47 protein-coding genes and 1 riboswitch are annotated in these 46426 nt (G+C 70.6%); of the genes, 31 read left to right on the forward strand and 16 right to left on the reverse strand.

Translation table 11 applies throughout. The features are described 5' to 3' along the window. Positions 1–306, forward strand: a 306-nt coding sequence (locus tag VME70_10860) for an HNH endonuclease signature motif containing protein (GenBank protein HTW20698.1), incomplete at its 5' end; no start/stop codon positions are given. A gap of 22 nt (positions 307–328) precedes the next feature. On the opposite strand, the gene VME70_10865 is transcribed toward VME70_10860, so the two are convergent. The 3 genes from VME70_10865 to VME70_10875 all read right to left on the reverse strand — a co-directional run bounded on the left by VME70_10865 (position 329) and on the right by VME70_10875 (position 3605). Beyond that, the gene (locus VME70_10865; GenBank protein ID HTW20699.1) at positions 329–751 is read right to left on the reverse strand and encodes a VOC family protein; all 423 of its coding nucleotides are present in this window, start codon (positions 749–751) and stop codon (positions 329–331) included. A 41-nt stretch (positions 752–792) separates the two neighbouring features. Next, positions 793–2673, reverse strand: a complete 1881-nt coding sequence (gene pknB, locus VME70_10870) for a Stk1 family PASTA domain-containing Ser/Thr kinase (protein ID HTW20700.1) — start codon at positions 2671–2673, stop codon at positions 793–795. Between the two features lie 83 nt (positions 2674–2756). Further along, positions 2757–3605 carry a LysM peptidoglycan-binding domain-containing protein gene (locus VME70_10875; protein ID HTW20701.1) on the reverse strand — a complete coding sequence of 283 codons (849 nt, stop codon included), beginning with the start codon at positions 3603–3605 and terminating at the stop codon, positions 2757–2759. 83 nt (positions 3606–3688) lie between these two features. On the opposite strand from VME70_10875, the gene VME70_10880 reads away from it, so the two are divergent. Next, positions 3689–4693, forward strand: a complete 1005-nt coding sequence (locus VME70_10880) for a 2-hydroxyacid dehydrogenase (protein ID HTW20702.1) — start codon at positions 3689–3691, stop codon at positions 4691–4693. On the opposite strand, the gene VME70_10885 is transcribed toward VME70_10880, so the two are convergent. From VME70_10885 to thiO, 4 genes are all read right to left on the reverse strand, one after another. Beyond that, the gene (locus VME70_10885; protein HTW20703.1) at positions 4674–5552 is read right to left on the reverse strand and encodes a Rieske (2Fe-2S) protein; all 879 of its coding nucleotides are present in this window, start codon (positions 5550–5552) and stop codon (positions 4674–4676) included. The genes VME70_10880 and VME70_10885 overlap by 20 nt on opposite strands. A 70-nt stretch (positions 5553–5622) precedes the next feature. Further along, entirely contained in the window at positions 5623–6396 is a 774-nt protein-coding gene (locus tag VME70_10890; protein ID HTW20704.1) for a thiazole synthase, read from the reverse strand. Between the two features lie 5 nt (positions 6397–6401). Further along, a complete protein-coding gene (gene thiS, locus VME70_10895) occupies positions 6402–6605 on the reverse strand; it encodes a sulfur carrier protein ThiS (protein HTW20705.1) in 204 nt (67 codons plus the stop codon). Further along, on the reverse strand, positions 6602–7768 hold the full coding sequence (gene thiO / locus VME70_10900) for a glycine oxidase ThiO (GenBank protein ID HTW20706.1): 1167 nt from the start codon (positions 7766–7768) through the stop codon (positions 6602–6604). Before thiO ends, thiS begins: the two co-directional genes overlap by 4 nt. After that, positions 7767–7870, reverse strand: a riboswitch (TPP riboswitch). It overlaps the preceding gene by 2 nt. A gap of 31 nt (positions 7871–7901) precedes the next feature. Between thiO and VME70_10905 the strand changes: the two genes are divergently transcribed. From VME70_10905 to VME70_10920, 4 genes are read left to right on the forward strand one after another with little or no spacing between them, the layout of a single operon-like run. Next, on the forward strand, positions 7902–8252 hold the full coding sequence (locus tag VME70_10905) for an Rv2175c family DNA-binding protein (protein HTW20707.1): 351 nt from the start codon (positions 7902–7904) through the stop codon (positions 8250–8252). Positions 8253–8259: 7 nt separating this feature from the next. Beyond that, positions 8260–8907, forward strand: a complete 648-nt coding sequence (gene thiE / locus VME70_10910; GenBank protein ID HTW20708.1) for a thiamine phosphate synthase — start codon at positions 8260–8262, stop codon at positions 8905–8907. Beyond that, positions 8907–9221 (forward strand): lycopene cyclase domain-containing protein, encoded by a 315-nt coding sequence (locus VME70_10915; protein ID HTW20709.1) that lies wholly within the window; start codon positions 8907–8909, stop codon positions 9219–9221. Before thiE ends, VME70_10915 begins: the two co-directional genes overlap by 1 nt. Further along, complete coding sequence (locus VME70_10920) at positions 9218–9517, forward strand: lycopene cyclase domain-containing protein (protein ID HTW20710.1); 300 nt, start codon at positions 9218–9220, stop codon at positions 9515–9517. Before VME70_10915 ends, VME70_10920 begins: the two co-directional genes overlap by 4 nt. Here VME70_10920 and VME70_10925 read toward each other — a convergent pair. Genes VME70_10925 through VME70_10935 form a run of 3 tightly spaced genes read right to left on the reverse strand, consistent with a single transcriptional unit; the run spans position 9514 to position 13070 of the window. Next, entirely contained in the window at positions 9514–10440 is a 927-nt protein-coding gene (locus VME70_10925) for a phytoene/squalene synthase family protein (GenBank protein ID HTW20711.1), read from the reverse strand. The two genes, VME70_10920 and VME70_10925, sit on opposite strands and share 4 nt — an antisense overlap. Before the next feature lie 14 nt (positions 10441–10454). Then, positions 10455–11939: a phytoene desaturase family protein gene (gene crtI, locus VME70_10930; GenBank protein HTW20712.1), complete on the reverse strand. Its 1485-nt coding sequence runs from the start codon at positions 11937–11939 to the stop codon at positions 10455–10457. A 9-nt stretch (positions 11940–11948) separates the two neighbouring features. Beyond that, complete coding sequence (locus VME70_10935; GenBank protein HTW20713.1) at positions 11949–13070, reverse strand: polyprenyl synthetase family protein; 1122 nt, start codon at positions 13068–13070, stop codon at positions 11949–11951. Between VME70_10935 and metF the strand changes: the two genes are divergently transcribed. Next, entirely contained in the window at positions 13069–13995 is a 927-nt protein-coding gene (gene metF, locus VME70_10940) for a methylenetetrahydrofolate reductase [NAD(P)H] (GenBank protein HTW20714.1), read from the forward strand. The genes VME70_10935 and metF overlap by 2 nt on opposite strands. A gap of 7 nt (positions 13996–14002) precedes the next feature. Beyond that, entirely contained in the window at positions 14003–14902 is a 900-nt protein-coding gene (locus VME70_10945; protein HTW20715.1) for a hypothetical protein, read from the forward strand. A gap of 4 nt (positions 14903–14906) precedes the next feature. On the opposite strand, the gene VME70_10950 is transcribed toward VME70_10945, so the two are convergent. Genes VME70_10950 through VME70_10960 form a run of 3 tightly spaced genes read right to left on the reverse strand, consistent with a single transcriptional unit; the run spans position 14907 to position 17448 of the window. Next, complete coding sequence (locus VME70_10950; GenBank protein ID HTW20716.1) at positions 14907–16439, reverse strand: NAD(P)/FAD-dependent oxidoreductase; 1533 nt, start codon at positions 16437–16439, stop codon at positions 14907–14909. After that, positions 16436–16978 (reverse strand): GNAT family N-acetyltransferase, encoded by a 543-nt coding sequence (locus VME70_10955; GenBank protein HTW20717.1) that lies wholly within the window; start codon positions 16976–16978, stop codon positions 16436–16438. Before VME70_10955 ends, VME70_10950 begins: the two co-directional genes overlap by 4 nt. Beyond that, complete coding sequence (locus VME70_10960; protein HTW20718.1) at positions 16978–17448, reverse strand: YbaK/EbsC family protein; 471 nt, start codon at positions 17446–17448, stop codon at positions 16978–16980. Before VME70_10960 ends, VME70_10955 begins: the two co-directional genes overlap by 1 nt. A gap of 153 nt (positions 17449–17601) precedes the next feature. Between VME70_10960 and VME70_10965 the strand changes: the two genes are divergently transcribed. The 5 genes from VME70_10965 to VME70_10985 all read left to right on the forward strand — a co-directional run bounded on the left by VME70_10965 (position 17602) and on the right by VME70_10985 (position 22206). Beyond that, positions 17602–19068, forward strand: a complete 1467-nt coding sequence (locus VME70_10965) for a hypothetical protein (protein HTW20719.1) — start codon at positions 17602–17604, stop codon at positions 19066–19068. 75 nt (positions 19069–19143) lie between these two features. Next, the gene (locus VME70_10970) at positions 19144–19635 is read left to right on the forward strand and encodes an SAV_6107 family HEPN domain-containing protein (protein HTW20720.1); all 492 of its coding nucleotides are present in this window, start codon (positions 19144–19146) and stop codon (positions 19633–19635) included. Between the two features lie 47 nt (positions 19636–19682). After that, entirely contained in the window at positions 19683–20435 is a 753-nt protein-coding gene (locus VME70_10975; GenBank protein HTW20721.1) for a methyltransferase domain-containing protein, read from the forward strand. Continuing rightward, positions 20432–21724, forward strand: coding sequence for a DNA polymerase IV (dinB, locus tag VME70_10980; protein ID HTW20722.1), 1293 nt, complete (start codon positions 20432–20434; stop codon positions 21722–21724). The genes VME70_10975 and dinB overlap by 4 nt, the downstream gene beginning before the upstream one ends. 92 nt (positions 21725–21816) lie before the next feature. Beyond that, positions 21817–22206 carry a DUF3040 domain-containing protein gene (locus tag VME70_10985; protein HTW20723.1) on the forward strand — a complete coding sequence of 130 codons (390 nt, stop codon included), beginning with the start codon at positions 21817–21819 and terminating at the stop codon, positions 22204–22206. Positions 22207–22246: 40 nt separating this feature from the next. Here VME70_10985 and VME70_10990 read toward each other — a convergent pair whose 3' ends face one another. Genes VME70_10990 through VME70_11000 form a run of 3 tightly spaced genes read right to left on the reverse strand, consistent with a single transcriptional unit; the run spans position 22247 to position 27046 of the window. Next, positions 22247–24664, reverse strand: coding sequence for a DUF3488 and transglutaminase-like domain-containing protein (locus tag VME70_10990; protein ID HTW20724.1), 2418 nt, complete (start codon positions 24662–24664; stop codon positions 22247–22249). Further along, positions 24661–26025, reverse strand: a complete 1365-nt coding sequence (locus tag VME70_10995; GenBank protein ID HTW20725.1) for a DUF58 domain-containing protein — start codon at positions 26023–26025, stop codon at positions 24661–24663. Before VME70_10995 ends, VME70_10990 begins: the two co-directional genes overlap by 4 nt. 31 nt (positions 26026–26056) lie before the next feature. After that, the gene (locus VME70_11000) at positions 26057–27046 is read right to left on the reverse strand and encodes a MoxR family ATPase (protein ID HTW20726.1); all 990 of its coding nucleotides are present in this window, start codon (positions 27044–27046) and stop codon (positions 26057–26059) included. Positions 27047–27329: 283 nt separating this feature from the next. Here VME70_11000 and mraZ point away from each other — a divergent pair, with 283 nt between their 5' ends. The 18 genes from mraZ to VME70_11090 all read left to right on the forward strand — a co-directional run. Beyond that, entirely contained in the window at positions 27330–27758 is a 429-nt protein-coding gene (gene mraZ / locus VME70_11005; protein HTW20727.1) for a division/cell wall cluster transcriptional repressor MraZ, read from the forward strand. Positions 27759–27903: 145 nt separating this feature from the next. After that, positions 27904–28869: a 16S rRNA (cytosine(1402)-N(4))-methyltransferase RsmH gene (rsmH, locus tag VME70_11010; GenBank protein HTW20728.1), complete on the forward strand. Its 966-nt coding sequence runs from the start codon at positions 27904–27906 to the stop codon at positions 28867–28869. Continuing rightward, positions 28866–29537 carry a hypothetical protein gene (locus VME70_11015; protein HTW20729.1) on the forward strand — a complete coding sequence of 224 codons (672 nt, stop codon included), beginning with the start codon at positions 28866–28868 and terminating at the stop codon, positions 29535–29537. The genes rsmH and VME70_11015 overlap by 4 nt, the downstream gene beginning before the upstream one ends. Positions 29538–29736: 199 nt before the next feature. Next, complete coding sequence (locus tag VME70_11020) at positions 29737–31401, forward strand: penicillin-binding protein 2 (protein ID HTW20730.1); 1665 nt, start codon at positions 29737–29739, stop codon at positions 31399–31401. A 22-nt stretch (positions 31402–31423) separates the two neighbouring features. Beyond that, positions 31424–32944: a UDP-N-acetylmuramoyl-L-alanyl-D-glutamate--2,6-diaminopimelate ligase gene (locus tag VME70_11025; protein ID HTW20731.1), complete on the forward strand. Its 1521-nt coding sequence runs from the start codon at positions 31424–31426 to the stop codon at positions 32942–32944. After that, complete coding sequence (murF, locus tag VME70_11030) at positions 32941–34356, forward strand: UDP-N-acetylmuramoyl-tripeptide--D-alanyl-D-alanine ligase (protein ID HTW20732.1); 1416 nt, start codon at positions 32941–32943, stop codon at positions 34354–34356. Before VME70_11025 ends, murF begins: the two co-directional genes overlap by 4 nt. Then, positions 34353–35411 carry a phospho-N-acetylmuramoyl-pentapeptide-transferase gene (gene mraY / locus VME70_11035; GenBank protein ID HTW20733.1) on the forward strand — a complete coding sequence of 353 codons (1059 nt, stop codon included), beginning with the start codon at positions 34353–34355 and terminating at the stop codon, positions 35409–35411. Before murF ends, mraY begins: the two co-directional genes overlap by 4 nt. Beyond that, the gene (murD, locus tag VME70_11040) at positions 35408–36772 is read left to right on the forward strand and encodes a UDP-N-acetylmuramoyl-L-alanine--D-glutamate ligase (protein ID HTW20734.1); all 1365 of its coding nucleotides are present in this window, start codon (positions 35408–35410) and stop codon (positions 36770–36772) included. The genes mraY and murD overlap by 4 nt, the downstream gene beginning before the upstream one ends. Beyond that, positions 36769–38025, forward strand: coding sequence for a putative lipid II flippase FtsW (ftsW, locus tag VME70_11045; GenBank protein ID HTW20735.1), 1257 nt, complete (start codon positions 36769–36771; stop codon positions 38023–38025). Before murD ends, ftsW begins: the two co-directional genes overlap by 4 nt. A gap of 37 nt (positions 38026–38062) precedes the next feature. Beyond that, positions 38063–39139 (forward strand): undecaprenyldiphospho-muramoylpentapeptide beta-N-acetylglucosaminyltransferase, encoded by a 1077-nt coding sequence (gene murG / locus VME70_11050; GenBank protein HTW20736.1) that lies wholly within the window; start codon positions 38063–38065, stop codon positions 39137–39139. After that, the gene (gene murC, locus VME70_11055; protein HTW20737.1) at positions 39136–40560 is read left to right on the forward strand and encodes a UDP-N-acetylmuramate--L-alanine ligase; all 1425 of its coding nucleotides are present in this window, start codon (positions 39136–39138) and stop codon (positions 40558–40560) included. Before murG ends, murC begins: the two co-directional genes overlap by 4 nt. A gap of 288 nt (positions 40561–40848) precedes the next feature. Next, a complete protein-coding gene (gene ftsZ / locus VME70_11060) occupies positions 40849–42021 on the forward strand; it encodes a cell division protein FtsZ (protein ID HTW20738.1) in 1173 nt (390 codons plus the stop codon). A 39-nt stretch (positions 42022–42060) separates the two neighbouring features. Next, positions 42061–42852 (forward strand): peptidoglycan editing factor PgeF, encoded by a 792-nt coding sequence (pgeF, locus tag VME70_11065; protein HTW20739.1) that lies wholly within the window; start codon positions 42061–42063, stop codon positions 42850–42852. Beyond that, positions 42849–43577 (forward strand): YggS family pyridoxal phosphate-dependent enzyme, encoded by a 729-nt coding sequence (locus VME70_11070; protein HTW20740.1) that lies wholly within the window; start codon positions 42849–42851, stop codon positions 43575–43577. Before pgeF ends, VME70_11070 begins: the two co-directional genes overlap by 4 nt. A gap of 65 nt (positions 43578–43642) precedes the next feature. Then, positions 43643–44140: a cell division protein SepF gene (gene sepF, locus VME70_11075; GenBank protein ID HTW20741.1), complete on the forward strand. Its 498-nt coding sequence runs from the start codon at positions 43643–43645 to the stop codon at positions 44138–44140. A 36-nt stretch (positions 44141–44176) separates the two neighbouring features. After that, the gene (locus tag VME70_11080) at positions 44177–44461 is read left to right on the forward strand and encodes a YggT family protein (protein HTW20742.1); all 285 of its coding nucleotides are present in this window, start codon (positions 44177–44179) and stop codon (positions 44459–44461) included. A 45-nt stretch (positions 44462–44506) separates the two neighbouring features. After that, positions 44507–45445 carry a DivIVA domain-containing protein gene (locus tag VME70_11085; protein ID HTW20743.1) on the forward strand — a complete coding sequence of 313 codons (939 nt, stop codon included), beginning with the start codon at positions 44507–44509 and terminating at the stop codon, positions 45443–45445. A 141-nt stretch (positions 45446–45586) separates the two neighbouring features. Beyond that, positions 45587–46426 (forward strand): hypothetical protein (locus VME70_11090; protein HTW20744.1); only part of this gene is annotated, 840 nt, incomplete at its 3' end.

Genomic DNA, 46426 nt, shown 5'->3' on the forward strand with positions numbered 1-46426 from the left:
AGCACACAGCTACGGCGGATCATCACCGCCCGGGACCGGACCTGCCGGTTCCCCGGCTGCTCCCGCCCCGCCCGGCACTGCGACATCGACCACGACCAGGAATGGACCGACCACGGGATCACCGCGACCTGCAACCTGCGCAGCCTGTGCCGCATGCACCACCAGATGAAAACCAAGAAACACTGGACCTCACACACCCAGCCCGACCAGACCACGATCTGGACCAGCCCCCTCGGCTACACCACGCGACAGCCACCCGCCAGCTACCCCACCCCCACCGACCCACCCACCGAAACCGCCGCGTGAATACCGTTCGGCCCGGTGAGCCTCAGCCCTTGGCTTGTCGGCCCCGTCGCGCATCGCGTTCGGCGCGGCTGCTCCCGATGCAGAACTCGTTGCCCTCGGGGTCGGCGAAGACCACCCAACCCGGGCCGTCGGGTCGACGGTGGTCGGCGACTACCTCGGCACCGAGGTACACCGCGCGTTCGACCTGCGTGTCCCGGACACTGAGCGTTGGCCACAGGTCGAGATGCATGCGGTTCTTCACCGTCTTCGACTCCGGTACCCGCATGAACAGCAAGCCCGGCTGGCCCGAACGTTCGAGCACGAGGACCGAGTCGTCGCCGGCCGAGTCTCCGGGGCGGATCGGCCGATCCAGCAGCTGCGACCAGAACGTCGCAAGGGTGAAGGGATCAAGGGCGTCGAAGGTGATCTCATGGATCTCGACCGGAGCAGGCTCGGTCTCGTGCATCACGGCCTCTCTGCGGCTGCACCCGGTCCTGGTCGGCCCGCTTAGAAGTAGTACAGGACGATCGTCGTTCCCTTGGCCTGCGGGCTCGACGGGCTGTAGCGCAGCACCCGGCCGGGACCGCCGGGCAGCACCTGACGCGGGTCCGGGTTGAAGCCGGCCTGATGGATCGCCTTGACCGCGTCGCTGATCGAGTCGCCGTCCACGTCTGGCACGGGGAACAGCTTCGGCCCGCGCGAGATGACGATCGTGACCGTCGAGCCCTTGACCGCCGACGTGCCGGCAGTCGGGTCCGAGGAGATGATCCAGCCCTTCTGCACGGTCGAGCTGTACGCCTGGGTCGCGTTGATCTGGAAGCCGGCGTCCTTCAATGCGTTGCGGGCGTCCGCCGCGGACATGTTCGTGTCCGGCGGCACCTGAACCATCTGCTGGCCCTTGCTGACGATCAACGTGACGCTCGATCCCGCGTCGACGGTCTTCCCCGACGGCGGGTGGGTCCCGACCACATTGCCCTTCGGCACCGAGCTGAAGTGGTGCTCGATGCCGGAGACCTTGATCTGCAGCGCGTTGAGCGCCGCGGTCGCCTCGGACACCGACTCGCCGCGGACCGAGGGCAACTGGTGCTGGACCGGGCCGGACGAGAGCTGCAGCGACACGGTTCCGCCGTGCTCGATCCGCCCGCTCGGCGACTCGCCGGCGACCAGGCCGGAGGCGATCGTCGCGCTGTGCACCGAAGACAACCACCGGTAGTGCAGACCGGCCGACTTCAGCTTCGCCTCGGCGGCGGACCTGGTCAGCCGCAGGACATTCGGTGCGTGGGTGTACCGGCCGTCCGCGAGCCACCAGCCGAGCACCGCGGCGAGTACGGCGATTACCGCAACGAGCGCGGTCGCGATCAGTCCACGCCGGCGGCGGCGGCGCGGCGCGGTCGCGACCGCGGGACGTTTCGGCGGCCGTCCGGGCGAGGTGGGGCGGCCGGACGGCACCGGCCGGGTGAGGTCGTTGGGCCGCGCACCGTTCGGAGTGAGCACCCGCGTCGTCGAGGTCATCGGCATCGCGGGGACCGCGCCGTGCAGTCCCAGCCGGTCTCGCACATCGAGCAACGAGGCGTGCAGCTCGCCCGCGTCAGCGGGTCGCTGCCGCGGATCCCTCGACGCCGCCCAGGTGACCAGCGCATCGAGCTGCGGCGGGATCCCGGACACCTGGCTGCTCGGTGCGGGGATGTCCTGGTTGGCGTGCTGCTTCAGCAGTGCGTAGGCGCTGTCGGCCTGGAACGGAGGGCGCCCGGTCAGCAGCTCGAAGAACAGAATGCCGGCCGAGTACACGTCCGAACGAGCGTCCGCGTGGCCATGCTCGAACTGCTCGGGCGCGAGGTACGCCGCAGTGCCGAGCAGCACCGAACCGGTGGTCGTGACCGTCGTGCCGGCGACCGCTCGGGCCAGCCCGAAGTCGGCAACCTTCACCCGGCCGTCAACCGTCACGAGGACGTTCTCCGGCTTGACGTCGCGGTGCACGAGCCCCGCCGCGTGCGCGGTGGCGAGCGCCGAGAGCACGTGGTCCATGACCGCGACCGCCTCGGCCGGACTGAGCCGACCCCGGTCCCGCATGACCTGCCGGAGGTTGGACCCCGGGACGAACTCCATGACCAGGTAGGCGCGGCCGTTGTCGGTGCCCTGGTCGTAGACGGCGACGACATCCGGGCTGGACAGGCGGGCCGCGGAGCGTGCCTCGCGTTCGAACCGCGCGAGCGTCTCGGCATCGTCGGACAGGTGGGCGTGCAGGACCTTGACCGCCACGCGCCGATCCAGCCGGGTGTCGGTGGCGAGGTAGACGGACGCCATTCCGCCGTGCGCGATGAACGCCTCGACGGCGTAGCGCCCTTCGAGTAGCCGACCGACCATCGGGTCGCTCAGCGTCGCGTCCATTACCACGAGTCTAGGTGGCGGACCTGAAGCCGGCGGTCAGGCATGACCGGCGCCGAACCGGTGATCTCGGCCCGTTTTCGCGCTCATTGCAGGTAGTGCGCGCGCAGCGACATGACGTCGGCGACGTACTGCTTGGTAGCGGCGAACATTCCGTGCTCGCGGACCGACTGGAGACCTTGGTAGTACCCCGCCACGGCCTGCGAGGTCGAGCTCGCCTCATGGGTGAGCAGCGAGAGCATCGCGACGCCGGCGGTGACGTTGTCCTGCGCGTCCCCCAAGTCGAGCCGGCGGTGCAGGACGTCGTCGGACAGGAAGACGCCGGTGGCGGGCATGACCTGCATGGCGCCGATCGCCCCCACCGGGGAGATCTCCCGCATGTTCCACCCCGACTCCTGCCATGAGATCGCGAGCGCCAGGGCGGGGTCCAGCCGCCACTTCGCCGCCGTGGCGCGGATCATCTCGGCGATCTGGTCCTGGGAAGGCTCCGGGCGGGTGGCAAGCGACCCGAGCCGCGAGCGGTGCGTAGCGACCCGCTGCGGGATCGCCAGCCGGGCGCCGAGCACCACGACGGTCGAGGACCCCAGATGGTTGCGGCGCGCGATCGCTGCCGGGCTGACGTGGTAGCGGGCCGCGAGCCCGTCGAGGGTGTCGCCGGCAACGACGGTGTGGAACACGACGTGCGTCTTCGCGTGAGCCGGCCCCGAGCCCGGCACCTTGAGCTCCTGTCCGGCGTAGATGAGGTCGCCGTCGCCGGGCAGGTGGTTCAGCGCGACCAGCCGCGCGACCGTGGTGTGGTAGCGCAGCGCGATCGCGGACAGGGTGTCGCCGGGGTGCACGCGGATCAGCGCGACCGCGGACGCGGAGCCGGTGATGACCGCGGCGAGCGCGATCGGGACAGCGAGCGCGCGGACGGGCCGGCCGAAGAGCGCCATGACCGGTCACGGTAGTCGTCCTGTGACGGGTGTGACAAGTGTTACGGATGTGACGAAGTGGCGTGTCTGGCAGGATCGGCCGTATGGCCGGCTCCGATCCGTGGACGATGCTCGCGCTCCCGCCGCTGGAGCGTCAGGGGATCGAGGCGCTGTTCGCGGGCCTGCCGCTGGACATCGTTGTGCCCCGCGAGCGCACACCGGCCGGCGTACTCGAGGTCTGCGAGTCCGCCGAGGTCGTCTTCGGCGACTGGAACGGCGCCCTGCGAGTGACGGCGGAGGTGGTCGAGCACGCGCCACGGCTGGCGTTCGTCCAGCAGCCGAGCTCGGGCGTCGACTGCATCGACGTACCCGCATGTACGGCGGCCGGCATCCCGGTCGCGAACTCCGGCAGCGCGAATGCCGTGAGCGTCGCTGAGTGGTGTCTCGGTGCCGCGCTCGCCGCGATGCGCTCGTTGGCGTGGGGGGACAGCGAGGTGCGTGCCGGGCGCTGGCCGCAGTTCGAGATCCCGGCCCGCGGCGGTGGTGAGCTGTTCGGCCGCCGGGTCGGCATCGTCGGCATGGGCCTGATCGGCCGCGAGTGCGCCACCAGGTTCGCAGCCCTCGGTTGCGACGTCGCGCACTGGAGCCGCACGAAACGGGAGCCCGCCGCGGCCGGCGGCGCCCCGTGGATGGAGCTTGACGAGCTGCTGCGCCGCTCGGACGTCTTGGTCATCGTGGTCGCGCTGACCGAGCAGACCAGGGGCATGTTCGGTGCGGCACAGCTCGCGCTGCTGCCGCCGGGCGCGTTCGTCGTCAACGCGGCGCGTGGCGGTCTGCTGAGTGAGGACGCGCTGCTCGCCGCTGTTCGCAGCGGCGCGCTCGCCGGCGCCGCTCTGGACGTCTACGCGACCGAGCCGCTCGCCGACGGCTCGCCGCTGCGCGAGGAGGACCGGATCCTGCTCTCACCGCATGCGGCGGCCGCGACCCGTGAGGCGATGGGGCGGCTGATCAGCTCGGTGGTCGACAACGTGCGGCGTGCGACCGCTGGTGAGGCGCCGCTCGAGGTGGTCAACGGCCTGCCAGGTCCGATCAAGCGCCGGCTCGGCTGACCTCTACGTCGCCGTCGACGATCCGGGTCGCGAACCGCGGCACCGGCGCGGTCGCCGGGCCGTGCACGACTGCGCCATCCGAGAGCCGGAACGTCGAGCCGTGCCAGGGACACACCACGCAGCCCTGCCCGTCCTTGGCGGCGAAGCTGCCCTCCGACAGCATGCCGGCGAGATGCGGGCAGGTATCGGCCAGCACGTCGACATGTCGCCCTCTGCGCACAGCGACCAGCGCGATGCCTTCCACCGCGCGCTGGACCAGGGCGCCGTCGGGAAGGTCCTCGAGGTGCCCGATCGAGTGCCAGCCGTCGGGGAAGACGTGCGGGATCGCCTCGGAGTGGTTCACTCCCGCTGCTTGCCGGAAGGCTAGGTGCCCACCCAGATAGCCCGTGACCGACACCAGCGCGAGGCCGGCGTACGACCAGACCTTGCCACGCGCGTGCCGCCCGCGCGCCCGGGCAGCGAGCGACGCCGCGTAGCAGCTGAATGCGATGGCGCCGGTGGCCGCGTGCACGAGCCCGACCCGTTGCTGCTGCTCGTGCAGCTCGGCCCAGTCCGCCCAGCCGGCGAGGATGGTCGGGACATAGGCGGCGCAGCCGGTCGCGATCATTGCGGATGCCGCGCCACCCGAGCCCGGGATGGCGTCGAGCACACCGGCCGAGGTCCACGCACCGATCGGTACGTCGGTCAGCACCGGGTGCAGGGGATGGCCGAGCCAGACCCCGTGCAGCGCGTCGCGAACCGACTGGCGGCGCAGCGCCGAACGGACCACCGTGCGGACCGCGGCGACCACGGGGTCGAGAGTGCCGGCGTTCTCGAGTCGGTCAACCGCATCGGTGACCCCGCTGGCGTTCACGGGCATCGTTCGCCTCCCTCGGCACAGGGGAAGCCAACCCCTACTGTCGACCAAACGCGGCCGATCCGCCAGAGGTTCAGGGCCGCGACATTGTTCCTTCCACCGGCGAGGAGGCCTGGGCATGCCGGCGCGGGGGGATCCGGCCGGCGCGGGCGGCGAGCCGTCCGGCCTCGACCCCGCGAGCGATGGCGGAGGCCATCAGCACCGGTTCCTGCGCCCGCGTGATTGCCGACGCGACGAGTACGCCGTCGCAGCCGAGCTCCATGGCAAGCGCGGCGTCGCTCGCCGTACCGATGCCGGCGTCGAGGATCACCGGGACGGAGGCGTCCGCAACGATCATCTCGATGTTGTGCGGGTTGCGGATGCCCAGCCCGGACCCGATCGGGGCGCCGAGCGGCATGACCGCAGCGCAGCCCGCGGCTTCGAGCCGCGCCGCCAGGACCGGGTCGTCGTTCGTGTAGGGAAGGACCACGAACCCGTCGTTGACCAGCTGCTCGGCGGCGGTCAGCAGCTCGACCGGGTCGGGCAGCAGCGCATGCTCGTCGGAGATCACCTCGAGCTTGACCCAGTGCGTCTCGAGTGCCTCCCTGGCAAGTCTCGCGGTCAGCAGGGCCTCCGCCGCCGTAGCGCAGCCGGCCGTGTTGGGGAGCACGCGGATGCCGAGCCGGCGGACGACATCGAGGATCGAGCCGCGCGCGGCAGGGTCGATCCGCCGCATCGCGACAGTGGTGAGCTCGGTGCCGCTGGCGACGAGCGCGGCTTCGAGCGCCTCGAGACTGGTGGCGCCGCCGGTGCCCATCAGCAGCCGCGAGGACAGCTCGGTGCCGGCGATGACGAACGGGTCATCCATCGCGATCACCCGCCCTGCACTGCGGTCAGGACCTCGACCCGGTCCCCGGGCTCGACGACGTACGCCGGCCAGTCGCTGCGCGGCACGACGGATTCGTTGACCGCCACCGCGCAACCCTCCGGACTCACCGTGAGCGAACCGACGATGTCGCTCACCGTCGTCCCCGGCGGCAGCTCGCGGCCGGCGCCGTTCACGGTCACCGCGCTCATGCCGGTGTCGCGATCTCGTGGAAGCGGCTGGGCTCGACCACCCGCAGCAGTTCGTTGTCGGTCTCGGTCGCGGTGTCGGTCACGAGCGCGGCGACGAGGTCCGCGGTGAGCGGCGCCATGAGGATGCCGTTGCGGTAGTGCCCGGTTGCGACCACCAGCCCATCGATCTCGGTACGTCCGATCACCGGCGCGTTGTCCGGTGAGCCCGGTCGCAAGCCGACGCTGATCTCCGCCAGCTCGAGCTCGTCGACCGCGGGGATGATTGCTCGGGCGTCGCGAAGGATCTCGCGGATCGCGCCGGCACGAACCGTGGTGTCGAAACCGACCTCTTCGACGGTCGCACCGACCACGAGTTCACCGTCGGCGCGCGGGACGAAGTAGGCCTCCTGGCCGTTCACCAGGCCACGAATGCTGCCCGACGGCAGCACCGCCGGGTCGTCCGCACGCATGCGCAGGATCTGACCCTTGACCGGTCGAACCGGGGGCTGCGCGGAAGGCGGCAGCCCGGCGATCGTCCCTGACCACGGTCCGGCGGCGAGCACTACGGCGGGCGCAGCGATCCGGCGGTCGTCATCGAGCCCGACGCCGCTCACCGCGCCGCCGGTCGTCTCGACCTCTGCCACTCGCTGCCCGACCAGCTCGACGCCGACCCCCTCGAGTACGCCGAGCAAGGCCGCGCAGACCCGGCGGTTGTCGACCGAGTAGTCGCTCTCGACGACCAGGCCGCAACGAACGGCGGGGCTGAGCATGGGTTCGCGCGTCCGGCACTCGGCGGACGTGAGCATGGTCGCGGACAGGCCGAGCCTGGTCTGGAAGGCGTGCAGCTCGCCGAGCATCTCGCGATCGCCGGCATCGGTCGCGACGATCATCGTGCCGTCCTTGCGCAGCCCGACCACCTGTCGGCTGTCCGCCTCCAGCTCGGCGACGAACTGCGGATAGCCCTCGAGTGCGGCCTTGCCGAACTCGAGGACGGCGAGCTCGCCGTACGTCACCTCGCTGATCGGCGCGAGCATCCCGGCGGCGGCGCGGGACGAGGCCGCGGCCGGCGCCGGGTCGATGACACAGACCCGCAGACCGCGCTGTGCGAGCCGCCACGCGCAGGTCAGCCCGATGACACCTCCGCCGACCACCGCGACATCGGTCGACACTTGCCGGTCGATCATCGGTTGGCCTCCAGCTCCCTTCGCCGGCATGACCCGGATCAGGTTCAACGGTCGGTGGCCGCGCCACCCTCTCAGCCCTCGCGGACTCCCGTGCGCTGTCCAGAGTACGCCCGGGGCGAATTACGCTGCAGGCGTGGACCTCGAGGATCTCGCCTCCGGGTGGCTCACCCTTCCTGACCTTGCCGAAGCACTGGACGAGCCGTTGTCCAAGGTGCGCGACTGGATCCGCGAGCGACGGCTCGTGGCGATCGAGCGCGGCGTGCCGCCGGTCAAGTGCGTGCCGGTGGAGTTCGTGCACGAGGGCGTGCTGCTCAAAGGACTGATGGGCGCGCTGACGGTGCTTGCCGATGCCGGGTACTCACCCGAGGAGGCCATGCGATGGATGCTGACCGACGAGCCGTCGCTTCCCGGCCGCCCGGTCGATGTCATGGCCGCGGGCATGCACCACGCAGTGAAGCGTCGCGCGATGACGTTGGCGTTCTGACCGGCCGATGACCGGAGCGCAACGGCGTGCGCGGCTCGCGGACGCGCGCCTGTACCTGTGCACCGATGCGCGCAGCCGGCAAGGCGACCTGCCCGAGTTCCTCGACGCCGTGCTCGGCGGCGGGGTCGACATCGTGCAGCTACGCGAGAAGGGGATGGAGGCGCGCCAGGAGATCGAGGCCGCCGAGGTCTTCGCGGCGGCGGCGCGCCGGCACGGCGCACTGTTCAGCGTCAACGACCGCGCCGACATTGCGTACGCCGTACAACCCGATGTGCTGCATCTCGGTCAGGACGACCTGCCGGTCGGCATCGCCCGTGACCTCCTGGGCGACGACATCGTGATCGGGCGTTCCACCCACGCCGTTGCCGAAGTGGACGAGGCACGGGCGCAGGCCGGCGTCGACTACTTCTGCGTCGGACCGACTTGGCCCACGCCGACGAAGCCCGGCCGGCCGGCGCCCGGTCTGCCACTGACCGAGCACGCGGCATCGTCGGTAACGGATCGTCCGTGGTTCGCCATCGGCGGGATCGACGAGGGCAACCTGGACCAGGTACTGGCGGCGGGTGCGACCCGCATCGTGGTGGTCCGGGCGATCACCGACGCCGACGACCCGGGCGCGGCGGCGGCATCGCTCGCCGCTCGGTTGCGGCGCTGATGCGCTACCTCGCGGTCATGGCCGGGTGCGTGGTCGTGACCTTGCCGCTCGAGGTCGTCATCGGCGCACGGGTCTACCGCCGCTGGCGTCGGCTGGTCGCCACCTTGATGCCGGTGCTTGCCGTCTTCGTCACCTGGGACGTGCTCGCCATTCACGCGCATGACTGGTCCTACCGGCATCTGACCGGCGCGCACATCGGCGATCTCCCGGTGGAGGAGCTGGTGTTCTTCCTCGTGATCCCGACGTGCGCGGTCCTGACGATGGAAGCGGTTCGCCGGCTGCGTCCGTCGTGGCGGACGGGCGACGAGCCGTGACCTACACGGCGGCCGCGGTGCTGGGCGTCGTCTTCGCGATGACCCTCGACCTCGGCGTCCTGCGCACGAACCTGTTGCGGCGCAAGCTGTTCTGGGCGTCGTACGCCGTGATCTTCTGCTTCCAGCTTCTGGTCAACGGCATCCTCACCGGCCAGCGCCTGGTGGTCTACTCGTCGTCCGAGATCATTGGCTGGCGCTTCGTCTACGCGCCGGTGGAGGACCTGCTGTTCGGCTTCTCGCTCGTGCTGCAGACCTTGGCGTGGTGGACATGGTGGGGGCGCCGAGGCGTGTCCTAGCGCCGGCGGTCCCGCCGAGCGCGGACCAGACCGGGCACGACGACGGCAGCCCGTCGTGCGAGCCCGACGCTGACCCGTCGGTCGAGCACGCGGTAGTCAGCGGCCTCGACCGCGTCGAGAATCCCGCCGTACAGGATCCGGGCGCGCAGGACGCACTCTCGGCTCTGTGGGGAGAGCAGCCTGATGCCCGGCTCCGCCGATCGCAACAGCTCCCGGGCACGGGCGATCTGAAAGGCGAGCAGCCGCCGGAATCCCGCCGACACCACGCCGCGCGCGAGGTCGTCGCGCGTCACACCGAACGCCGCCAGCTCGTCCTTCGGCAGGTACACCCGATCCCGGCGGATGTCCTCGCCGACGTCGCGGATGAAGTTGGTCAGCTGGAACGCAACTCCCAGATCTCGCGCGTACGGCGCGGCGGCGGCCGACATTCCGGGAACGGTGCCGAGCACGCGCAGCATCTGCAGGCCGATCACCGCCGCGGAGCCGTAGGTGTAGTCCTGCAGGTCGTCCCAGCTCGGGTACTCGCTCTGCACGAGGTCCATCCGCATCGAGGTCAGGAAGTCCTCGAAGTAACGGACCGGGATCGCGTAGCGGTCGATGGTGTCGAGAACTGCCGGTAAGACCGGCCCGTCGCCGTCGCCGGCGAGGAACCGCGCCGACCATCGCGCCAGCTCGCGTTCCCGCTGCTCGATGCTCGCGGTGGGGTTGAACGCGTCGACGATGTCATCGGCGTGCCGGGCGAAGCCGTAGAGCGCATGCACCGCGGGGCGCTTCGCCGCGGGCAGCAACAAGGTCGAGAGGTAGAACGTGCGGCCGTGCGCGGCGTTGATCCGACGGCAGGCGGCGTACGACGACCGCAGAGCGGGATCGACGATCCCGGCGGCATCGAGCTCGCGGCTTCCGATCGGACTGATCGGACCCACTGGACTCGTCGGACTCATCGGGCTGCGGCGCCGACGATGCGCTCGGCCGCGAGCCGCCCCGAGACGAGAACCATCGGCACCCCTATTCCCGGTTGCGTTCCTGACCCCACGAACACCACATTGTCGAACGCGAGGTTGCCCGGGCGGAACGGGCCGGTCTGGGCGAACGTGTGCGCGGCCCCGAACGGCGTACCCCGCTCATAGCCCAGCCGCGCCCAGTCGGCCGGCGTGATCATCGACTCGACCTCTATCGAGTCCGCGAACCCGGCGTAGCCGAGTCGCTCCAGCCTGGCGACGGTTTCGTCCCGGAAGCGGCCGCCGATGCGGTCCCAGTCGAGCCGCCCGTCCAGGTTCGGCGTCGGGACGAGGACGTAGCGCACCGAACGCTCCGGCGGCGCGAGCGAGGGATCCGTCACCGTCGGTGTGCTCAGCAACAGGGACGGTTCGGTCGGGAGGGAGTGGTCGCGAGTGAGCTCCCTGAACGTGGCTCGCCAGGGCGCCCCGAAGTGGATCGTGTGGTGCACCTGCCGGCCGTGCGGCAGCGTCGAGCCGGCGAGCAGCACCACGCATGAGGGTGAGTAACGCATCGCCGGCCACCGCCGTGGCTCCGCGGTCAGGCCGAGCAGGTCCCTGCGCGCGACCGGGAGGTCCGCGTTCAGCACCACGACATCGGCCGCGATGCGGTCTCCGTCGGCGGTGTGCACGGCAACCGCGCGCGAGCCCGACCGCTCGACGCGTGAGACCTCGACGCCGTAGCGGATGTCGACACCGTGCTTCGTTGCCGCTGCCGCAAGGGCGCTCGGAACGGCGTGGATGCCACCCACCGGAAACCACACTCCATCGACGCAGTCGAGATAGGAGATGACGGCGTACAGCGCCCTGGCGTCGTACGGCGAAAGACCGGCGTACAGCGCCTGGAAGCTGAAGATCCGGCGGAGCCGGTCGTCGTCGAAGAAGGTCGCGACCTTGCCGGCCAGGGAGCGGAAGCCGCCGAGCACTGCGAGCGTGGCCAGATCGACGCCGACAATGTCGCGAACGCCGTCGTAGTTGCGGTCGATGAAGCGGTCCCACTCGAGGTGGTAGAGCCGGCTGGCGAAGCCCACGAACCGGCGGTAGCCGTCGGCGTCGCGCGGACCGGCGACCTGCGCTACCTGCTCTGCCATCGCGTCGACGTCGGCGAGGACATCGAGCTGCGTGCCGTCGGCGAAGACCGCGCGGTACGCCGGGTCGAGCCGGCGAAGTGACAGCCAGTCCTCGAGTGACTCGCCGACGGCCGCGAGTGCATCGCCGATCAGCCGCGGCATGGTGAGCACAGTGGGGCCGGTGTCGAACCGGTAGCCGCCGAGGAAGAGCCGTCCCGCGCGCCCGCCGGGAACCGGCTCGCGTTCCACGATGATGACGTGACGACCGGCGCCGGCCAGCCGCAACGCTGCGGAGAGTCCGCCGAGCCCGGCACCGACCACGACCACACGGTCGGTCCGCCCGACCACGGTTCGCATGCGCTTCGCTCAGCCGTCGCGTCGCGTCGCCGCGCTCGCGAGCTGCACCAGCGCGACTCTGGCCTCGGAGTCGATGTCGGCGGTGGCCAACGCATCGATCGCGGCCGCGAGCCGGGTCGTGATGAGGTGCTCGATCGTCTTGACCGCGCCGGTCGCAGAGACGACGTCGAGCAGGGCGGAGACTCCGTCGTCGTCGAGGTTCGGGTTGCCGAGATCGCGTTCGAGCAGTGCGCGCCCGGTCGGTGATGCCGCCTCGAGGGTCAGTGCGATCAGGACGGTGCGCTTGCCTTCGCGCAGATCGTCACCTGCCGGCTTGCCGGTCACGTCGGGATCCCCGAACGCTCCGAGCAGGTCGTCGCGGAGCTGGAAGGCCTCGCCGAGCGGTACGCCATACGCAGAGAGCGCCTCGATCGTGTCGGGTTGCGCGTCGCCGATCGCGGCGCCGAGATGAAGTGGGCCCTCGACGGTGTAGGTCGCCGCCTTGTAGCGCGCGACGCGAAGCGCGCGCTCCACCGAGCCGCCGCCTCGAGCCTGCTCGACGATGTCGAGATACTGCCCGGCCATCAGCTCGGTTCGCATCCGCTCCGCCACCGGCCTTGCGCGGGCAAGCGCGGTCGGGTCGAGCCCGCTCGCTGCAAACATGGCATCCGACCAGACCAGCAAGAGGTCGCCGAGCAGGATGGCGGTGGCCCGGCCGAACTCCGCAGGATCGCCGCGCCAGTGGTGCTCGGAGTGCAGCTGTGCGAACCGCTCGTGTGCCGAGGAGCTCCCACGGCGAGTGGCACTGCGGTCGATCACGTCGTCGTGCACCAACGCGCACGCGTGGAGAAGCTCCAGGCTCGCGGCCGCGCGCACGAGCGCGTCGTCGTCCGCACGCCCGGCTGCTCGCGCGCCCCAGTAGCAGAATGCCGGCCGCAGGCGCTTGCCGCCACCGAGCACGGTGTCGGCTGCGGCCTCGGCGAGCGGCTCGAGTTCCGCACCAATCGCTTCGATCTCCGCGCGTGCCGGCTCGAGAAAGGCGACCAGCGCGTCCTCGATCCGATCGCGCAGCTCCGCGGCCATGCCGTCGAGCATCTCCCACGTCCGTCGCTGCCCGCGAACCGGTCGGCCATCGTCAATACTGAAGACCATGTCCGCACCGGCGCCCCGCGTGGTCGAGCGCATGACCGCGGCGCGTACGACGATCCGCGAGCTGCTCGCCCGCGGCCACCGGTCCTACTCCTTCGAGTTCTTCCCGCCGAAGACCCCCGAGGGCGAGCGTCACCTCTGGCACGCGCTTCGCCAGCTCGAGCCGTTGCATCCGAACTTCGTTTCGGTGACCTACGGTGCGGGTGGCTCGACCAGGGACCACACCGTGTCGATCACCGAGCGGATCGGGGCAGAGACCACGCTCACACCGCTGGGACATCTCACCGCGGTCGACCATTCGGTGGCCGAGCTTCGCCGGGTGGTCGGGCAGTACGCCGCAGCCGGGATCCGCAACGTGCTCGCGCTGCGCGGTGACCCGCCCGGCGACCCGCAGGGGGAGTGGACCGCGCATCCGGCTGGCCTGACCTACGCCGCCGAGCTGGTGCGTCTGGTCAAGGAGTCTGGTGACTTCTGCGTCGGGGTCGCGGCCTTCCCGGAGAAACACCCGCGGTCGCCGGACCTGGACTCCGACACGGCGTACTTCGTCGAGAAGTGCCGGGCCGGGGCAGATTTCGCCATCACGCAGATGTTCTTCCGCGCCGAGGACTACCTCCGGCTGCGCGACCGGGTTGCCGCGGCGGGCTGCGACACCCCGATCCTGCCGGGAATCATGCCGGTGACGAATGTCTCGCAGATCGAGCGGTTCGCCGTCCTGGTCGGCGCGGCGCTCCCTGCGCAGCTCGCGGACCGGCTTCGCGCGGTGGCCGACGATGCGGACGCGGTCCGTGAGATCGGTGTCGAGGCGGCAACCGAGCTGTGCGAGACGCTGCTGTCCGAAGGGGCGCCCGGGTTGCACTTCATCACCCTGAACCGCTCGACGTCGTCGCGCGAGATCTACCAGCGGCTCGGCCTGGCGGACCGGGGGTGAGGTCGCGATGAAGAACACGCAGGCAGCGACGATCCGCCGGCGCCGGCTCACCCGAACGGTCTCGGTCGTCGGCGTCATCGCGATTGCGGCGGTGCTGTGGGCGACCCTGCCGGCGCACTCGCACGACCGGCACCCGTCGCATCCGGGATCCGGCTCCACACCAACGCCGACCTCCACAGCGAACGTCGAGGCGGCGACGAAGTCACTGCACAGCCTGCTGCTGCACTACGTCGACCAACGTCAAGGTTCGGTCGCGGTCGCGGTCTACGACGGGGTGGCGAAGAAGCTGATCGTCGTTCACCCGCGGGTGCGCGGCCGCACCGCGAGCATCGTCAAGGTCGACATCCTCGAGACGTTGCTGCACAAGACCGACGGTCACCTCACCGAGGACCAGCGTGAGACCGCCACGTCGATGATCGAGAACAGCAACAACGACTCCGCGACCGACCTGTGGAACCAGGACGGCGGTGCGCCAGGAGTGCACGCCTATAACAACGACGTCGGTCTGCAGCAGACGACACCGAACGTCGACTGGGGTCTCACCACCACCTCGGCGTCGGACCAGGTCACGCTGGTCCGCCTTCTGCTGCATCACAACGACCTGCTGACAAACGGCGGACGCAAGTTCCAGCGCACGCTGATGCGGCATGTCGAGGCCGACCAGCGCTGGGGGATCACCGGCGGCGTGCCGAAGACCGCCACCGTCGGGATCAAGAACGGTTGGTTGCCGGTCAGCGAGGACCACAACCTGTGGGCGGTCAACAGCATCGGCTGGGTACACGGCACCGATCGGCATTACGAGATCGCGGTCCTGACCCAGCATCAGCCCTACGAGGACTACGGCATCGACACGATCCAGCACGTCGCGCGGCTCGTGTGGAACCACGTGATGCGGACCACGAGCTAGGAGCTCAGGTGCGGCGACCGCGGCGGTGGAGGTCGTGCTCGACGACGGCAGCAACCGATCGGCCGCTGGCGCCCCACACCCCGCCGCCGGGATGCGTGGACGCGCCGCACACGTAGACCCCTGGGTGCGGGCTGCGGTACGCCGACCAGCCCGGTGCCGGCCGCAGGCCGAACATCTGGTCCAGCTCCGGCTCGAGATGCATCACGTTGCCGGCCGGAAGGGCCAGCTCGCGTTCGATTTCGGCCGGGGTCTGGACGTAGCGCTCCAGCACGGCGGCACCGAACCCCGGCGCCCATCGCTCGACCGTGGCGAGCGCCGCGTCGGCTGCCTCGTCCGCGCGCCCTTGCCAGCTGCCGCTGCGCAACCGGTACGGATGCCACTGCGCCCACACGGTGACCACGTGGCGGCCGGCCGGCGCGAGCGTCCGATCCGACTCGCTCGGCGTCATGACGATGACCGGCGGGTCTGCGGCCGGCTCGCCGCGCAGGTAGTCGCCGTACGCCTGTCGTAGCTGCGCGGTTGAGTCGACCAGAAGCTGCATCGACCGGTGCACGCCGTCGGCCTCGACCTGGTAGTGGGGAAGCTCGTCGGTGAGCAGGCGTACCGCGATTCCGATCCCGTTGCCGACGCGCACCGTCCGAGCGAGGTCCTGATCCGCGGTGAGCCGCGCCGTCTCGAGGATGTGGCACGCGCAGACGACCGAACGAGCCGGCAACCGGTCGCCGTCCACGGTGTGCACCGCTAAGCCGCCCGGTCCGTTGTCAATCGAGGTGGCCGCTTCGCCGACGCGCACGGTCCCGCCGAAGGACTCGAGTCGCCGGGCCAATGCCTCTGTCAATCGACCGCTGCCACCCTTCGGCCGCCCTGGGCGGCGAAGGTGGAACAACGCAACCGTGCCGGCCATCGGCGCGGTGCCCACGGCGTGCGGTGGCGGTCCGGACTGGGCCGCCCACCACGCGATGGCCGCGCGAAGCCGTGGGTCGGCGAACCGCTGCTCGACGACCGCTTCTGCGGGCGAGAGGTAGCTGCGAGCGAGCCGCGCGGCGCCTCGCCGACCCGGTCGGGAGCGGGTCGCGAAGCGCAGAAGTCCGGCCGGCGTCGGAGGTCGTTCGGCCGCATCGAGGAACGCACGCATTCGCGGTGTCCACTCGTTCACGAACCGCCGGTACGCCGTGGCGTCCTCTCCGCCGCACGATGCCTCGATCGATGCGCAGGTCAGGTCGAGGTCGTTGCTGAACCTGATCGCACCATCCGGATGCGGCAGCACGGCCCACGGCTCGACGTCGTCGTACTGCAGGCCGACTGACCCGAGGTCCAGGTCTTCGACGATGCCGGTATGCCGCACCATGACGTGGATGCTCGACCCGCGATCGACGCGGACGCCGGGCCAGCGCTCGACCGTCGATACCGCGCCCCCGAGCACCGTGTCGCGCTCGACGAGTTCGACGTCGAGGCCGCTGCGGGCCAGGTAACACGCCGCCACCAGCCCGTTGTGACCGCCGCCGATGACGACGACGTCGCGGACCCGCGAGCTCACAAGTCGACGCCCATGATCGCGTACGGCTCCGCGCTGCCGGGGAACGTGAAGCCGACACAGAGGTCGACGAAGCCGGCCGATCGGTACAGCCCGCGCGCCGGCGACTCGATGTCTGGCGTCGACAACACGACGTGTTGCGCGTTGGCGCGATCGAGCACGTCGGCGAGCAGGCGACGCCCGATGCCGCGACCCTGGTGATCGGGCCGGACATGCAGCTCGGCCAGCTCGAACCCATCGCGCAGCCAGCGCTTCGTACCGGAGCGACCGATCGCGTGCGCGACGATGTCGTGCCACCACTGACCGGGTGCTCCCGAGTAGCCGTAGCCGAAACCCACCAGCTCGTCGGCGTCCGCCGCGAGCGAGAAGGCGCCGGTTGCGAGGAAACCGGCGTATGTCACGTGCATCAGGATGATGTCGCGCCGCTGGATCACGACCTCCGGCGGGCGATCCATCGCCGCTCCGTAGACCGCAGCGGCTTCGCCGGCCAGGGCCTGGAACCGCGCGGCGTCGATCCGCTCGATTCTGATGTCGTCGGTCATCACGTCGCGGCAATCGGCGCGGGTCTTCCGCGGGTGATCGCCACCAGGTCGTCGTACGTGGTCGGAAAGACCGCGTGTGGTGTTCCGGCGGCCGCCCAGAGGACGTCGAACGACGCCAGGTGCTCATCGACGATCGTCGGCAGCGGTGTGGGGTGGCCGACCGGCGCGACGCCGCCGATCGGGAACCCGGTCGCCGACCGGACCAGCTCCGGGTCCGCCCGGCGGACCTGACCGGCCCCGAGCTGTGCGGCCACGAGTGACGTGTCGACCTGGTGGTCGCCGCTGGCCAGCACGAGAACGGGCGCACCGTCGGCCGCGAAGATCAGCGATTTGACGATCGCTCCTACCGGTACGCCGAGCGCGGCAGCAGCGTCGGCAGCCGTGTGTGCCGAGTCGTCGAGCTCGCGGACCTCACCGGGCACGCCCGCAGCGCGCAACGACTGCGCGACCCGTTCGGCGTTGGGATGCATGAGGCGGACGTTACTTCACCTACCCGAGCGATCGCCCGGCCCCGGTGCAGTGTTCGCGGGCGGCCGACCGAGTTCCCGGTTAGCCCTCGCGCCGCTCGCTTCGGGTGGTTATGCTCCGCCCGACGAGTCCGCGCCGATCTTGGGGGAGGCGCCATGCGCCGGCCAACCGTCATCCGCCGCAGCGTTGCTGTGATCGCGATCACGACCGCCGCAGGGGCGGGAATCTGCCTCGCGTCCACGCCGTTGCTCGCGCATCCATCTGCGCCACACCCTGCACCGCGGGCGTTCTCGGCCACGAAGTGGCACGTCATCTCCTCGGGCAACATCAAGACGACCGGAACGACACCGTCGATCGCGCGGTTCGGCAAGAACTTCGAGGTGGTCTGGGCCTCGGGCATCGGCACCACGTGGGCGCTGCATGCGCGAATTCTCGACGCGGCCGGCAAGCCGCTCGGCGCCCAGATCAACGTGCTCCCGACCAACTGGTCCGGCGTTGCGCTCGACCCGACCATCCTCAGCTTCGGTGGCAAGCGGACGATCGCGTTCGGTGGCAGTAAGACCGGAACGTCCGGGCCCTACGACACCAACGCCGAGTACATGACCACGAGCAGCGACGGAAAGTCCTGGAGCCTGTTCACCGGAAGTCTGTCGGCGGACGACGGTGCTTCGAACGGCAGCACAGCGGTGATTGCCGACGGCAGCGATCTAGCCGTCGGGCTGGCCCGCTCGGATGGCGTTGCGTATCACATCGGCGTGCCCTCCAGCGCGGATCCGCAGTCCGGTCCCGATCCGGTGACAAAGAACACGGGCAACTTCTCCTACGACCCGGGGCTCGGCAAGGATGAGAAGTCCGGCGATGTCTGGGCGCTGTGGTACTCGAACAGCAACCTCAAGGGCAAGGACGGCGTCGAAGCCCAGATGATCTCTCCGAGCAAAGGCTTGCTTCTGCACGGACCGGGCTCGTCGACGTCGTCGAACACCTCCGCCGGAGTGCAGCAAGACCTGCCGGCCGTGCAGCGCAGCGGTGGCGGCATCTACACGGCGTACCGGATCCCTGACACATCGGCGATCGACGTGTGGAAGGTCGGCGCGAGCAAGCCGGTTGCGAAGATCCACGACGCGGCGGGCGCCGACTTCATCACCATGGCGGCGGGTCCGGGCGGCCGGCTCTGGTTGTTCTGGACCGACGGTCAGGGTTGGCGGGCGACGCGGAGCAACAAGGCCGCCACCAAGTTCGGGCCGGTCCTTGTGTCGAAGATCCCGGGGAGCTACTACGGGCACAGCGATGTCGCCGCCGATGGTGCGGCCGGGCCGCTCGAGGCGGTGGCCGTGGTCGCGAACGCGAAGAACGTCGACGAGATCGAGGTGCGACAGTTCCTGCCGAAGCTGACCGTCAAGGTGTCGCCGCACTCGGTGGCCGGCGGGAAGAAGTTCACGGTCAAGGTGACCGATGCCGGTGACGCGGTGAAGGGAGCCACCGTGCACTTCGACGGCGCGAAGAAGAAGACCTCGAAGCACGGGACGGCGACCTTCAAGGCGGCACACAAGAAGGGCACCTTCTCGGTGACCGTCTCGCTCGGCGGGTACACCGGCGCCTCGACCACCGTCCACATCACCTGACCGGCGCCCGCCGCGCAGGGCGACTCCCGCGCGTGGGTGCTTGACGCCGGGTGGCATCGAACGTATGTTCGAGGCATGACGGTCAGGACGCTGACCACGCACGGGGCCGGGTTGCCTGCTCGCCGCCCGGTGCGGCATCGAGCCGCGCCCGAATCCTTGCGCTTGGTGCACACCGCGCACCAGCTGCTCGCGGAGGCGGCAGCGGCGAGCAGCCCGCTCGAGCGGTACGCCGGCGCGCACCTGGCGGCGCTGCGGGCGGCGGCCGCGGTTCTGGCGGCGCGGACCGAGCCGGCTGCGGGTGGTCGCCGCCGGCGCCCGACCAGCGCCTGGTTGCTGTTGCCGGACGTGGCCCCGCAGCTGCGCCCGTGGGCGGACGCGTTCGCCGCCGGCGCCGGCCGCCGGGCCGCCGCCGAGGCCGGCCAGCGCGACGCCGTCACCGCAGCGCAGGCGGACCGGCTGGTCGCCGACGTGCGGGCGTTCATCGCGGTCGTCGAGACGACGCTCGGGATGCCGGCGCCGCTCGAACCGTACGGACCGCCGGCGAGCGTGGCCTCGACCCGGTCGTGAGCAGCCGCCGGGTTCCCCGCGTCCGAGCCGGCCAATAGGCTCGTCGCATGCCGTCCGGGGAGACGCGACCGCGAAGCGCGGTGCGGACCGTGGTGGTGTGGGAGATCCTTCGCGATGCGCTCGCCGGACTCGTCGCCGGCTCTGACTCGGCCCGGGTTCTGGACATCGGCGGCGGCTCGGGTGGATTCGCGGTGCCACTCGCCGAGCTCGGTCATCCGGTAGTCGTCGTCGACCCCAGTCCGAACGCGCTGGCGACGTTGGCCCGCCGGGCGGCCGAGACGGGGACCGCGCACTTGATCGAGGGGATCCAGGGCGACGCCCACACCGTGGTCGAGCTGCTCGGCGCCGACAGTGTCGACGCGGTCGTCTGTCACAGCGTTCTCGAGGTCGTCGACGACCCCGCCGAGGCGCTCGGCTCGATCGCCGCCGTACTCCGTCCGGGTGGGATCGCCAGCATCCTCGCCGCCAACCGGGTGGCCGCGGTCGTCGCACGGGTCGCCGCCGGGCGGCTGGCTGAGGCCCGCCGCCTGCTCGCCGACAGCGGTGGCTCGGCGGGCGCCGGAGATCCCTTGCTGCGCCGGTTCTCGCTGCTCGAGCTGGAAGGGCTGATCACGGGAAGCGGGCTGCGTTGCCGGTCCGCGCACGGCGTGCGGGTCTTCGCCGACATGGCGCCCGCGTCGTTGCTGGACGTCGACCCGCGGGCTCTTGACGACCTCCTCGCGCTGGAACAGGCCGCATCCGACGATCCGGCCTTCACCGCGATCGCGACGATGCTGCACGTGCTCGCCGAAGCGCCGTGAGCCGGCGTCAGCTCGAACGCGGCCGCAGCCGGCCCGCGCTGCCGGGCGACGACACCGGCTGCACGGTGCTGCACGCCGACATGGACGCGTTCTTCGCGAGCGTCGAGCTGCGCGAGCGCCCGGACCTGCGGGGCCGCCCCCTGGTCGTCGGCGGCAAAGGGGGCCGCTCCGTGGTTCTCGCGGCCACTTACGAGGCGCGCGAGTACGGCATTCACAGCGCGATGCCGATGGCCCGCGCGCGCCGGCTGTGTCCCGCACTGGTGATCATCGAGCCCACCCGCGGCGCGTACGAACACGCGTCGCGGGCGGTGATGGACATCTTCCGGTCGATCACCCCGATCGTCGAACCGCTGTCCCTCGACGAGGCCTTTCTCGACGTCGGGGGAGCGGTTCGACGGCTGGGAAGTCCGGGCACGATCGCTGCCATGATCCGGGCTCGAGTCGCCGACGAGCAGCGGCTTCCGTGCTCGGTTGGAGTTGCGACGACGAAGTTCATCGCCAAGCTCGCCTCATCACAGGCAAAGCCCAACGGCATGCTCGTTGTCCCTGGCGAGGCGGTGTTGCAGTTCTTGCATCCGTTGCCGATCGGAGCGCTCTGGGGCGTGGGGGAGCGCACCGAGGAGGTCCTGCAGCGGCTCGGCCTTCGATGCATCGGGGACATCGCGCAGACGCCGGAGTCCACGTTGGTGTCGGCTCTCGGTCCCGCGGCGGGTGCGCACCTGCACGCGTTGGCGTGGGGTCGCGACGAACGCTCGGTCACTCCGAACGAGCCGGAGCGCAGCATCGGATCGGAGGAGACCTTCGGCGCCGATGTCGGGGATGCGCCGACCATTCATCGCGAGCTGCTTCGGCTCTCCGAGCGCGGTGCGGCGCGGTTGCGCGCAACCGGCCAGGTCGGTCGCACGGTCAGCATCAAGGTGCGGTTCGCGGACTTCCGGACCATCACGCGGTCGCGGACCTTGTCCGAGCCGACCGACGTCGCGCGGGTGATCTACGACACCGCCCGCGGGTTGTTCGACGTACTCGACCGACGCGGTGCGCTGATCCGCCTGATAGGAGTGCGGATCGAAGGCCTGGCGACCGCCGCCGCGACGCCGCACCAGCTCGACCTGTCCGGCGCGGACGACGAGTGGCGCGCGGCCGAGGCGGCCATGGACCAGGCCGTCGCGAGGTTCGGATCGGGTGCGGTCCGCCCGGCCGCACTCGTCCGGCCGCAACCGGTTCGGGACCGCGCCGCGGACGGCGAACCGGACGGTCAAGCCGCGCGTGCCAACTTTGGATCCAGGTAGTCCAGCCGTGGCAAACGAACGTATCCTGAACAGCACGTCGCCTTCGCGGGTGGCGTCTGGCGCTGCGGGTGTGAGGTGTCCTAGGAGGCGTCGTGCCGCTGTCTGAGCACGAGCAACGGTTGCTCGACCAGATCGAGCAGGCGCTGTATGCCGAGGACCCGAAGTTCGCGAGCATCTACCAGGGCAGGAACATCCGTAGCCACTACCGGCGGCGGGTGATCCGGGCCGCAATCGGATTGGTCGTCGGTCTCGGGCTGCTGCTCGCCGGCGTCATCATCCCGCTGGTGCCACTGGGAGTTGCGGGCTTCGTCGTGATGCTGGCCGCGGTGTCCTTCGGCGTCGCATCGTGGCAGCGGATGACCGGGCATCGCAAGACCGCACCGGACGCTGCGCCCGGCCGGCGGACCGCCGACCGGGCACCCCGACGGTCGATCGTGCGGCGGCTCGAAGACCGCTGGCAGCGGCGGCAGGACGACCAGTAGACCGACGGACGACTGCTGCCGGTCGGGCAGTGCGCCCCGGTTAGCTTCGGGCGCTCGCGAGGGAATGGTCGCTTCGGCGCCATGACGACGTGTGCAAGGCTCGGGCCGTGGCCGCCCAGGCCCGGTCGATGACGTCGAGAATCACGCCGAGCCGGCTGAGCGCGTGGCGGACCTCGAGCAGCACGGACCGCGGCAGCGCCATCGCCATCAGGCGGGTCGCCGTGCCCTTACCGGCGGCGCTGGCGACGCGCACGATCTCGACGTCGGCGCGTAGTTCCTCGACCCCGGTCGCGGGCGTCGCGGCGTACCTCGCGTGTTCCTCGCACCGTGCGACCCGCCGCAGCGCCGCGGTCGCTCGCTCGTCGCGGGCCAGCGCGGTGCTCAGCGCAGCCGCGGTCTGCCGGGGTGTCAGCCCGTCGTCCCACGGCAGCCGCAGGTCGATCGCGGTGTCACGAAGCTCCGCCCACGCCGCCTCGGGGGCCTGCCTGGGATCGGTCAAGCGCCGCCACCGCCGCCGGCGGGCAACCGCCCGCGCGAGCGCCGGCGCGACGAGCAGCAGGACGAGGACGAGCACGACGATCAGCGCAACCAGCCCGCCGATGCTGCCGCCGCTGCTGCTGCCTGTGGAGTTCGAGCCGCCACCGAGGTTGCCGGCCGCGGCACCGCCCGCGCCGACGTGGCCGTACTGGCTCAGTGCCGAGGGGACCTTGCCCCTGCCGGTCGAGGGGGTCGGTGACGGCCCGCCACCACCCGTGCTCGGCTGGGTCGGGGCGTTCCGGGCATAGGACGGGGTGACCGCCTGACCGTCACCGCGGGGGGTCGGCTCGAACGGCAGCCACCCGAAGCCCTGGAAGTACAACTCCGGCCAGGCGTGGGCGTCGTGTGTCGTCACGAGCCACGAGCCGTCTCTCTGCTGCGTGCCGCGGGTGAAGCCCACCGCGACCCGGGAGGGGATGCCGGACAGCCGGGCCATCACCGCCATCCCGGTAGCGAACTGCTGGCAGAAACCGGTCCGGGTGCGAAGCAGGAAGTCGGCCAGCGCGTTGGGGCTGTTGTCCGCCGGGATGTTCGTGCTGTAGGTGAAGCGCCCGCCCTTGGTGAAGAAGTTCTCGATGTCGACCGCTGCCTCGTAGGCGTTGTTCGCGTGCGCCGTCACACGCCTGGTGAGGCTGCGAACCTGCGGCGAGAGGTGGGCGGGCACCGCCAGGTCGGCATCCTCGGCCTTGCTCGCCGCCGGTGCCGACGCAAGCTCGGCGGCGGTCGGGTCGTTGGCCACGCTGCGGGTGGTGTACCGGAGTCCGCCACCGGTCGCCGTGGCGGAGAAGATCGTCTGCGAGCCGGGGTCGTACCGCCAGGCGTTGCCGACGCTGATGCCGAGGGTGGTCGCGGGTGCCGGCAACCAGTGCAGTTTCTCCAGGCTGGTCGAGATGCTGATCTGGGTCGAGACGATCGGCCCGGACGGAGGGGCCACCGGAAGGTTCTCGCTCACCGTCGCACGCGATGACGCCTGCAGGGTCCGGGCGGAGAACGTGACGCCGTTGAACAGGTCGAGCGACGTGAGGCGGAGGTACGCCGGATCGTTCGACGACGACCGGTAGCTGATCAGCGGCTCGTTGGAGTGGTTGGTCAGGTCGTCGGCGACGGAGACGATCGGGTTCAGCACGACCTGGCTGCCGCCGCCGCTGCCGCTTCCCCCGGTGCCGGTGCCGTGCTTGTCGATCCCGGTGTGCAGGCCGGGGATGAACAGCGGGATCACGACACCCAGGCCGATCGCCGCGGCACCCACCCGCCGACCCAGGGTGGCCGGCGCAGGTGCTGACGAAGCGTCGGTCGACCAGGCCGACGCCGGTCGTGCCCGGCTGCCGGTGCCCACCGCGGCCCCCCACCGCGCGACTTTCTCGCGGTTGTCGGCGAACAGCAGCCACAGATAGCCGGTGGATGCGAGAACGAAGGGGAGCAGGCCGACGCCGTGATGTCCGGTGGCGGCGCAGACGGTGAACAGTGCCAGCAGCGGCAGGCCGGCAAGCGCCGCCCGGCGCAGCGTGACGGTCATCAGGTCCACGACGAGGGCTACCGCGGCCACCCCGACGACGGTGAGCAGCACCAAGCCGTGATGCGCCGGCGCAGGGGTCGGCAGCTTCTGGACCTCCGTGAAGCCGTGCCGCGCCGTATGCCCGAGATGCCGCAGCGCGAGCCGTCCCGGGATGAAGCCGAAGTGTGCCTTGGAGCGGGCGAACAGCAGCGTGACCCAGCAAAGGATCGCGATCGCGGAAAGGATCGGCTCGAGCGCCGACGGCAGTGGCGAGGATCGGATCAGCGCGCAGCTGGCCGCAACCAGGACGATCGCGCCCATCACCGGCACCACCCACGCGGTGCTCTTGAACACCGAAAGGAAGCTGCTCGCGGTCGCGATGGTGGCGAGTGCGGCGTACGCCGTCAGTCGTAGCTGGGTGTTCATGCCGCGTCCCACGGCTGGTCCGGCCCGCTCGAACCGGCGACGGCGGCGGTGGCGGTGGCGGTGGCGGTGGCGATCCGGTTTGAGAACGCCTCGACCGATCCGCGGCCGGCCTGTGGCCAAAGCTGCGCGAGCGAGTCACCGCGCCGGACATCGATCGTGCGCCAGCCGGAGAGCGTCAGCAGCTCGCAGGCTTTCCGGTGCGCGGCCGCACTCGCCTCGGCGGCGGCCGGTGACTGGGTGATCCAGGTGTCGGCGTCGAGAACGAACACGATCCCGACGGTCGCGGCGCCGCTACGCATCCGGGCGAGGTTGTCGGCGTCCTCGGCGCTCAACGTTCCGACCACGGCGACCAGCAGACCTTCCGTACCCTGCCGGCGAACCGTCGCCATGCCGGTGTGCAGGCCGCGGCCGGCCGAGCTGCCGACGACTGCCAGGGCGTCCAACACCGTTCCGTCGAAGGACGCGCCACTCAGGCCGGCGGAGGACACTTCCTCGCCGGTGTCGGTGATGAGCCGGACCTCGAATCCGGTACGGGCGAGATGCAGGCTGATCGACGCCGCCGCGGACACGGCCCATTCGAGCGAGGAGGCCGGCCCGTCGCCTCGATGGGCCGCTGCGCGGGTGTCGAGAAGGACTGCTCCGCGGCTCTGCCACGGCTGTTCCTCACGGCGCACCGTGAGCTCGCCGCGCCGAGCCGTTGTCCGCCAGTGGATCCTTCGCAGGTCGTCTCCGTGGCGGTACTCCCGGGTCGCCACGTCGTCGTCGCCGTAGGTCGCAACCGACCGGGCCGTGCTGTGCCCCGCGCCGCCCCACTCGCCGCTGAGCGCCACCGTGGGCAACGTGACGACGTGCGGCGTGACTACAAGGGTGTCGGTGGTCGCGAAGGCACGGGGGAGCTCGCACAGGCCGAACGGGTCCATCAGCCGGACGGTGAGCGGCCCGACCCGGTAACGCCCGCGCAGCTCGCCGCTCACGTGGTAGCCGACATCGATCGGGCGACGGGGCGCCAGCCGGTCGAGCACCACCCGCGGCCGCCCACCGAGCAGGTAGGGGATGGTGTCCTCGATCAACAGCAGCCCGGTCGGCAGCCGGGAGATGTTCTCGATCCGCAGGACGACCCGGGCGCGGTCGCCGATCGGGACGCGCGCGGGGTCGAGCCGCCTCGAGCAGGTGAGCCGGAACCGGGTCCGGGCCGCCATCGCGACCGCGACCACGGGCGCAGCCACGAGGAGGATCGCGACCCGCAGCAGGTCGCGTTCGTGCAGCACGATGCTGGCGATCAACGCGGTCACGCCGCCGGCCAGCACGCACCGCCCGCGCATGGTGAGCGGACGCAGCAGGCCGCCGATCAGGTTCGGCATCAGGCGGGTCGGCTCACGTCGAGGTCCCGTCCTAGGCGGGTCGGCGGCTGGCCCGCGCCGGTACCGGAACGCTCGCGATGATGTCGGCGACCACGGCCGACGTCGTACGACGGGCGATCTGAGCCTCGGCCGAGAGCAGCAGGCGGTGCGACAGCACGCTGTCCGCCAACCCCTGCAGGTCGTCCGGGGTGACGTAGTCGCGGTCGTCGAGCGCGGCGGTCGCGCGCCCCGCGCGGAGCAGGTGCAGCGTCGCCCGGGGTGAGGCGCCGAGCCGCAGATCGGGGTGGGTGCGCGATGCGGTCACGATGTCGACGGCGTAGCGGCGGACGCCCTCGGCGACGTGAACGGTCCGGACCGCGCTGATCAGCCGCGCCACCTCGACTCGGTCCGAGACCGGCTCGAGGTCGTCGAGCGGCGAGCGCACGCCGTGGGTGTCGATCATCAACAGCTCGGCCTCGGCGGACGGATAGCCGAGCGCGATTCGTGCGGTGAACCGGTCGCGCTGGGCCTCGGGCAGCGGGTAGGTGCCTTCCATCTCCACCGGGTTCTGGGTGGCGATGACCATGAACGGCGCCTCGAGCGGGTAGGTGATGCCGTCAACGGTCACCTGGCGCTCTTCCATGCACTCGAGCAGCGCCGACTGGGTCTTGGGGGACGCCCGGTTGATCTCGTCACCGACGACGATGTTCGCGAAGATCGCGCCGGGCTTGAACTCGAAGTCACGGTTGATCTGGTTGTAGACCGATACGCCGGTGATGTCGCTCGGCAGCAGGTCGGGGGTGAACTGCACCCGGCGTACCGAACAATCGATCGAGCGGGCGAGCGCCTTGGCGAGCATCGTCTTGCCGACGCCCGGCACGTCCTCGACCAGCAGGTGCCCCTCGGCGAGCAGCACGGTGACGGCCAGCTTGACCTCGGCGCTCTTGCCCTCGATCACCGTGTCGACGGCGTCGGCGATGCGCGCAGCGGCGGTGGCGACCGCCTTGAGCTCCAGTTCCGGGGTCGCGGAGTGCGGGGTCACTGGCGGGACCTCCTCGAGGCGGGCCGACGGCCCGACGGTGGCTGCAAACACGTGCTGATCAGTTTTACATCTCGTTCGCGAGTCCGTCTTGGCTCAACAGATAACGCCTGGGTGACGGGCCGGCAACAGCGACGACGGTGGATCCGCTCGCCCGGTTGGGTGAGACCGTGGCGAAATGGTTGACAGGGGAGCAAAGTGGAGTACGGTGGCGCGCTATGGGGAGTGATGTGGGGCAGTGGCCCGCATCACCGCGGCGGTTCGGGGCGAAGTGGGGAGGCGAGGCATGTTCCTCGGCACCTACACGCCCCGCCTGGATGACAAAGGCCGGCTGTTCCTGCCGGCAAAGTTCCGCGAAGGCCTGGCCGGTGGGCTCGTGATCACCAAGGGGCAGGAGCGCTGCCTTCGGGTCTTCCCGATCGCCGAGTTCACCCGGATCACCGAGCGGCTGCGCGACGCACCGCTCACGACCAAGAGCACCCGCGACTACCAGCGGATGATCTTCGCCGGCGCCCATGACGAGGTGCCCGACCGGCAGGGCCGGGTGATGGTCCCGGCGCCGCTGCGCCAGTACGCCGGCCTCGACCGCGACTGCGCGGTCGTCGGCATGAACACCCATCTGGAGATCTGGGACTCGACGACCTGGTCGGCGTACGAAGCCAGCCAGGAAGAGCCGTTCTCGAGCCTGTCCGAGGAGGTGCCCGGCATCTTCTGACCCCGATCGCACGCCGTTGTCAGTCCGATTCGTATGTGCGGCCCGGCCCCCGCCCGCGGCCCCTGACGCCACTTCCCCGGCGCCAGGTGTGGCGGAGGGGACCCGGCCGCACATCCAGCACCACGCTCCGGAGGGCCTCACCGAGATGACCGAGGACGGCCGAAACCCGCGCCATGTGCCGGTCATGCTCGACCGAGTTCTCGCCCTGCTCGACCCGGTGGCAAGCGCCCGCTCCGCGATCCTCGTCGACGCCACCGTCGGGCTCGGTGGGCACGCCGCCGCCCTGCTCGCCCGCCATCCCGATCTGCGGCTGATCGGGATCGACCGGGACGCCGATGCGCTCGCCCGCAGCCGTGCGCGCCTCGCCGCGCATCGGGACCGGGTCACCCTCGTGCACGGCGTCTACGACTCGCTTGCCGACATCCTCGCCGCGGCCGGCACCCCGCGCGTCGACGGCGTGCTGTTCGACCTCGGCGTCTCGTCGCTGCAGCTCGACGAAGACGAGCGCGGCTTTTCCTACTCGCGGGATACCGGACTCGACATGCGCATGGACTCCAGCCGGGGCCACAGCGCGGCGGACGTCGTCAACACCTACCCGGTCGAGGAGCTGGCTCGGGTCCTTCGGGAGTACGGCGAGGAACGATTCGCTCGACGGATCGCGCTCGCCATCGACAAGGAGCGCGCGATCCGGCCGTTGACATCGTCGCGGCGGCTGGCCGAGCTGGTGCGGGATGCGGTCCCCGCCGCGACCCGCAGGACCGGGGGCAACCCGGCGAAGCGCACGTTCCAGGCATTGCGCATCGAGGTCAACGACGAGCTCGGTGCACTGGAACGGGCGCTCCCCGCCGCGATCACCGCGCTGCGGCTGGGTGGCCGGCTGGTCGTGCTGGCCTACCACTCCCTCGAGGATCGGATCGTCAAGCGGACGTTTGTCGCGGGCGCGACCGCCTCGGCGCCTCCCGATCTTCCGGTCATTCCGGACGACGCCCGGCCGACGCTTCGCCTGCTGACCCGCGGCGCGGAGGTCCCCGGCGCCGCCGAGATCGCGGACAACCCGCGCGCCGCATCGGCGCGGCTGCGCGCGGTCGAGCGGATCAGGGACGCGGCATGAGCGCCGCCGCACCGCTGCGCCGCTCGGTCATGGGTGCGCGCGCCGCCGTACTCGACCTGCCGGAGGCTCTGCAGATCCATCCGGCACCGCGGCCGCGGCCGGTCGCCGCCCGGCCACGGCCGCGGTTCGTCGTCGCGACCAGGCAAGGAGCGACCGCCGGGCGGATCGCGTTCCTCGCCCTCGTCGGTGCGCTGCTCGTCGGCGGCCTGGTCGCCGTCCTTCTGCTGCACATGATGGCTGCCCAGGACGGGTTCCGGGTGACCGCGCTCCAGCAGCGGGTGGCCGCCCTGACCGACGAGGTGCAGGAACAGCAGCAGACGGTTGCGGCCGACTCCTCGCCGACGGTGCTGCAGGCGCGAGCGAAGGCGCTGGGCATGGTGCCGAGCGCGATCACGTCCTTCCACCGGCGTCCGGACGGTCGCGCGGTCGGCATCCAGACACCGGTGTACGTCGCGCCGCCGACCATCGTCGGCTCCGGCCTGCCCGGCTCGGCCTCCGGCACCAAGCAGTCCGCCTCCGGCACCAAGCAGTCGGCCTCCGGCACCAAGCAGTCAGCGCCGGGCAAGCAGTCCGGTACGGGCAAGCAGGCGACGAAGACCGGCAGCTCGCCGGCCCCGACCTCGTCGAAGCAACCGTCGGGGCCCACGCACCACCACCACTCCCGGTGAGCGCGGCGGTGTCTCGGCGCGGCAGCGGGGCTCGTACGTCGTCGCACGGCAGGCTGTGGTGGTGACTGCCACCGCACCGCCCCGACCACGGGGTGCGGTCCGCCGACCACCCCCACCACCGCGCCCGCCGGCCCGACGCCCGTCGCGGCGGCGACCGAGTCCTCGGCAACGCCTGCAGGTCGTCCTCATCATCACGCTGATGGTGCTGTCCCTGATCGGCGGGCGGTTGCTGCAGCTTCAAGGTGTGGACCGCTCGACGTACGCCGCCTCCGCACTGGACCAGCAGCTGCAGAGCCTGACCCTTACGGCGACTCGCGGATCCATCACCGATCGTGCGGGAGACGTGCTCGCCGCGAGCGTCGACGCGCGCGATGTCGTCGCCGATCCCGAGCAGATCTCCGACCCGCTCGGCGTGGCGGGGCAGCTCGCGCCGCTGCTCAACGTCAAGGCGTTGAGGCTTTACCAGGAGCTCAGTGCGCACAGCGAGTACGCGTTGCTCACGCGCACGCCGGTCTCGCCGTCGGTCGGCGACGCCGTGCTCGCCCTGAAGCTGCCGGGTATCACGACCACCGACACCACTCGCCGGATCTACCCCGACGGTTCGCTCGGCGCCAACGTGATCGGCTTCGTCGGCGCTAACGGGCAGGGCGCCGGCGGTCTGGAGTACAGCTACCAGCGGGCACTCGCCGGGCGCAACGGGTCGGAGAGCTACCAGGTCGGAGCGGACGGCCAGCCGATTCCGGACGGCGAGACGGAGGACACGCCCGCCGTACCCGGCTCGACGATCAGGCTGACCTTGCAGCGCGACATCCAGTACGAGGCGCAGCAGCAGATCGACAAGCAGGTCAAGATCACCAAGTCGCTGTCCGGCACGGTCATCGTGATGAACCCGCGCAACGGGCAGATCCTCGCGCTTGCCACCGCTCCGACCTTCAACCCGAACCACCTTGCGAAGGCGCGAAACAGTGACCTCGGCGACCCCGCGGTGAGCGTTCCGTTCGAGCCGGGCAGCGTGAACAAGGTCATCACGATGTCGGCTGCCCTCGAGGACGGTCTGGTCACCCCGAACTCGCGGTTCGTCATCCCGAACTCCTACGACGTCGCCGGGACGCCGTTCCACGATGCCGAGTACCACGGCACCGAACACCTCACCCTCACCGGCATCCTCGCGAAGTCCAGCAACATCGGGGCGATCAAGGTTGCGCAGCGCCTCGGGCCGCAGCGGTTCGACTACTACCTGCACGCTTATGGGTTCGGGAAGCCGACGGGTGTCGGGCTGCCGGCCGAGAGTGCCGGTTTGCTGCCGCCGCGATCCGCCTGGTCGGGCACCACCCTCGCGACCATGTCGTTCGGCCAGGGCATCGACGTCACCGCAATGCAGGTGGCCAGCGTCTACTCGACGATCGCCAACAACGGCGTGCGCGTGACGCCCAACATCGTCGAGGGCACCGACGACCCGGGGCACCCGTTCGTTCCTGCCCCTGCGCCCGCACGGCACCGGGTGATCAGCGTGAAGGTCGCGACCGAGCTTCGCAACATGCTCGAGTCCGTCACCTCCGACCAGGGCACGGCTCCGGCCGCGCGGATCAAGGGTTACTGGGTTGCGGGCAAGACCGGCACCGCCAACCGCTACAACGGCCACGGTGGCTACTCGGGCGCGGGCTACACCGCGACCTTCGTGGGCATGGTCCCCGCCGACAAACCCCAGCTGGTGTGCGAGGTCGTCCTCGACCGGCCGCTGCACAACCACTACGGCGGTGCGGTCGCAGCTCCGATCTTCCACGACGTCATGAGCTTCGCGCTGCGGACGCTGAAGATCGCGCCGACCTTCACGAAGCCTCCCAGGGCCAAGCTCACCTGGTGAGGTTTGGGTAGCGTGCCTCGCGATGCCTGACCTCTCTGCGCGCCCGCAGTCCGTGCTGCCGCACCGGCTCGACGCGCTGCTCGCCCGGTTGCCCGGCGCCCGGCTGGAGGGCGACGGCTCGGTGCTGGTGACCGGCATCACCCACGACTCCCGCGCGGTGCAGCCCGGCGACCTGTACGTCGCCCGGGCCGGCGCCCGGACTCATGGCATCGAGCACGTCACGGCGGCAGCGTCGGCGGGCGCGGTCGCCGTGCTCACCGATCCGCCGTCGGTGCCCGCCGCTCAGGCGGCGGGGTTGCCGGCGGTCGTCGTCGACGACGTCGCGGCGGCGATGGGTGCGGCGTCGGCCTGGGCCTACGGTGACCCGGCGCGGGAGCTGTTGCTGGTCGGCGTCACGGGCACGAACGGCAAGACGACGACGGCGTACCTCGTGGAGTCAGGGCTGCGCGCGGCCGGCCACACGACCGGCTTGCTGGGCACGATCGAGACCCGGGTCGGCAACTCGACCGTTGCGAGCGTCCGGACCACTCCGGAGGCGACCGACCTGCACGCCCTGTTCGCGGTGATGCGGGAGAGTGGCGTCGACGCGGTTGCGATGGAAGTGTCCAGCCACGCGCTCGCGCTCGGGCGCGTCGACGGCATCGTCTTCGACGTCGCCTCGTTCACGAATCTCTCGCAGGACCACCTCGACTTCCACGGCGACATGGAGTCCTACTTCGGCGCAAAGGCGGTGCTGTTCACCCCGGAGCGAGCCAAGCGCGGCGTGGTGTGCATCGACGACGAATGGGGTCGACGGTTGGCCGGGCAGGCGACCGTCCCGGTCGCGACGACCGGTGTCCCGGTCGATGCCGACTGGCGCCGGGTGGACGACGTCGAGGGGCGAGGCGGCATCGGGCACACCACGGTGATCGATCCCGACGGTGCGCGGCACCAGGTGACCTGCCGGCTGCTCGGCGCGGTCAATTTGTCCAACGCCGCACTCGCCTACGTCTCCTTGGTCCGCGCGGGCGTCGACGGCCCGGCGGCGCTGAAGGGCATCGGTGCGCTCGCCGCGGTTCCCGGCCGGATGGAGCCGGTCGATGCCGGCCAGGACTTCCTGGCACTCGTGGACTATGCGCATACTCCGGAGGCGGTAGCCGCCGCGCTCGAGGCGGCGCGCGGGCTGGCCGGGACGGGACGGGTGATCGTGGTGCTCGGCTGCGGCGGCGACCGCGACCGGGCCAAGCGCCCACAGATGGGGGCCGCTGCCGCCACCGGTGCCGACCTTGCGGTCTTCACCAACGACAACCCGCGGTCGGAGGACCCTGACGCGATCATCGCGGCGATGGTCGAGGGAGCGGACGACCGGGGGGAGATCATCGTCGAGCCGGACCGGCGCCGAGCCATCGACCGGGCGGTTGTCAACGCGCGTGCCGGTGACGTCGTCGTGATAGCAGGGAAAGGGCATGAGCCAGGGCAGGAGGTCGCCGGCGTGATCACGCCGTTCGACGACCGGACCGCGTTGCGGGATGCCCTGCTCCTGCACGGGGCGGAGTCCCGATGATCGCGATGACGGTCGGTGACGTCGCAGCGCTGACCGGGGGTCACCTCGACGGCGTGGCTCCGGACGTGCAGGTCTACGGGCCGGTTGTGGTCGACTCGCGACTGTGCACCGCAGGGTCGCTGTTCGCGTGCCTTCCCGGAGAGCAGGTCGACGGGCACGAGTTCGTCGCGGACGCCTACCGGCGCGGCGCCGTGGCGGCCCTGTCCGTTCGTGCGGTCGACGGACCGTCGATCGTGGTCGACGATCCCGTGCGCTCGCTCGGTTTTCTGGCCGGCGGCGTGCTCCGGCGTACGTCGCAGTGCACCGTCGTCGGAGTCACGGGATCGTCCGGCAAGACCTCGACGAAGGATCTTCTCGCCGGCGTGCTGGCCTTCGCCGGCCCGACCGTCGCGCCCCGCGCATCGTTGAACAACGAGATCGGGTTGCCGCTGACCGTGCTCGGCGTCGAGGAGTCGACGCGCTACCTCGTGCTGGAGTACAGCGCCAGAGGTGTGGGGCACATCGAATACCTCTGCCGGATCGCGCGGCCGGCGATCGGCGTCGTACTCAACGTCGGCACCGCGCATCTCGGTGAGTTCGGGTCGCGCGAGGTCGTCGCCGCTGCGAAGGGCGAACTGGTGGAGGCGTTGCCTCCTGACGGTGTCGCGGTGCTCAACGTCGACGACCCGCTCGTGAGCGGCATGCGTTCGCGGACGGCAGCTCGGGTGATCGGGTTCGGAACCTCCGCCGATGCGGACGTGCGACTCGACGCGGTCCAGCTCGATCCGCAGGCCCGCCCCTCCTTCCGGCTGGTGACCCCGCGTGGCTCGATCTCAGTCCAGCTGCAGCTCGTGGGCGCGCACCACGCGATGAACGCGGCCGCAACGGCCGCGGTGGCGCTGGAGATCGGACTCGGCCCCGACGAGGTGGGCGAGGCGCTCGACAGCCTGACTGCTGTGAGTGCCCATCGCATGCAGGTCGGTTCGCGGGCGGACGGTTTGCTCGTCGTGGACGACGCCTACAACGCCAACCCGGAGTCGGTTCGTGCGGCGCTGGATGCGCTGTCGACGCTGTCGAAGGATCGTGCGGGTTCGAGCTGGGCGGTGCTCGGCGAGATGAGAGAGCTCGGTGCCGACGGCGAGGCACTGCACACCGACGTCGGGCGGCACGCAGCAGAGCTGGGCATCGACCACCTCGTCGTCGTCGGGCCAGGTGCCGACCCGGTCGCGGCTGGGGCAGAGTCGGTCGCGAGCTGGCGCGGCGAGGCGATCGTGGTTGCGGAACCGGAGGCGGCCGTCGAGCTGCTCCGAAACCGGCTCGGCAGCGACGACGTCGTACTCGTCAAGGCGTCGAACGCGCTGCAGTACTGGCGGATCGCCGAGGCGCTGCTCGAGCCGATCGCGGCGGAGCGTGGTTCGGGGGCAACGGCATGAGAACCGTTCTCGTCGCCGCGTTGGTCGCGTTGCTGGTGTCGTTGTTCGCCACACCCGGTGCGATCCGGTTCTTGAGTCGGCAGGGTTACGGCCAGCTGATTCGCGACGACGGCCCCACCAGCCACCACGTGAAGCGGGGTACGCCGACGATGGGCGGCGCGATCATCATGATCGCGATCCTGTTCGGCTATCTCGCCGCCCACCTGCTCGCTCTGCGCGGCGTCACCGCTACCGGCCTGCTGGTCCTCGGTCTCATGACCGGGCTCGGGATGATCGGCTTCATCGACGACTTCACCAAGATCCGCAAGCAGCGGAGTCTCGGGCTGACGAAGACCGCAAAGCTCGCCGGTCAGGCCGTCGTGGCGGTGGTGTTCGGAATCCTGGTGATCCACTTCCGCAACAGCCACGGGCTGACGCCCGCCTCCACCCACCTGTCCTTCACGCACGACTACTCGCTCGACTTCACCACCGTCGGTTTCGTCGTGTGGGCCTACATCGTGGTCGCGGCGACGTCCAACGGGGTGAACCTGACCGATGGGCTCGACGGCCTCGCGGCCGGGGCATCGTGCATGGTGTTCGGTGCGTACGTGATCATCGCCTACTGGCAGTTCCGCAACAACTGCGTCAGCAGCCCGATTCACAACTGCTACGTCGTGCGCGACCCGCTCGACATCACGACCATCGCCGCCGCCGCGATGGGTGCCTGTTTCGGTTTCCTGTGGTGGAACGCGCCACCCGCGAAGATCTTCATGGGAGACACGGGATCGCTGGCCCTCGGTGGGCTGTTCGCCGGCATCGCTATCACGACGCGTACCGAGTTGCTTCTGCTCCTGCTCGGTGGGTTGTTCGTGTTGGAGGCACTGTCCGTGATCATTCAGATCGCCGCGTTCCGCGGTTTCGGCCGGCGGGTCTTCAAGATTGCGCCGTTCCACCATCACTTCGAGGTCGCGGGCTGGGAGGAGATCACCGTCCTGGTCCGGTTCTGGATCATCGCCGGTCTGCTCGTCGCGTTCGGCCTCGGTGTGTTCTACGCCGCGTTCCTTTCACACTCATGACCGACTTCGCCGGCCGACGAGTCGCCGTTGCCGGCATCGGGATCTCCGGCGTCGCGGCGGCCGTCGCATTGCTGCGCAACGGCGCCGATGTGGTCGTCGTCGACGCTGCCGAAGGCGAGCGGGTCGAGAGCGAGGCGGATCGACTACGAGGGCTCGGCGCGACGGTTCGCCTGGGGGACGCGACCACCGCGGTCGATGCCGATCTCGTCGTCACCTCACCCGGCTGGCGTCCCGACCAACCGCTCCTCGCGGCCGCACTAGGCGCGGGTGTCGAGGTGATCGGCGAGCCGGAGCTCGCCTGGCGGCTGCGCCCCGAAGGGTCGCCCGACTGGCTCGGTGTCACGGGCACCAACGGCAAGACGACAACCGTCGGGATGCTGGCGTCGATCCTGTCCGCCGGAGGACTGCGCACCGTCGCCGCGGGCAACGTCGGACTGCCACTCGTGGACGCGGTGCTCGAGCATCCGCCGTATGACGTTCTTGCCGTCGAGCTGTCCAGCTTTCAGCTGCACTGGTCATCGACGCTGACCTGTGCTGCCGCCGCGGTGCTCAACATCGCGGACGATCACACCGACTGGCACGGGTCGTTCGACGCGTACTCCGCGGACAAGGCGAAGATTCTTCGCGGCGACCCGTTAGCCGTCGTGAACCTCGACGATGCGGGATCGGTGGCGGTCAGCGCCGCCTGCACCCACCGGATCGGCTTCACCCTCGATGATCCGCAACCCGGTGTGCTCGGTGTGCGGTCGTCCGAGCTGATCGACGCCGACGGCTCGGTCCTTGCCGCGCAGGAGGACATCCAGCTCTCCGGTCGCCACAACATCGCGAACGCCCTTGCTGCAGCGGCGCTTGCCAGGGCTCGTGGCGTTGCTCCGGCCGCCGTACGAGCCGGGCTTCGCGACTATGCGCCCGACCATCACCGCAACGAGCTCGTCGCGGTCGGCGGAGGAGTCCGGTGGATCGACGACTCCAAGGCCACCAACCCGCACGCGGCGGCGGCCAGCCTGGCCGGCTACGACTCGGTCGTGTGGATCGCCGGCGGTCTGCTCAAGGGGGCAAGGGTGGACGAGCTGGTCGCCGGTGTGGCCGGCCGGCTGCGGGCGGCCGTGGTGCTGGGTCAGGACCGCGCGACGATCGCGCAGGCGCTGAAGCGACACGCGCCGGATGTGCCGGTTGTGACGATAGATACAGCAGACACTGATGGGATGAATGAGGCAGTGCGCGCCGCGGACCGGCTGGCCGAGCCGGGAGACGCGGTGGTGCTTGCCCCAGCGGCCGCGAGCATGGACATGTTCCGCAACTACGCCGAGCGCGGCGATCGGTTCGCCGCGGCGGCGCGCGACGCCGCACGGAACCGATGAGCTCGATCGCCTCGGGCTCGGCACGCCCGGCCCGGCCGGCGCGCGCCGAGCAACGACGGTCCCTCGTGCTGGCCTTCCTGGACCGGCCGCTGACGTCGTACTACCTCGTCATCGGTGCGACCGCGCTGCTGCTGGGCCTCGGCCTGGTCATGGTGCTGTCGGCCTCGAGCGTCACGTCGTTCACATCGTCGGGCTCTTCGTTCACGATCGCCGAGCGGCAGGGAGTCTGGGTGGCCATCGGTCTGCCTGCGCTCTGGCTCGGTGCGCGGCTTCCGGTGCGTGTCTATCGCCTGCTCGGGTACCCGTTGTTGCTGCTGTCCTTCGCGTTGCTCGTGCTCGTGCTGGTTCCCGGGATCGGCGTCAACGTGTCCGGCGCGACCCGGTGGATCGACCTGCCCGGTGGACTGCAGCTTCAGCCGTCGGAGCCGGCCAAGCTGGCACTTGTCCTGTGGGGCGCGGATTTGTTGGCGCGTAAGGAAAAGAGCCTCGACAAGACGAAACACCTGTTGATCCCGCTCGTGCCGGTCGCGCTCGCCATGGGCCTGCTCGTGATGAAGCAGCCCGACATGGGCACCACGATCGTGTTGTTGCTGGTCATGCTGGCGTTGCTGTTCACTGCCGGGGCGCCATGGGGGGCCTTCGCGCGCATCGGAGTCGGGCTCGGCGTGGGACTGGGTGCTCTCGCCGTCACCGAGCCCTACCGGTTGCAGCGGTTGACCGGGTTCCGCAACCCGTGCTCGGCGAAGATCGCCCAGAGCATCGGCTACCAGGCGTGCCAAGGTCTGTATGCACTGTCCTCCGGCGGCTGGTTCGGGCTGGGGCTCGGTGCCAGCCGGGAGAAGTTCGGCTACCTGCCGAACCAGTACACCGACTACATCTTCGCCATCATCGGCGAGGAGCTCGGCCTGCTCGGCACCCTTCTCGTGCTCGGACTGTTCGCGTTGCTGGGCTTTGCCGGCATCCGGATCGCACAACGGTGCACCGACCGGTTCAGCCAGCTCGCGGCCGCCGGCGTGACCGCGTGGCTGTTGGGGCAAGCGCTGGTGAACATGGGAGCCGTGGTCGGGCTCCTGCCGATCACCGGAATCCCGCTTCCCCTCGTCTCCTTCGGTGGGTCCGCGTTGGTTCCCACCATGTTCGGCATCGGGATGCTGATCTCGTTCGCCCGCCGCGAGCCCGCGACCGCAAAGGCGCTCGCCGCCCGCAAAGCCGCGCGCGGCTCCTGGCGTGCCAAGGTCGCCTGGAGTCGCTGATGGCCGCGCGCCGGACGGCGACGGTTGCGGGTCGACGATGAACGTGCTGCTGGCCGGCGGCGGCACCGCGGGGCACGTGTCGCCATTGCTGGCCCTCGCCGACCGGCTGGTCAGTGACGATCCGTCGACTCGGGTCCTTGCTTTGGGTACGGCGACCGGGATCGAGGCGCGGGTGGTGCCTGCGCGCGGCTACTCGCTGTACGAGATTCCGCGCGTTCCCTTGCCTCGACGCCCATCGCTGCGCCTGGTCCGGCTGCCCGGGGACCTGGCTGCGGCGGTGCGCGGCGCGCGCGCCGCGATGGCCGAGGTGCAGGCCGATGTCGTCGTGGGGTTCGGTGGATACGTCGCCGCTCCCGCGTATCTCGCTGCGCGGCGCGCGCGCATCCCGATCGTCGTACACGAGCAGAACAGCCGGCCCGGCCTCGCCAACCGGCTGGGCGCCCGGCTGACCCCTTGGGTCGCCGTGACGTTTCCGGCCACCCGGCTGCCGCACGCCGTGCGTACCGGGCTGCCGCTGCGCGCAGAGATCACCGGGCTCGACCGCGCGGCAGAACGCGCGCCGGCACGTCGGTCCTTCGGGCTTGACCCCGACCGCACCACCGTTCTCGTCGTCGGTGGCTCGCTGGGTGCGCAGCGCCTCAATGACGTGTTCCCCTCGATCGAGGGGGACCTGGCTGCGCGAGCCGTGCAGGTGCTGCACATTTGCGGGACCGGAAAGTCGGTCCGGCTCGCGACACCGAACCCGGCATACGTTGTGCGGGAGTATGTGGACCGCATGGACCTTGCCTACGCCGCGGCGGACGTCGTCGTCGGCCGGTCGGGCGCGAACACCGTGAGCGAGGTCACCGCCTTGGGCCTGCCGGCGGTGTTCGTGCCGCTGCCGATCGGCAACGGCGAGCAGCGGCTCAATGCCGAGCCGGTGCAGCAGGCGGGCGGCGCGTTGATCGTCGACAACGCGGAGTTCGGGCCGGACTGGCTGCGGGCGAACCTGTTGCCGTTGCTGGACGATCCGGCCCGGTTGCTCGCCATGGGCCGATCGGCCGCGACTTTCGGCCGGCTCGATGCCGACCGGGAGCTGGCAGAGCTGGTGCGCGTCGCTGCGGGCCGGCGATGACACTCGTCGAGCCGGTCCCCGACCTTCCCGCCGCCGAGCAGCTCGGCCGCGTGCACCTGATGGGTGTGGGGGGAGCCGGCATGAGCGGTATCGCGCGGATCCTGCTGGCCCGCGGCGTCGCGGTCACCGGGTGCGATGCGAAGGAGTCCACGGTGCTCGCGCCGCTGCGGGCGCTCGGCGCGACGGTGGAGATCGGTCACGACCCGGCGCACCTGACCGGCATCGACACCTTGGTCGTGTCGAGCGCGATCCGCCAGGACAACAGCGAGCTCGTGGCCGCGCGCGATCGCGGTGTTCGGGTGCTGCCCAGAGCCGCCGCGCTCGCCTCGGTGATGGCAGGAAGGACCGGGCTCGCCGTTGCGGGAACCCACGGCAAGACCACGACGACATCGATGCTCACCGTGGCAATGCATGCTTGCGGCCGTGACCCGAGCTACGCAATCGGCGGCGACCTGAACGAGCCGGGCTCCAACGCGCATCACGGGACGGGGATGTACTTCGTCGCCGAGGCGGATGAGAGCGACCGCTCGTTCCTCTTGCTCTCGCCGTACGCCGCGATCATCACGAACGTCGAACCCGACCACCTCGACAACTACGGAGACCCGTCGGCCGTCGAGGCGGCATTCGCGGCGTTCGTCGAACGGATCGAGCCGGACGGGATTCTGTTGGTCGGTGCGGACGATTCCGGCGCCCGCCGGCTCGTCGCGGTCGGGCGGCGTCGCGGGCTACACGTGCGAAGCTTCGGCCAGGCGGAAACGGCCGACATCCGGGTCGATGCGCTCGAGCTGTCGGGACCCGGATCGACCTTCGATGTGGTCGCCGACGGCCGGCGGCTGGGCAAGGTGGAACTCGCCGTTCCCGGTGCCTACAACGCCCTGAACGCGGCCGGTGCGCTCGGGCTCGGGCTGGCCCTCGACCTGCCGTTCGCGCAGATGGCCGCCGGCCTGGCCAACTTCGCCGGGGTCCGGCGCCGGTTCGAGCTCAAAGGAGTCGGGGGAGGCGTGCGGGTCTACGACGACTACGCCCACCACCCGACCGAGGTTGCCGCCGCGGCGCTGAGCGCGGCTCGGGGCGTCGCCGGCTCGGGCCGGGTGATCGCGGTCTTCCAGCCGCACTTGTACAGCCGGACCCAGATCTTCGCGGACCAGTTCGGCGCCGCGCTCGGCGCGGCCGACCTGGTGGTCGTGATGGACGTGTATCCGGCCCGCGAGGACCCCGTGCCCGGCGTCACCGGCGCGCTGGTCTCCCGAGCCGTGCCGCTTCCCGCCAACCAGGTGTTCTTCGAACCCTCCTGGTCGGCCGTCCCCGGGTTGGTGGCCGGCCTCGCCCGCTCGGGCGACGTCGTGGTGACGATCGGCGCGGGGGACGTCACGATGATCGGCCCGGCGCTGCTCGACCTGCTCTCGGCGGCGACCGGCTGACGCACGACCGAGCGAGATCACTCGGCCTTCTGCTGACATCGAGACTTCTGCAAGAGTGATCTTCTGTAGGATTACGCGGGGATGAGGCTGGCCGCCTTGACCGCGCGGAAGCGTGCGGCTTAGTGTCCCCGCAGTTCAGGACGGCATAACTCCAACCATCTAGTAGAGCCTGAGGGTTGGGTACGAGCCGAAAGGCACCGCTCCACCCGTCACAACCGTCGATGACACCTTCCCCGGGTCATCGGCGGTGGCGGTTCTCGCGCAGTACCGATGAAGGAAGGCACGCTCGTGGCAGCACCGCAGAACTACCTGGCCGTGATCAAGGTCGTCGGCATCGGCGGCGGCGGCGTCAACGCCGTCAACCGGATGATCGAGGTGGGCCTTCGGGGTGTCGAGTTCATCGCGGTGAACACCGACGCCCAGGCGCTGCTCATGAGCGACGCCGACGTGAAGCTCGACATCGGTCGCGACCTGACCAGAGGGCTCGGCGCGGGAGCGGACCCGGCGATCGGACGCCAGGCGGCCGACGACAACACCGATGAGATCGAAGAGGTGCTGAAGGGCGCCGACATGGTGTTCGTCACCGCCGGGGAAGGCGGTGGGACCGGCACCGGCGGAGCGCCGGTCGTCGCGCGGATCGCGCGAGAGCTCGGAGCGCTCACCATCGGTGTGGTCACCCGACCGTTCTCCTTCGAGGGCAAGCGGCGCGCCACCCAGGCAGAGGAAGGCATCGCCTCGCTGCGCGAGGAGGTCGACACGCTGATCGTCATTCCGAACGACCGGCTGCTCTCCATCAGCGACAAGCGAGTCAGCGTCCTGGATGCGTTCCGCTCTGCCGACCAGGTCCTGCTGTCGGGCGTCCAGGGAATCACCGACCTGATCACCACACCGGGCCTGATCAACCTCGACTTCGCCGACGTGAAGTCGGTCATGTCCGAGGCAGGGTCCGCGCTGATGGGCATCGGCTCTTCGCGCGGCGACGACCGGGCGCTGGTCGCCGCCGAGAGCGCGATCGCCAGCCCGCTGCTCGAGGCGTCGATCGAGGGTGCGCACGGCGTCCTGATGAACGTCTCGGGTGGCAGCGACCTCGGACTGTTCGAGATCCACGAGGCGGCGCAGCTGGTCGCGGATGCCGCACACCCCGACGCCAACATCATCTTCGGTGCGGTCATCGACGACGCCCTCGGCGACGAGGTGCGGGTCACCGTCATCGCCGCCGGGTTCGACGGCGGCGCTCCTCGCGCGCGCACGACCGAACCCCGGCGGGCGTCAGTACGCGAGCCCAAGGTCGAGGTTGCGAACGAGGAGACCCCGGTCGAGCAGACCGTGGACATCACGGACCCACCGGTCGCGGCGCGGGTGCCGGCGGCCAGCCGGGCCGGCGGGCGGGCGGAGCCGCCACGGCGCACCATCGTCTTCGACGACGGCGACGACCTCGACGTCCCCGACTTCCTGAAGTAGGGCCGCGGCGAGCCCTGACCGGCTCGCTAGCGTCGACCCGTGGCAGGCGCAGATATCGGTTCGGCCGGATCGGGTTCGATCGGCGCCGGAGCGTTCGAGCCGGTGCTTGCCGAACTCCCCGCGGGCTTCGTCGGCGGTTTCACCACACGCGGCGGAGGCATCAGCTCGCAACCGTGGGCCGCGCTGAACCTCGGTCTGGGCGTGGGGGACGACCCAGCACTCGTCGGTGCCAACCGGCGCCTGGTTGCGAACTGGCTCGGAGTTCCGCGACTGGTCCTGCCACGCCAGCAACACGGCGCGGATGTACACCTCGCCCGCGTCGGCGATTCAAACGACGTTGGTGAGCCGGCCGTAGACGCGCTCGTGAGCGGTGCGGCCGGGCTGGCGGTCGGCGTCCTGGTCGCGGACTGCGTGCCCGTCCTTCTCGCCGATCCGCGCACGGGAATGTTCGGTGCGGTGCACGCCGGGCGACGCGGACTCGCTGCAGGGGTCATCCAAGCGGCGATGCAGACGATGGCCACAGCCGGCGCCCGCCCCGCCGACATGGTTGCGGTGGTCGGCCCGGCGGTGTGCGGAGGCTGCTACGAGGTGCCGCAGGAGATGCAGGCCGAGGTGGCTGCCGTCGTACCCGGCACTGCGAGTACGACGCGGTCTGGCACGCCCGCGCTCGACCTGCCCGCCGGCGCGGCCGAGATCCTTCGTGGCCTCGGAGTGGGCGCCGTCGCGGCGTCCCGTCTCTGCACCATTGAGGATCCGCGCTTCTACTCCTACCGCCGCGATGGCCGCACCGGCCGGTTCGCCGCGGTGATCGCGCAGCAGGCAGTGCGATGACCGGCCCGACGCCCGACCCGCGCCGTGCGGCCGAGATCGCCGCCAACCTCGCCGACGTCAACGCGCGCATCAGCGCGGCGTGCCTGGCCGCCGGACGGGACCCGGCAGAGCTGACTCTGATCGCGGTGACGAAGACGTTTCCGGCTAGTGACATCGCGATCCTCGCCGGCCTCGGCGTCACGGATATCGGAGAGAACCGCGATCAGGAGGCCGCACCGAAGCATGACGAATGCGGCGGCCTCGGTCTGCGCTGGCACTTCGTCGGCCAGTTGCAGCGGCGCAAGAGCGGGTCGGTCGCGAAGTACGCCGACGTCGTGCACTCGGTCGACCGGCTCGAGCTGGCCGACGCGTTGGCGCGGGCCGCCGACAGCGCCGGGCGCAGCCTGACCGCCTTGATCCAGGTGTCGCTCGACCCCTCGGCGGCCGAGCACGAGGGTCGAGGTGGTGCTTCGCCGCGCGCGGTTGCGGAGCTCGCCGACCGGATCGCCGGCGTCGAGCCGCTCCGCCTCGGCGGGGTGATGGGGGTCGCTCCGCTCGGTGGGTCCAGCGATGACGCGTTCGAGCAACTTGCGCAGGTGTCACGGCAGCTGCGACGAACTCATCCGGCCGCAACGATCGTCTCGGCGGGGATGACCGGTGACTTCGAGTCCGCGATCCGGCACGGCGCGACACACCTTCGGATCGGATCGGCGTTGCTCGGCCCGCGCAGCGGGGTGGTCGGCTAGCCTTCCTCACAGGTCTGCCGGGCACCGCAGGCCGTCGAGCGACCCGAGAAACCGGAGGACGTCACATGGCCGGCGCGATGCGCAAGATGGCCGTCTACCTGGGGCTCGTGGAGGACGAAGAGCTCGATGGCGCCTACGACGACGGCTACGAGGATGGTGCTGCGTTCGATGACCGGACTCACGTGGTCCGGCGACAAGAGGAGCCGACGCTTCGCGTGACCCGCCCCGACGAAGTGATGGAGCGTCAGCCGGTCGCCCGGCACGAGCCGGTCGACACGCTGGATGCCTACCGCATCACGACGGTGCATCCGCGCAACTACAACGAGGCCCGCATCATCGGCGAGCACTTCAGGGACGGCACTCCGGTGATCATGAACCTCACCGACATGGACGACTCGGACGCCAAACGGCTGGTCGACTTCGCCGCCGGCTTGGTCTTCGGCCGGCGCGGAAGCATCGAGCGGGTCACGCAAAAGGTGTTCCTGCTCACTCCCGCCAATGTGGAGATCACCGCCGAGGACAAGTCGCGCATCGCCGGAGCCGGCTTCTTCAATCAGAGCTGACCGCGTCCACATCGGCCATCGACGTTTGGCGGCACCGTGATTGCGGCAATCATCGCGATCTATGTGCTCTACGCGTTCGTCGCGTTGCTGCTGCTGCGGCTCATCATCGACTACGTCATGTACTTCGCGCGGAGCTTCCGTCCCACCGGGATCTGGGCCGCGTTGCTCGAGCTCGCCTACAGCGTGACCGACCCGCCGCTTCGTGCGCTTCGCCGGGTGATCCCGCCGCTTCGGCTCGGCCGGTTCGCGCTCGACCTGTCCTTCATCGTGTTGTTCATATCCGCGTATGTTCTTATCGACGTCATCTCGTCGTACACCTGATGCCGGACCCGACCATGACGCTCCCACCACTTGAGGTGACCATCGATGCCGCTCACTCCTGAAGACGTTCAGAACAAGAGGTTCACGACCACGCGGCTGAAGGCCGGTTACGACGAGGATGAGGTCGACGGTTTCCTCGACGAGGTCGAGGCGGAGCTGCGGCGCCTGCTCGCCGAGAACCAGGCGCTGCGCTCTGCACCCCCGGCCGCGGCGGCACCGGCACCGGCGGCGCCGGAACCTCCGCGCGAGGACCCGAACGAAGCGGCGCTGCGGACGCTCTCGATGGCCCAGCGGACGGCGGAGGAGGCGGTTGCGCAGGCACGAGCAGAGGCTGACCAGCTGCTGACCTCGGCGCGGTCACACGCGGCAACGCTGGAACGCGACGCGAAGACCGAGCACGCCGCGAAGCTCGCCGAGTTCGAGCGCAGCCGCTCGGCCCTTGAGGCGAAGCTCAACGAGCTGCGTGGCTTCGAGCGTGACCACCTCACCCGCATCCGGGCCTATCTCGAGGGCCAGCTCAAGGAGGTCGACAAGCTGGAGAGCGCGGCCTCGCCCTTGCTCAGCGCGCCCTCGCGACCCGGCGCTGCGCCTACCGGTACGTCGTCGCCGGCTGCGCCGGCGGCCGCGAGTGCACCGGGCGGCGCGACCCCGGCTGCGCCGGATACCGGTGCGCTCGGTGTCCCGCGGGTTGCGACCCCGTCAGCCGGCGCCACCGGCACGTCGGCGGCTACGCCACCCACGCCGCCTGCTCCGGCCGCTCCGCCGGCGGCGCCTCCTGCGCCACCGGCATCGGGTTCCGCACCGGGTGGACCGTTCAGCTCGGCACCGGTGCCGGCCTCACCCCAGGACTCACCGGAGCTGTTCACACCCCCGGCCGGTGCGTCAGGTGAGCCGTTCTCGACCGACGTGGACGCCGACAGCGACGTGCCGTCGGGTCCGCCTTCGCAGGCCGACGATGGCGAGACCGACGACTCCGCGCACTGAACACCTCGGCCGCGCGGGCCATTCACGCACCGGAGCCGATCAACTCCCGCTGACTAGAATCGCTCGTGCGGGTGCCAAGTCGTCGGCGACGTTGCGGCCTGATCGTGCGCCCGACCGCACCACCGAAACGGAGCTGACCACGTGATCGTCGCCAGCGGGGTGCTGCTGTTCGTCGCGGTCATCTTGCTGATCGTCGGCTTGCTGCCGTCGATGAGCCTGCACTGGGTGTGGGCGTCGATCGCGGCCAGCATTCCCGCCATCATCACGCTGTGGCTGTCGGTCCGGCACCGGATCGAGCTGCCCGCCGACGTCGCGGACGCGGGCGAGCCGACGGGCGGCGTTCGGCCCGGAGCCGGACGCTTCACCGACGAGGGCGAGTCCGATGTCGTCGTCGTTCCGATGGTCAACGAACCATCCGGCGAGCAGATCACCGAACCGCTCGCGCGGCCCGCCCGGCCGCCGGAGCCTTCGACGGGGGTCAGCGAGGCCCCCGTGCCGGCGCCTGCGGTCCCCGTGATCGAGCCGGCCTCAGACCTGCCGCCCGGCAGTGAAGCGCAGGAGTCCGGGCCTGCCGACAGCGCGATCGAGCGGCTGCGCTCCGGATCGTCGCTCAGCGCCACGCCGATGACGCCGGTCGCGCGGCCGGCGCCCGCGCCGCAGCCCGCACCGGACCGGCAATCCGAGCGAGCCACCCCGGCGCCGGTCAAGAAGGCCGCGCCGGCTGCGAAGGCCGCGCCGGTGAAGGCTGCACCGATCAAGAAGGCCGCGCCGGCTGCGAAGAAGGCAGCGCCGACCAAGAAGGCAGCGCCGACCAAGCAGGCGGCTGCCAAGAAGGCAGCACCGGCGAAGACGGCTGCCAAGAAGGCGGCACCGGCGAAGACGGCTGCCAAGAAGAAGGCGCCGCGATCGGCTCCGGCCGGCGCGCAGGCTCGCAGGACCAACCCGCCGAGCCGCCCGGCGCAGCGCTCGACTCCGGCGGCA

It is taken from the genome of Mycobacteriales bacterium, from assembly GCA_035504215.1.
Classification (GTDB): domain Bacteria; phylum Actinomycetota; class Actinomycetes; order JAFAQI01; family JAFAQI01; genus DATAUK01.

Coding starts and splice junctions, on each gene's coding strand:
- thiE (HTW20708.1), top strand. CDS start 8,260: ATGACCGGAGCGCAACGGCGTGCGCGGCTCGCGGACGCGCGCCTGTAC.
- mraZ (HTW20727.1), top strand. CDS start 27,330: ATGTTCCTCGGCACCTACACGCCCCGCCTGGATGACAAAGGCCGGCTG.
- murG (HTW20736.1), top strand. CDS start 38,063: ATGAACGTGCTGCTGGCCGGCGGCGGCACCGCGGGGCACGTGTCGCCA.
- VME70_10990 (HTW20724.1), bottom strand. CDS start 24,664: ATGAACACCCAGCTACGACTGACGGCGTACGCCGCACTCGCCACCATC.
- ftsW (HTW20735.1), top strand. CDS start 36,769: ATGAGCTCGATCGCCTCGGGCTCGGCACGCCCGGCCCGGCCGGCGCGC.
- thiS (HTW20705.1), bottom strand. CDS start 6,605: ATGAGCGCGGTGACCGTGAACGGCGCCGGCCGCGAGCTGCCGCCGGGG.
- VME70_11085 (HTW20743.1), top strand. CDS start 44,507: ATGCCGCTCACTCCTGAAGACGTTCAGAACAAGAGGTTCACGACCACG.
- VME70_10970 (HTW20720.1), top strand. CDS start 19,144: ATGACGGTCAGGACGCTGACCACGCACGGGGCCGGGTTGCCTGCTCGC.
- VME70_10995 (HTW20725.1), bottom strand. CDS start 26,025: ATGCCGAACCTGATCGGCGGCCTGCTGCGTCCGCTCACCATGCGCGGG.
- VME70_10875 (HTW20701.1), bottom strand. CDS start 3,605: ATGGCGCTCTTCGGCCGGCCCGTCCGCGCGCTCGCTGTCCCGATCGCG.
- VME70_10960 (HTW20718.1), bottom strand. CDS start 17,448: ATGCATCCCAACGCCGAACGGGTCGCGCAGTCGTTGCGCGCTGCGGGC.
- VME70_10975 (HTW20721.1), top strand. CDS start 19,683: ATGCCGTCCGGGGAGACGCGACCGCGAAGCGCGGTGCGGACCGTGGTG.
- VME70_11015 (HTW20729.1), top strand. CDS start 28,866: ATGAGCGCCGCCGCACCGCTGCGCCGCTCGGTCATGGGTGCGCGCGCC.
- thiO (HTW20706.1), bottom strand. CDS start 7,768: ATGATCGACCGGCAAGTGTCGACCGATGTCGCGGTGGTCGGCGGAGGT.
- crtI (HTW20712.1), bottom strand. CDS start 11,939: ATGCGAACCGTGGTCGGGCGGACCGACCGTGTGGTCGTGGTCGGTGCC.
- VME70_10880 (HTW20702.1), top strand. CDS start 3,689: ATGGCCGGCTCCGATCCGTGGACGATGCTCGCGCTCCCGCCGCTGGAG.
- murC (HTW20737.1), top strand. CDS start 39,136: ATGACACTCGTCGAGCCGGTCCCCGACCTTCCCGCCGCCGAGCAGCTC.
- metF (HTW20714.1), top strand. CDS start 13,069: ATGTCCGCACCGGCGCCCCGCGTGGTCGAGCGCATGACCGCGGCGCGT.
- VME70_10965 (HTW20719.1), top strand. CDS start 17,602: ATGCGCCGGCCAACCGTCATCCGCCGCAGCGTTGCTGTGATCGCGATC.
- pknB (HTW20700.1), bottom strand. CDS start 2,673: ATGGACGCGACGCTGAGCGACCCGATGGTCGGTCGGCTACTCGAAGGG.
- VME70_10915 (HTW20709.1), top strand. CDS start 8,907: ATGCGCTACCTCGCGGTCATGGCCGGGTGCGTGGTCGTGACCTTGCCG.
- VME70_10945 (HTW20715.1), top strand. CDS start 14,003: ATGAAGAACACGCAGGCAGCGACGATCCGCCGGCGCCGGCTCACCCGA.
- VME70_10955 (HTW20717.1), bottom strand. CDS start 16,978: ATGACCGACGACATCAGAATCGAGCGGATCGACGCCGCGCGGTTCCAG.
- VME70_11070 (HTW20740.1), top strand. CDS start 42,849: ATGACCGGCCCGACGCCCGACCCGCGCCGTGCGGCCGAGATCGCCGCC.
- murF (HTW20732.1), top strand. CDS start 32,941: ATGATCGCGATGACGGTCGGTGACGTCGCAGCGCTGACCGGGGGTCAC.
- murD (HTW20734.1), top strand. CDS start 35,408: ATGACCGACTTCGCCGGCCGACGAGTCGCCGTTGCCGGCATCGGGATC.
- mraY (HTW20733.1), top strand. CDS start 34,353: ATGAGAACCGTTCTCGTCGCCGCGTTGGTCGCGTTGCTGGTGTCGTTG.
- VME70_10935 (HTW20713.1), bottom strand. CDS start 13,070: ATGGTCTTCAGTATTGACGATGGCCGACCGGTTCGCGGGCAGCGACGG.
- rsmH (HTW20728.1), top strand. CDS start 27,904: ATGACCGAGGACGGCCGAAACCCGCGCCATGTGCCGGTCATGCTCGAC.
- VME70_11025 (HTW20731.1), top strand. CDS start 31,424: ATGCCTGACCTCTCTGCGCGCCCGCAGTCCGTGCTGCCGCACCGGCTC.
- VME70_10890 (HTW20704.1), bottom strand. CDS start 6,396: ATGGATGACCCGTTCGTCATCGCCGGCACCGAGCTGTCCTCGCGGCTG.
- VME70_10885 (HTW20703.1), bottom strand. CDS start 5,552: ATGCCCGTGAACGCCAGCGGGGTCACCGATGCGGTTGACCGACTCGAG.
- VME70_11020 (HTW20730.1), top strand. CDS start 29,737: ATGGTGCTGTCCCTGATCGGCGGGCGGTTGCTGCAGCTTCAAGGTGTG.
- VME70_10865 (HTW20699.1), bottom strand. CDS start 751: ATGCACGAGACCGAGCCTGCTCCGGTCGAGATCCATGAGATCACCTTC.
- sepF (HTW20741.1), top strand. CDS start 43,643: ATGGCCGGCGCGATGCGCAAGATGGCCGTCTACCTGGGGCTCGTGGAG.